The 57,406-nt window shown below is 59.0% G+C and carries 51 protein-coding genes and 3 pseudogenes (1 of these 54 running past the window's edge); 28 read left to right on the top strand and 26 right to left on the bottom strand.

The genetic code is table 11. From position 1 onward, the window contains the following. Positions 1-376: 376 nt before the first annotated feature. Together argF and DNK50_RS09605 are read left to right on the top strand one after the other, a co-directional pair. Positions 377-1,297, top strand: coding sequence for an ornithine carbamoyltransferase (gene argF, locus DNK50_RS09610; protein WP_112193750.1), 921 nt, complete (start codon positions 377-379; stop codon positions 1,295-1,297). Then, entirely contained in the window at positions 1,294-2,400 is a 1,107-nt protein-coding gene (locus tag DNK50_RS09605; RefSeq protein ID WP_099583491.1) for an ABC transporter ATP-binding protein, read from the top strand. Before argF ends, DNK50_RS09605 begins: the two co-directional genes overlap by 4 nt. Positions 2,401-2,467: 67 nt before the next feature. Here DNK50_RS09605 and ybaK read toward each other — a convergent pair whose 3' ends face one another. Further along, positions 2,468-2,938 carry a Cys-tRNA(Pro) deacylase gene (ybaK, locus tag DNK50_RS09600; protein ID WP_112193748.1) on the bottom strand — a complete coding sequence of 157 codons (471 nt, stop codon included), beginning with the start codon at positions 2,936-2,938 and terminating at the stop codon, positions 2,468-2,470. 327 nt (positions 2,939-3,265) lie between these two features. On the opposite strand from ybaK, the gene DNK50_RS09595 reads away from it, so the two are divergent. From DNK50_RS09595 to DNK50_RS09545, 11 genes are all read left to right on the top strand, one after another. Further along, positions 3,266-4,120: an MIP/aquaporin family protein gene (locus DNK50_RS09595; RefSeq protein ID WP_099583493.1), complete on the top strand. Its 855-nt coding sequence runs from the start codon at positions 3,266-3,268 to the stop codon at positions 4,118-4,120. 81 nt (positions 4,121-4,201) lie between these two features. Beyond that, positions 4,202-5,707, top strand: coding sequence for a glycerol kinase GlpK (gene glpK / locus DNK50_RS09590; protein ID WP_112193746.1), 1,506 nt, complete (start codon positions 4,202-4,204; stop codon positions 5,705-5,707). An 83-nt stretch (positions 5,708-5,790) separates the two neighbouring features. Then, complete coding sequence (locus DNK50_RS09585) at positions 5,791-6,546, top strand: DeoR/GlpR family transcriptional regulator (protein WP_017526345.1); 756 nt, start codon at positions 5,791-5,793, stop codon at positions 6,544-6,546. A 265-nt stretch (positions 6,547-6,811) separates the two neighbouring features. Next, a complete protein-coding gene (gene glpD, locus DNK50_RS09580) occupies positions 6,812-8,350 on the top strand; it encodes a glycerol-3-phosphate dehydrogenase (RefSeq protein WP_112193744.1) in 1,539 nt (512 codons plus the stop codon). Between the two features lie 314 nt (positions 8,351-8,664). Further along, positions 8,665-9,591 (top strand): glutamate/aspartate ABC transporter substrate-binding protein, encoded by a 927-nt coding sequence (locus DNK50_RS09575; protein ID WP_099583495.1) that lies wholly within the window; start codon positions 8,665-8,667, stop codon positions 9,589-9,591. A 194-nt stretch (positions 9,592-9,785) separates the two neighbouring features. Further along, complete coding sequence (locus DNK50_RS09570; RefSeq protein WP_024073702.1) at positions 9,786-10,532, top strand: amino acid ABC transporter permease; 747 nt, start codon at positions 9,786-9,788, stop codon at positions 10,530-10,532. Next, complete coding sequence (locus DNK50_RS09565; RefSeq protein ID WP_099583496.1) at positions 10,532-11,203, top strand: amino acid ABC transporter permease; 672 nt, start codon at positions 10,532-10,534, stop codon at positions 11,201-11,203. The genes DNK50_RS09570 and DNK50_RS09565 overlap by 1 nt, the downstream gene beginning before the upstream one ends. Further along, positions 11,200-11,934 carry an amino acid ABC transporter ATP-binding protein gene (locus tag DNK50_RS09560; RefSeq protein WP_049709764.1) on the top strand — a complete coding sequence of 245 codons (735 nt, stop codon included), beginning with the start codon at positions 11,200-11,202 and terminating at the stop codon, positions 11,932-11,934. Before DNK50_RS09565 ends, DNK50_RS09560 begins: the two co-directional genes overlap by 4 nt. 109 nt (positions 11,935-12,043) lie before the next feature. Then, positions 12,044-13,945: an ATP-binding protein gene (locus DNK50_RS09555; protein WP_112193742.1), complete on the top strand. Its 1,902-nt coding sequence runs from the start codon at positions 12,044-12,046 to the stop codon at positions 13,943-13,945. A 53-nt stretch (positions 13,946-13,998) separates the two neighbouring features. After that, complete coding sequence (locus DNK50_RS09550) at positions 13,999-15,279, top strand: sigma-54 dependent transcriptional regulator (RefSeq protein ID WP_244653802.1); 1,281 nt, start codon at positions 13,999-14,001, stop codon at positions 15,277-15,279. Further along, positions 15,279-15,617, top strand: coding sequence for a GlpM family protein (locus DNK50_RS09545; protein ID WP_112193739.1), 339 nt, complete (start codon positions 15,279-15,281; stop codon positions 15,615-15,617). Before DNK50_RS09550 ends, DNK50_RS09545 begins: the two co-directional genes overlap by 1 nt. Positions 15,618-15,740: 123 nt before the next feature. On the opposite strand, the gene DNK50_RS09540 is transcribed toward DNK50_RS09545, so the two are convergent. The 6 genes from DNK50_RS09540 to DNK50_RS09515 all read right to left on the bottom strand — a co-directional run bounded on the left by DNK50_RS09540 (position 15,741) and on the right by DNK50_RS09515 (position 23,210). After that, complete coding sequence (locus DNK50_RS09540) at positions 15,741-17,138, bottom strand: sigma-54 dependent transcriptional regulator (protein WP_112193737.1); 1,398 nt, start codon at positions 17,136-17,138, stop codon at positions 15,741-15,743. Next, a complete protein-coding gene (locus tag DNK50_RS09535) occupies positions 17,128-18,897 on the bottom strand; it encodes a HAMP domain-containing sensor histidine kinase (RefSeq protein WP_099583501.1) in 1,770 nt (589 codons plus the stop codon). The genes DNK50_RS09540 and DNK50_RS09535 overlap by 11 nt, the downstream gene beginning before the upstream one ends. Then, positions 18,897-20,021 (bottom strand): GNAT family N-acetyltransferase, encoded by a 1,125-nt coding sequence (locus tag DNK50_RS09530; RefSeq protein WP_099583502.1) that lies wholly within the window; start codon positions 20,019-20,021, stop codon positions 18,897-18,899. Before DNK50_RS09530 ends, DNK50_RS09535 begins: the two co-directional genes overlap by 1 nt. Positions 20,022-20,180: 159 nt before the next feature. After that, positions 20,181-21,128: a carboxylesterase gene (locus DNK50_RS09525; protein WP_112193735.1), complete on the bottom strand. Its 948-nt coding sequence runs from the start codon at positions 21,126-21,128 to the stop codon at positions 20,181-20,183. Then, positions 21,125-22,519: an aspartate aminotransferase family protein gene (locus DNK50_RS09520; RefSeq protein ID WP_112193733.1), complete on the bottom strand. Its 1,395-nt coding sequence runs from the start codon at positions 22,517-22,519 to the stop codon at positions 21,125-21,127. Before DNK50_RS09520 ends, DNK50_RS09525 begins: the two co-directional genes overlap by 4 nt. Then, positions 22,512-23,210 (bottom strand): MtnX-like HAD-IB family phosphatase, encoded by a 699-nt coding sequence (locus DNK50_RS09515; RefSeq protein WP_112193731.1) that lies wholly within the window; start codon positions 23,208-23,210, stop codon positions 22,512-22,514. Before DNK50_RS09515 ends, DNK50_RS09520 begins: the two co-directional genes overlap by 8 nt. Before the next feature lie 214 nt (positions 23,211-23,424). Between DNK50_RS09515 and DNK50_RS09510 the strand changes: the two genes are divergently transcribed. After that, positions 23,425-24,180: a MipA/OmpV family protein gene (locus DNK50_RS09510; RefSeq protein ID WP_099583506.1), complete on the top strand. Its 756-nt coding sequence runs from the start codon at positions 23,425-23,427 to the stop codon at positions 24,178-24,180. Between the two features lie 77 nt (positions 24,181-24,257). On the opposite strand, the gene DNK50_RS09505 is transcribed toward DNK50_RS09510, so the two are convergent. From DNK50_RS09505 to DNK50_RS09485, 5 genes are all read right to left on the bottom strand, one after another. Next, entirely contained in the window at positions 24,258-24,650 is a 393-nt protein-coding gene (locus DNK50_RS09505) for an EamA family transporter (RefSeq protein ID WP_112193729.1), read from the bottom strand. Beyond that, positions 24,647-25,027, bottom strand: coding sequence for a transporter (locus tag DNK50_RS09500; protein WP_032891828.1), 381 nt, complete (start codon positions 25,025-25,027; stop codon positions 24,647-24,649). Before DNK50_RS09500 ends, DNK50_RS09505 begins: the two co-directional genes overlap by 4 nt. Continuing rightward, the gene (locus tag DNK50_RS09495; RefSeq protein ID WP_112196915.1) at positions 25,024-25,944 is read right to left on the bottom strand and encodes an arginase family protein; all 921 of its coding nucleotides are present in this window, start codon (positions 25,942-25,944) and stop codon (positions 25,024-25,026) included. The genes DNK50_RS09500 and DNK50_RS09495 overlap by 4 nt, the downstream gene beginning before the upstream one ends. Positions 25,945-26,049: 105 nt before the next feature. Next, positions 26,050-26,703: a DsbA family oxidoreductase gene (locus tag DNK50_RS09490; RefSeq protein ID WP_112193727.1), complete on the bottom strand. Its 654-nt coding sequence runs from the start codon at positions 26,701-26,703 to the stop codon at positions 26,050-26,052. Between the two features lie 54 nt (positions 26,704-26,757). Beyond that, positions 26,758-27,777: an alpha/beta fold hydrolase gene (locus DNK50_RS09485; protein ID WP_099583509.1), complete on the bottom strand. Its 1,020-nt coding sequence runs from the start codon at positions 27,775-27,777 to the stop codon at positions 26,758-26,760. 182 nt (positions 27,778-27,959) lie between these two features. Between DNK50_RS09485 and metR the strand changes: the two genes are divergently transcribed. Beyond that, positions 27,960-28,877 carry a transcriptional regulator MetR gene (metR, locus tag DNK50_RS09480; protein WP_099583510.1) on the top strand — a complete coding sequence of 306 codons (918 nt, stop codon included), beginning with the start codon at positions 27,960-27,962 and terminating at the stop codon, positions 28,875-28,877. A 31-nt stretch (positions 28,878-28,908) separates the two neighbouring features. Here metR and DNK50_RS09475 read toward each other — a convergent pair whose 3' ends face one another. Genes DNK50_RS09475 through DNK50_RS09460 form a run of 4 tightly spaced genes read right to left on the bottom strand, consistent with a single transcriptional unit; the run spans position 28,909 to position 31,837 of the window. Beyond that, positions 28,909-29,415 carry a GNAT family N-acetyltransferase gene (locus tag DNK50_RS09475; RefSeq protein WP_112193725.1) on the bottom strand — a complete coding sequence of 169 codons (507 nt, stop codon included), beginning with the start codon at positions 29,413-29,415 and terminating at the stop codon, positions 28,909-28,911. Beyond that, the gene (locus tag DNK50_RS09470) at positions 29,412-30,050 is read right to left on the bottom strand and encodes a LysE family translocator (protein ID WP_112193723.1); all 639 of its coding nucleotides are present in this window, start codon (positions 30,048-30,050) and stop codon (positions 29,412-29,414) included. The genes DNK50_RS09475 and DNK50_RS09470 overlap by 4 nt, the downstream gene beginning before the upstream one ends. A gap of 23 nt (positions 30,051-30,073) precedes the next feature. Then, positions 30,074-30,487: an NUDIX domain-containing protein gene (locus DNK50_RS09465; RefSeq protein ID WP_112193721.1), complete on the bottom strand. Its 414-nt coding sequence runs from the start codon at positions 30,485-30,487 to the stop codon at positions 30,074-30,076. Between the two features lie 48 nt (positions 30,488-30,535). Further along, positions 30,536-31,837 carry an HD domain-containing phosphohydrolase gene (locus DNK50_RS09460; RefSeq protein WP_099583514.1) on the bottom strand — a complete coding sequence of 434 codons (1,302 nt, stop codon included), beginning with the start codon at positions 31,835-31,837 and terminating at the stop codon, positions 30,536-30,538. A 219-nt stretch (positions 31,838-32,056) separates the two neighbouring features. On the opposite strand from DNK50_RS09460, the gene DNK50_RS09455 reads away from it, so the two are divergent. The 4 genes from DNK50_RS09455 (at position 32,057) to DNK50_RS09440 (ending at position 38,100) form a co-directional block, all read left to right on the top strand. After that, positions 32,057-33,934: a bifunctional diguanylate cyclase/phosphodiesterase gene (locus DNK50_RS09455; protein ID WP_112193719.1), complete on the top strand. Its 1,878-nt coding sequence runs from the start codon at positions 32,057-32,059 to the stop codon at positions 33,932-33,934. Between the two features lie 64 nt (positions 33,935-33,998). After that, entirely contained in the window at positions 33,999-34,922 is a 924-nt protein-coding gene (locus DNK50_RS09450; protein ID WP_112196914.1) for a cytochrome-c peroxidase, read from the top strand. Further along, entirely contained in the window at positions 34,919-36,733 is a 1,815-nt protein-coding gene (locus DNK50_RS09445) for a DAHL domain-containing protein (RefSeq protein WP_112196913.1), read from the top strand. The genes DNK50_RS09450 and DNK50_RS09445 overlap by 4 nt, the downstream gene beginning before the upstream one ends. Continuing rightward, a complete protein-coding gene (locus tag DNK50_RS09440) occupies positions 36,730-38,100 on the top strand; it encodes an ATP-binding protein (protein ID WP_112193717.1) in 1,371 nt (456 codons plus the stop codon). Before DNK50_RS09445 ends, DNK50_RS09440 begins: the two co-directional genes overlap by 4 nt. A gap of 20 nt (positions 38,101-38,120) precedes the next feature. Here the strand turns inward: DNK50_RS09440 and DNK50_RS09435 are convergent, their stop codons facing one another. Continuing rightward, a complete protein-coding gene (locus tag DNK50_RS09435; protein ID WP_099583517.1) occupies positions 38,121-38,393 on the bottom strand; it encodes a type B 50S ribosomal protein L31 in 273 nt (90 codons plus the stop codon). A gap of 189 nt (positions 38,394-38,582) precedes the next feature. Between DNK50_RS09435 and DNK50_RS09430 the strand changes: the two are divergent. The 4 genes and pseudogenes from DNK50_RS09430 to DNK50_RS29455 all read left to right on the top strand — a co-directional run. Further along, positions 38,583-39,323, top strand: a pseudogene (locus DNK50_RS09430) (glutamate synthase-related protein); the annotation flags it as partial. A gap of 287 nt (positions 39,324-39,610) precedes the next feature. Next, positions 39,611-39,931: pseudogene (locus tag DNK50_RS09425) on the top strand (transposase); the annotation flags it as partial. Positions 39,932-40,217: 286 nt separating this feature from the next. Continuing rightward, positions 40,218-41,333: pseudogene (locus tag DNK50_RS29460) on the top strand (methyl-accepting chemotaxis protein); the annotation flags it as partial. A 45-nt stretch (positions 41,334-41,378) separates the two neighbouring features. Then, a complete protein-coding gene (locus DNK50_RS29455; protein ID WP_370661146.1) occupies positions 41,379-42,254 on the top strand; it encodes a methyl-accepting chemotaxis protein in 876 nt (291 codons plus the stop codon). 370 nt (positions 42,255-42,624) lie between these two features. On the opposite strand, the gene DNK50_RS09415 is transcribed toward DNK50_RS29455, so the two are convergent. Then, positions 42,625-42,804, bottom strand: coding sequence for an MbcA/ParS/Xre antitoxin family protein (locus tag DNK50_RS09415; protein WP_112193715.1), 180 nt, complete (start codon positions 42,802-42,804; stop codon positions 42,625-42,627). A gap of 244 nt (positions 42,805-43,048) precedes the next feature. Beyond that, positions 43,049-43,498: a Mov34/MPN/PAD-1 family protein gene (locus tag DNK50_RS09410; protein ID WP_256595581.1), complete on the bottom strand. Its 450-nt coding sequence runs from the start codon at positions 43,496-43,498 to the stop codon at positions 43,049-43,051. 138 nt (positions 43,499-43,636) lie between these two features. Here DNK50_RS09410 and DNK50_RS09405 point away from each other — a divergent pair, with 138 nt between their 5' ends. The 4 genes from DNK50_RS09405 (at position 43,637) to DNK50_RS09390 (ending at position 47,989) form a co-directional block, all read left to right on the top strand. Further along, positions 43,637-43,954: a transposase gene (locus tag DNK50_RS09405; protein ID WP_112193713.1), complete on the top strand. Its 318-nt coding sequence runs from the start codon at positions 43,637-43,639 to the stop codon at positions 43,952-43,954. Continuing rightward, positions 43,951-44,286: an IS66 family insertion sequence element accessory protein TnpB gene (gene tnpB, locus DNK50_RS29095; RefSeq protein WP_015885960.1), complete on the top strand. Its 336-nt coding sequence runs from the start codon at positions 43,951-43,953 to the stop codon at positions 44,284-44,286. The genes DNK50_RS09405 and tnpB overlap by 4 nt, the downstream gene beginning before the upstream one ends. 50 nt (positions 44,287-44,336) lie before the next feature. Continuing rightward, complete coding sequence (locus DNK50_RS09395; protein WP_015885961.1) at positions 44,337-45,863, top strand: IS66 family transposase; 1,527 nt, start codon at positions 44,337-44,339, stop codon at positions 45,861-45,863. Between the two features lie 209 nt (positions 45,864-46,072). Beyond that, positions 46,073-47,989, top strand: coding sequence for a methyl-accepting chemotaxis protein (locus DNK50_RS09390; protein ID WP_162633409.1), 1,917 nt, complete (start codon positions 46,073-46,075; stop codon positions 47,987-47,989). 236 nt (positions 47,990-48,225) lie between these two features. Here DNK50_RS09390 and DNK50_RS09385 read toward each other — a convergent pair whose 3' ends face one another. The 3 genes from DNK50_RS09385 to DNK50_RS09375 form a co-directional block, all read right to left on the bottom strand. Then, positions 48,226-49,842 carry a ThiF family adenylyltransferase gene (locus DNK50_RS09385; protein ID WP_112193709.1) on the bottom strand — a complete coding sequence of 539 codons (1,617 nt, stop codon included), beginning with the start codon at positions 49,840-49,842 and terminating at the stop codon, positions 48,226-48,228. 3 nt (positions 49,843-49,845) lie between these two features. Next, on the bottom strand, positions 49,846-50,985 hold the full coding sequence (locus DNK50_RS09380; RefSeq protein WP_112193707.1) for a cyclic GMP-AMP synthase DncV-like nucleotidyltransferase: 1,140 nt from the start codon (positions 50,983-50,985) through the stop codon (positions 49,846-49,848). A gap of 278 nt (positions 50,986-51,263) precedes the next feature. Then, a complete protein-coding gene (locus DNK50_RS09375; protein WP_371929482.1) occupies positions 51,264-51,665 on the bottom strand; it encodes a hypothetical protein in 402 nt (133 codons plus the stop codon). Between the two features lie 699 nt (positions 51,666-52,364). On the opposite strand from DNK50_RS09375, the gene DNK50_RS28775 reads away from it, so the two are divergent. Continuing rightward, on the top strand, positions 52,365-53,210 hold the full coding sequence (locus DNK50_RS28775; RefSeq protein ID WP_162633369.1) for a hypothetical protein: 846 nt from the start codon (positions 52,365-52,367) through the stop codon (positions 53,208-53,210). 82 nt (positions 53,211-53,292) lie between these two features. Here the strand turns inward: DNK50_RS28775 and DNK50_RS09365 are convergent, their stop codons facing one another. The 4 genes from DNK50_RS09365 to DNK50_RS09340 form a co-directional block, all read right to left on the bottom strand. Beyond that, a complete protein-coding gene (locus DNK50_RS09365) occupies positions 53,293-54,645 on the bottom strand; it encodes a hypothetical protein (protein ID WP_162633368.1) in 1,353 nt (450 codons plus the stop codon). Between the two features lie 407 nt (positions 54,646-55,052). Next, positions 55,053-55,703: an HAD family hydrolase gene (locus tag DNK50_RS09355; RefSeq protein ID WP_112193697.1), complete on the bottom strand. Its 651-nt coding sequence runs from the start codon at positions 55,701-55,703 to the stop codon at positions 55,053-55,055. A gap of 639 nt (positions 55,704-56,342) precedes the next feature. Beyond that, positions 56,343-57,071, bottom strand: coding sequence for a metallophosphoesterase (locus tag DNK50_RS09345; protein ID WP_112193693.1), 729 nt, complete (start codon positions 57,069-57,071; stop codon positions 56,343-56,345). Positions 57,072-57,392: 321 nt separating this feature from the next. After that, positions 57,393-57,406: the end of a hypothetical protein gene (locus DNK50_RS09340; protein ID WP_112193691.1), read on the bottom strand. Its footprint extends 499 nt past the window's final position; the window shows 14 of its 513 coding nt (coding positions 500-513); its start codon lies off the right edge, out of view; the stop codon is at positions 57,393-57,395.

Raw genomic sequence — 57,406 nt, 5'->3', positions numbered from 1 at the left:
CAGCATCGTTCGTCCCGTGAATCGCCGGCCATCAGGCCAAGCCATGACCAAGCATGAGCAAATGTTACGAAACCCCGCCCACAGCCTCCGAAACCGACTCAGCCTGATCCAAGCCCGCCCCCGCGCATTGCAAAAGGTTGCGACGCCAGTGTACAAATGGCCCGCTGCTGTCAGGAATTCGTCTTCAAAAGCGCTCTCGCGCCCTTCTTGAACACCCCTAAAAACGTAGCCCTATTGGTAAGACGCGACATTTAATGTCAATATCGCGCCTTCCCCTATTTCGTCGCCCCGTGCGGCTTTCGCCGCAGGTCTCGCCCGTTGTCACAATAAACAAGGCTTTGAGTATCTGCGGTCTGTTGCAAAAAGGTAGTTAATGATGAGCGCAAGGCACTTTCTCTCCCTGATGGATTGCACGCCCGAAGAGCTGGTCAGCGTGATCCGTCGAGGCATTGAGCTTAAAGACCTGCGTAACCGCGGCGTACTGTTCGAGCCTTTGAAAAACCGCGTTCTCGGCATGATTTTCGAGAAGTCGTCGACCCGCACCCGTGTGTCCTTTGAAGCCGGCATGATCCAGTTGGGTGGCCAAGCTATCTTTCTGTCCTCGCGCGACACTCAATTGGGCCGTGGCGAACCAGTCGCCGACAGCGCCCGTGTCATGTCGCGCATGCTCGATGCGGTGATGATCCGCACATTTGCCCATAGCACCGTTACCGAATTTTCCGCCAACTCACGGGTTCCGGTGATCAACGGCCTGTCCGATGACCTGCACCCCTGCCAGTTGCTGGCTGACATGCAGACGTTCCTGGAACATCGCGGCTCGATCCAAGGCAAAACCGTGGCCTGGATCGGCGACGGCAACAACATGTGCAACAGCTATATAGAAGCGGCGATTCAGTTCGACTTCCAGCTGCGCATTGCCTGCCCGGAAGGCTACGAGCCGGATGCGCGCTTCCTGGCACAGGCTGGCGATCGCGTCACCCTCGTGCGCGACCCACGTGAAGCCGTACTCGGCGCGCATCTGGTCAGCACCGACGTCTGGACCTCCATGGGTCAGGAAGACGAAACCACCAAGCGCCTGGCCCTGTTCGCACCATTCCAGGTGAACCGCGCTTTGCTCGACCTGGCCGCGCCGGATGTGCTGTTCATGCACTGCCTGCCCGCCCACCGGGGTGAAGAAATCAGCCTCGACCTGCTTGACGATGAGCGTTCGGTCGCCTGGGACCAGGCCGAAAACCGTCTGCACGCCCAGAAGGCCCTGCTCGAATTCCTCGTCCCACCGTCGTACCACCACGCATGAGCCAGCCCCTTCTGCTGAACCTGCGCAATCTGGCATGCGGCTATCAAGATCAACGGGTGGTGCAGAACCTCAATCTGCACCTCAACGCGGGTGATATCGGTTGCCTGCTCGGTTCCTCGGGCTGCGGCAAAACCACCACCTTGCGTGCCATTGCAGGCTTTGAGCCAGTGCACGAAGGCGAAATCAGCCTGGCGGGCGAAGTGATCTCCAGTGCCGGTTTTACCCTGGCACCGGAGAAACGTCGCATCGGTATGGTGTTCCAGGACTACGCGCTGTTTCCCCACCTCAGCGTGGCCGACAACATCGCGTTCGGTATCCGCAAGCATCCGCAAAAGGACCGCGTAGTCGCCGAACTGCTGGAGCTGGTCAACCTGAAGAATCTGGGCAAGCGCTTCCCCCACGAACTGTCCGGCGGCCAGCAGCAACGTGTCGCCCTCGCCCGCGCCCTCGCCCCGGAGCCGCAACTGCTGCTGCTGGACGAACCCTTCTCCAACCTCGATGGCGAACTGCGGCGCAAGCTCAGCCATGAGGTGCGCGACATCCTCAAGGCACGCGGCACCAGTGCGATCCTGGTCACCCATGATCAGGAAGAAGCCTTCGCCGTCAGCGATCAAGTGGGTGTGTTCAAGGAAGGCCGGCTGGAGCAGTGGGACACGCCCTACAACCTCTACCACGAACCGCAGACACCTTACGTCGCGAGCTTTATCGGCCAGGGTTATTTCATTCGTGGCCAACTGAGCTCGCCCGAATCCGTCAGCACCGAACTGGGTGACCTGCGCGGCAATCGCGCCTACACCTGGCCGACCGGCGGCGCGGTGGATGTGCTGCTACGCCCGGATGACATCGTCTATGCGCCGGACAGCGCGTTGAAAGCACGGATCGTCGGCAAGACGTTCCTCGGCGCATCGACCTTGTACCGCTTGCAACTGCCGACTGGCGCGCAACTGGAATCGATTTTCCCCAGCCATGCCGATCATCAGGTAGGGGCGGATGTGGGGATTCGCGTGGCGGCTGAACATCTGGTGCTGTTTCAGGCCTCGGGCAGCGTTGCCGCGCAGATCCCTCAAGCCGAATCCGGCGTACGACGCCACAGCCCGACCTGAAAACACAGAGAACACATGTGGGAGGGAGCTTGCCCCCTCCCACATTGGAGTTCACCGGAGCCTGAGATTACTCCCTGCCAATCGGCGCGAACTTGGCCTGGGTGTGTTCAGCCAGCACCTGCGCCGACAGCTCCACCTCCAGCCCCCTTCTGCCCGCACTGACAAAAATCGTTGCAAACGGCTGCGCCGTCACATCGATAAACGTGCGCAGACGCTTCTTCTGCCCCAGCGGGCTGATGCCTCCCAACAGGTAGCCGGTAGAACGCTGGGCCGCAGCCGGGTCGGCCATTTCTACTTTTTTCACCCCCGCCGCCTGCGCCAAGGCTTTCAAGTCCAGACTTCCGACGACCGGCACCACCGCCACCAATAATTCGCCCTTTTCACTGCTGGCCAATAAGGTCTTGAACACCTGCGCCGGGTCTAGGCTCAATTTCTCTGCGGCTTCCAGACCATAGGAAGCGGCCTTGGGATCGTGTTCATAACTGTGGATGCGATGTTCGGCGCGAACTTTTTTCAACAAATCCAATGCGGGGGTCATGACGTCTCCGGCGGTGGCTAACAGATGGCCAATTCTAGGCCAAGCCCACGTAAAACGCTCTAGTGCGCACCTCTCTCCAGCCGATAGTCCATGGAGCAAGCATGATCATTCATCAAACCCATAGTTAGAAAGTGACTGACCGTTCACTTTCGACCTTTGACAGCGGTCATTCTTGTCTATATTTTTTCGCTTACGAACACTGTACGAATGTTCCTACAGCGCTCCAGCAGTAAGCCGTGCCTTGGATGGGGATCCTCGTCACGGTGAAAATCGCGCAACCGTCCGTTGAGGCGGTGCGCCAGACAAGAACAACAATCGAGGTTTTCCATGACAACTGCTCTTCAACAGCCTTCACTTTCGAGCCAATGCATGGCCGAATTCCTGGGGACTGCGCTTCTGATCTTCTTCGGTACAGGATGTGTCGCTGCGCTCAAGGTCGCGGGTGCCAGCTTTGGTCTGTGGGAAATCAGCATTATCTGGGGGATCGGCGTCAGCATGGCGATCTACCTGAGCGCCGGTATTTCCGGGGCTCACCTCAATCCAGCCGTCAGCATCGCCCTGTGCCTCTTCGCCGATTTCGAAAAGCGCAAACTGCCTTTCTATATCCTCGCCCAAGTGGCCGGCGCGTTCTGCTCCGCTGCGCTGGTGTACACGCTCTACAGCAATCTGTTTTTCGATTACGAACAAACCCACCATCTGGTGCGCGGTACGCAGGCCAGCCTGGAATTGGCCTCAGTGTTCTCCACGTATCCACATGCCCTACTGAGTACTGCACAGGCGTTCCTGGTGGAAATGGTCATCACCGCCATCCTGATGGGCGTGATCATGGCCCTGACCGATGACAACAATGGCTTGCCACGCGGCCCGTTGGCTCCGCTGCTGATCGGCCTGCTGATTGCAGTGATTGGCAGTGCCATGGGGCCGTTGACCGGCTTTGCGATGAACCCGGCGCGGGATTTCGGGCCCAAGCTGATGACCTTCTTCGCGGGTTGGGGTGAAATGGCCTTTACTGGCGGGCGCGATATTCCTTACTTCCTCGTACCCGTTTTCGCGCCGATTGTCGGCGCATGCCTGGGTGCTGCGGCCTATCGCGGGCTGATTGCCCGTCATCTGCCGAGCGCCGCACCTGCTGTAGCTGAAACCCAAGACACCGCCGTCACTGGCGAAACCCGTATTTCCTGATAAGACCGCCTGGTCCCTACTGCCCTTTTAGTGGCCCAGGCTGTTGATCCACTCCCTTATTTCTCGTCCAAGGCAATCGACATGACCGACATTCAGAATAAGAACTACATCATTGCCCTTGATCAGGGCACCACCAGTTCGCGGGCGATCATCTTTGATCGTGACGCTAACGTGGTCTGCACCGCCCAGCGTGAATTCGCTCAGCACTACCCGCAAGCTGGCTGGGTCGAACACGATCCGATGGAAATCTTCGCCACCCAGAGCGCGGTCATGGTCGAAGCCCTGGCCCAGGCTGGTCTGCACCATGACCAGGTCGCCGCCATCGGTATCACCAACCAGCGTGAAACCACCGTGGTGTGGGACAAAATCACCGGCCGCCCGATCTACAATGCCATCGTCTGGCAATGTCGCCGCAGCACCGAGATCTGCCAGCAGCTCAAGCGTGACGGCCACGAACATTACATCAGCGACACCACCGGCCTGGTCACCGACCCGTACTTCTCCGGCACCAAGCTCAAGTGGATCCTCGATAACGTCGAAGGCAGCCGCGAGCGCGCACGCAACGGCGAGCTGCTGTTCGGCACCGTGGACAGCTGGCTGATCTGGAAATTTACCGGCGGCAAGACCCACGTCACCGATTACACCAACGCGTCACGCACCATGCTCTTCAACATCCACACGTTGGAGTGGGACGCGAAGATGCTGGAGATCCTCGACGTTCCGCGCGAAATGCTGCCGGAAGTGAAATCCTCCTCGGAAATCTATGGCCGCACCAAAAGCGGCATTGCCATTGGCGGTATTGCCGGTGACCAGCAAGCCGCGCTGTTCGGCCAGATGTGCGTGGAAGCCGGCCAGGCCAAGAACACCTACGGCACCGGCTGCTTCCTGCTGATGAACACCGGCGACAAAGCGGTGAAATCCAAGCACGGCATGTTGACCACCATCGCCTGCGGCCCGCGTGGCGAAGTGGCTTACGCCCTGGAAGGCGCGGTCTTCAACGGTGGTTCCACCGTGCAGTGGCTGCGCGATGAACTGAAGATCATCGCCGACGCCACCGACACCGAATACTTCGCCGGCAAGGTCAAGGACAGCAATGGTGTGTATCTGGTCCCAGCCTTCACCGGCCTGGGCGCTCCGTACTGGGACCCCTACGCCCGTGGCGCGCTGTTCGGCCTGACCCGTGGCGTACGTGTTGATCACATTATTCGTGCAGCCCTGGAGTCGATTGCCTACCAGACCCGCGACGTTCTCGACGCCATGCAGCAGGACTCCGGCGAACGCCTCAAAGCCCTGCGTGTGGACGGCGGCGCGGTCGCCAACAACTTCCTGATGCAGTTCCAGGCCGACATCCTCGGCACCCAGGTCGAGCGCCCGCAAATGCGCGAGACCACGGCATTGGGCGCCGCCTACCTGGCAGGCCTGGCCTGTGGTTTCTGGGGCAGCCTGGACGAGTTGCGTGGCAAGGCAGTGATCGAGCGCGAATTCGAACCACAGCTGGATGAAGCGGCCAAAGAGAAACTCTACGCCGGCTGGCAAAAAGCCGTCAGCCGCACCCGCGATTGGGAACCGCACGAAGGCGCCGAATAAGCCAAGCGCCGGTTGTAACTGGTCGGGAGCAGATTCCTGCGTCATCATGGGCCACTTTTGTATGGCAGCCCAAAGGACGCCCCATGAATCTGCCTCCCCGCCAACAACAAATCCTCGAACTGGTCCGCGAACGCGGCTACGTGAGTATCGAGGAAATGGCGCAGTTGTTCGTTGTCACCCCGCAAACCATCCGCCGCGATATCAACCAACTGGCGGACGCCAATCTGCTGCGCCGCTACCACGGCGGCGCAGCCTATGACTCCAGCGTTGAAAACACCGCGTACGCCATGCGTGCCGACCAGATGCGCGACGAGAAACAGCGCATCGGCGAAGCCATCGCCGCGCAAATCCCCGATCACGCCTCGCTGTTCATCAATATCGGCACCACGACCGAGTCCATCGCCCGTGCGCTGCTCAATCACAACCACCTGAAAATCATCACCAACAACCTCAACGTCGCCACCATGCTCAGCGCCAAGGATGACTTCGACGTGCTGCTGACCGGCGGTAACGTAAGGCGTGACGGCGGCGTGGTGGGCCAGGCCAGCGTGGACTTCATCAACCAGTTCAAGGTCGACTTTGCCTTGGTGGGTATCAGCGGCATTGATGAAGACGGCAGCCTGCTGGATTTCGATTACCAGGAAGTCAGGGTTTCCCAAGCGATCATCGCCAATGCGCGCCAGGTGATCCTGGCGGCCGACTCCAGCAAATTCGGGCGCAACGCCATGATTCGCCTGGGGCCGATCAGCCTGGTGGACTGTTTGGTGACCGACCAGCAGCCGGTGCCGGCGTTGGTGCAGTTGCTCAATGAGCATAAGGTTCGGCTGGAAGTCGTGTAGCGCCTGCAACACCGCCATCGGGGGCAAGCCCCCTCCCACCTTTGAATGTGCACACCGATCAAAATGTGGGAGGGGGCTTGCCCCCGATGGCGATCTATCCGACACCCACCCTTCAGGAATCATGTTCACAATTCTTCCTTTCCCTACCCTTTGATGAGTTTTTTCAATCAAAGTCGGGTGGCTGTGCCCGCGTTTATCAGCTACCATTTTCGCAAATGAACATTAATGTTCGAATTCAAAGACGAAAAAATCGCGAGGCCAGCCGATGAACCCTTCCACCTTGCCTGCCCCACCGCTTGCCGAAATCTATGACGTTGCCGTGATCGGCGGCGGGATCAACGGCGTCGGCATAGCAGCGGACGCAGCCGGTCGCGGTTTGTCGGTGTTCCTTTGCGAAAAGGACGACCTGGCCAGCCACACCTCCTCCGCCAGCAGCAAGCTGATCCACGGTGGCCTGCGCTACCTGGAGCATTACGAATTCCGCTTGGTGCGTGAAGCGCTGGCCGAACGTGAAGTGCTGCTGGCCAAGGCCCCGCACATCGTCAAGCAGATGCGCTTTGTATTGCCGCACCGCCCGCATCTGCGCCCGGCGTGGATGATCCGCGCAGGCCTGTTCCTGTACGACCACCTGGGCAAGCGTGAAAAGCTCGCCGGCTCCAAAAGCCTCAAGTTCGGCGCCGACAGCCCGTTGAAAAGCGAAATCACCAAGGGTTTCGAGTATTCCGACTGCTGGGTCGATGACGCCCGCCTGGTCGTACTCAACGCCATGGCCGCCCGTGAAAAAGGCGCGCACATCCACACCCAGACCCGTTGCATCAGCGCACACCGCAGCAACGGCATGTGGGACATGAACATGGAACGCGCCGATGGCAGCCTCTTCTCGATCCGCGCCCGCGCGCTGGTGAATGCCGCTGGCCCGTGGGTCGCCAAATTCATCAAGGACGACCTGAAGCTGGATTCGCCCTACGGCATCCGCCTGATCCAGGGCAGCCACCTGATCGTGCCGAAACTGTACGAGGGCGCCCACGCGCACATCCTGCAGAACGAAGACCAACGCATCGTTTTCACCATTCCGTACCTGAACCACCTGACCATCATCGGCACCACTGACCGCGAATACACCGGCGACCCGGCGAAAGTGGCGATCACCGAAGGTGAAACCGACTACATGCTCAAGGTGGTCAACGCACACTTCAAGAAGCAACTGAGCCGCGATGACATCGTCCACACCTACTCAGGCGTGCGTCCGCTGTGCAACGACGAGTCGGATAACCCATCGGCCATCACCCGCGACTACACCTTGTCACTGTCTGGTGGTTCGGGCGAGGCGCCGATCCTATCGGTTTTTGGCGGCAAGCTGACCACCTATCGCAAGCTTGCCGAGTCGGCGATGGCGCAATTGGCCCCGTACTTCACCCAGATGCGCCCGAGCTGGACCGCCAAGGCCAGCCTGCCGGGCGGCGAACACATGACCACGCCAGAAGCGCTGGCCGAAGCGATTCGCAGCAAATTCGACTGGGTGCCAAGCGAAATCGCACGCCGCTGGTCCACCACCTACGGCAGCCGCAGCTGGCGCCTGCTGGAGGGCGTGCAATCGCTGGCCGACCTCGGCGACCACCTGGGTGGCGGCCTGTATACCCGCGAAGTCGACTACCTGTGTGCTGAAGAATGGGTGACCCAACCGCAGGACGTGCTGTGGCGCCGCACCAAGCTTGGCCTGTTCACCACCCCGCAAGAGCAGGACAACCTGCAACGCTATCTGTCCCAGGTTGAGCAGAACCGCAGCAAGATCCAGGCGGCCTGACAGACGCATCGTACAAAAGCCCCTGCGCCGTGAGGCCCAGGGGCTTTTTTATGCCGGCCAGATCATTCGGTTTTCCGAACGCGACACCCCAGCCTAGTCGGTTTGCCGGATTAAACAGTTACGTATTTACCGTCACACAAAGTTAATAACCATATAAATCAACCAGTTAAGCTTTTACGCCTGGCCTGGCACGACTCATGCTCTACACTCTTGGACGATTGCCTGGGACGCCTCAGGAGCCGTCAAGGGCATTCGCTGTACAAGAGAGCCGTCTAACTGGCTTCATAAAAAAAACAAATGTCGAGGAAGTATTGATGCGCATCGTTCCCCATATCCTGGGCGCAGCTATCGCTGCTGCTCTGATCAGCACTCCAGTTTTTGCCGCCGAACTCACCGGCACACTGAAGAAAATCAACGACTCCGGCACCATCACCCTCGCTCACCGCGACAGCTCCATTCCGTTTTCCTACATCGCGGATGGTTCGGGCAAACCCGTTGGTTACTCCCACGACATTCAAGTGGCTGTCGTTGAGCAACTGAAAAAAGACCTGAACAAGCCCGACCTGAAGACCAAGTACAACCTGGTCACCTCGCAAACCCGTATCCCGCTGATCCAGAACGGCACTGCGGACCTTGAGTGCGGCTCCACCACCAACAACACCGAGCGCGCCCAGCAAGTCGACTTCACCGTCAACATCTTCGAAATCGGCACCCGCCTGCTGGTCAAGAAAGACAAGGAAGGCAAGCCTTCCTACGCTGACTTCGCTGACCTCAAAGGCAAGAACGTCGTGACCACCGCCGGCACCACGTCCGAGCGCATCATCAAAGCGATGAACGCCGACAAGCAGATGGGCATGAACGTCATCTCCGCCAAAGACCACGGCGAATCCTTCCAGATGCTCGAAAGCGGCCGCGCCGTTGCGTTCATGATGGACGACGCCCTGCTGGCCGGCGAAGAAGCCAAGGCCAAGAAGCCGGACGACTGGGTCATTACCGGTACTCCGCAGTCTTTCGAAGCCTACGCTTGCATGGTTCGCAAAGGCGACCCGGACTTCAAGAAAGCCGTGGATGACGCCATTGTCGCCCTGTACAAGTCCGGCGAGATCAACAAGATCTACGCCAAATGGTTCGAAAGCCCGATCCCACCGAAAGGCCTGAACCTGAACTTCCCGATGAGCGACAAAGTCAAGGATCTGATCGCTAACCCTAGCGACAAACCAGCGCCAGAAGTAAAAATCTGATACCTGACTAAGCTTATGTCCTGAGGGAGCCAACCCTCCCTCAGGCGTCTGTAATTACCTGCTGGCTTTAACTTGGAACACTCGACCTGGCGGTTTTCGAGCCGATCGCGTGTGCCTGGCGTTCATCGTCAGGTGGGAATGGATCTTCCCCAAGCGGGTGCTTGTACATCGATCGACTTCGAGGGGAGACCCTAATGAATTACAACTGGGACTGGGGCGTGTTCTTCAAGTCCACCGGCGTGGGCAGCGAGACTTATCTCGACTGGTACATCGCCGGCCTGGGCTGGACCATTGCCATCGCTGTCGTGGCGTGGATTATCGCCTTGCTGCTGGGCTCCATTCTGGGGGTCATGCGCACGGTGCCTAACCGCCTCGTATCGGGCATCGCGACCTGCTACGTGGAACTGTTTCGTAACGTGCCGCTGCTGGTTCAGCTGTTCATCTGGTATTTCCTGATACCCGACCTGCTGCCGCAAAACCTGCAGGATTGGTACAAACAGGACCTCAACCCGACCACCTCGGCCTACCTGAGCGTCGTCGTGTGCCTGGGCCTGTTCACCGCTGCCCGTGTGTGTGAGCAAGTGCGCACCGGCATCCAGGCGCTGCCACGGGGCCAAGAGGCCGCTGCGCGCGCCATGGGCTTCAAGCTGCCGCAGATCTACTGGAACGTGCTGCTGCCCCAGGCCTACCGCATCATCATTCCGCCGCTTACCTCGGAATTCCTCAACGTGTTCAAGAACTCTTCCGTGGCGTCCTTGATCGGCTTGATGGAACTGCTGGCGCAAACCAAACAGACCGCCGAGTTCTCGGCCAACCTGTTTGAAGCCTTCACCCTGGCCACGCTGATCTACTTCACCCTGAACATGAGCCTTATGCTGCTGATGCGTGTGGTCGAGAAGAAAGTCGCGGTGCCCGGCCTGATCTCCGTGGGGGGTAAATAATGGAACTCGATTTCAGCGGCATCATCCCCGCCATCCCGGGCCTGTGGAACGGCATGGTCATGACCCTGCAGTTGATGGTCATGGGCGTGATCGGCGGCATCGCACTGGGGACGGTCCTGGCGCTGATGCGCCTGTCGTCCAGCAAACTGCTGTCGCGCGTGGCCGGCGCCTACGTGAACTACTTCCGCTCGATCCCGCTGCTGCTGGTGATCACCTGGTTCTACCTGGCGGTGCCGTTCGTGTTGCGCTGGATCACCGGCGAAGACACCCCGATCGGTGCGTTCACCTCCTGCGTCGTGGCCTTCATGATGTTCGAAGCCGCGTACTTCTGTGAGATCGTGCGGGCCGGCGTGCAGTCGATCCCCAAGGGCCAGATGGGCGCAGCACAAGCGATGGGCATGACCTATGGCCAGACCATGCGCCTGATCATCCTGCCCCAGGCGTTCCGCAAGATGACCCCGTTGCTGCTGCAACAGAGCATCATCCTGTTCCAGGACACCTCGCTGGTCTACACCGTGGGCCTGGTGGACTTCCTCAACTCCGCCCGCTCCAACGGCGACATCATCGGCCGCTCCAATGAGTTCCTGATCTTTGCCGGTGTCGTCTACTTCATCATCAGCTTTTCCGCCTCGCTGCTGGTCAAGCGTCTGCAAAAAAGGTTTGCCGTATGATCTCTATCAAGAACATCAACAAGTGGTATGGCGACTTCCAGGTGCTGACCGATTGCAGCACTGATGTCAAAAAAGGCGAAGTGATCGTGGTGTGCGGGCCTTCGGGCTCGGGTAAGTCCACGCTGATCAAGTGCGTCAACGCGCTGGAACCCTTTCAGAAGGGCGACATCGTGGTCGACGGCACCTCCATCGCCGACCCGAAGACCAACCTGCCGAAATTGCGCTCGCGCGTGGGCATGGTGTTCCAGCACTTCGAACTGTTCCCGCACCTGACCATCACCGAAAACCTGACCATCGCGCAGATCAAGGTGCTGGGCCGCAGCAAGGAAGAAGCCACCAAGAAAGGCCTGCAACTGCTGGAGCGCGTCGGCCTGTCGGCGCACGCCCACAAGCACCCCGGCCAACTCTCCGGTGGCCAACAGCAACGTGTGGCGATTGCCCGCGCCCTGGCCATGGACCCGATCGTCATGCTGTTCGACGAACCGACCTCGGCCCTGGACCCGGAAATGGTCAACGAAGTGCTGGACGTGATGGTGCAACTGGCCCATGAAGGCATGACCATGATGTGCGTGACCCACGAAATGGGTTTCGCCCGTAAAGTCGCCGACCGCGTGATCTTCATGGACGCCGGCAAGATCATCGAAGACTGCCCGAAAGAAGAATTCTTCGGCGACATCAGCGCCCGCTCCGAGCGTGCACAGCACTTCCTTGAGAAAATCCTGCAGCACTAAGCCCTACACAGCTGCCACTGTAGGAACATGACCAATGTGGGAGGGGCTTGCCCTCTCCCACATTGGATCGCGCAGGCCGGTAAGCTCTGGTTGACCCAAGGCATCTGTGATGAAATGCGACCCCAACCAATTTCGCGCCGCACCGCCATCACTTGCCGTGAAGCCTCGTCTGATTCGCCAACTGTTCCTGCCGCCGTTGATCGTCGCCCTGATGATCGGCCTGGGTTATATCGGCTTCTGGATCAGCGAGTACTACGGCATCCGCACCCTCAGCGACACCGGCGAACGCCAGTTGGAGCTGCATGCCCGCACCGTCGAAAGTGAACTCAGCAAATACACCTACCTGCCCAGCCTGCTGGAGCTGGAGACCAGCGTCTCGCAGTTGCTCGCCGACCCGAGCCAGGAAACCCGTAAAAGCGTCAACGATTACCTCGAAGGCCTGAACCGACGCAGTCGCAGTCGGGCCATTTATGTGATGGACACCACCGGCCGGGTACTGGCCACCAGTAACTGGCGCGATGCCGACAGTTATCAGGGCGAAGACCTGTCCTTCCGCGCCTATTTCCAGAACGCCGTGCGCGGCCAGCCCGGACGTTTCTACGGTATCGGCAGCACCAACGGCGAACCCGGCTATTACCTGGCCCACGGCCTGGAAGAGCACGGCAAGATCATCGGCGTCGCAGTGGTCAAGGTGCGTCTCGAAGCCCTGGAAGAACGCTGGCAACGTGCGCGCCTGGAAGCGTTCGTCAGCGACGAGAACGGCATCATCATTCTCTCCAGCGACCCGGCCCGCCGCCTCAAGGCCGTGCGCCCGCTGAGCGATGAGACCAAGGATCGCCTGGCCCACAGCCTGCAATATTACTGGGCAACACTGAACGAGCTGGAACCGCTGGCCCGTGAACGCCTGAACGAAGGCACCGAAAAACTGACCTTCCCGGCCAACAGCGAAGTGGTCAACGACGAACACGAAGTCAGCTACCTGGCGCAAACCCGCCCGCTCTACGACACGCCGTGGAATTTCACCCTGCTCACCCCGCTCAATGACCTGCGCCGCGCAGCGATCAACCAGGGCATCCTGGTGGCTGTGGCCTTTGGCCTGGTGGCTTTCCTGCTGATCGCCTGGAACGAGCGGCGCAAGGTCATCGCCACCCGCCTCGCCGCGCGTGAAGCGCTGCAGGAAGCCAACAGCCAGTTGGAACGTCGGATTGCCGAACGCACCGCCGACCTGCGTGCCAGTAATGAACGGCTCAAGGGCCAGATCCGCGAACGGCGCCAGGCCGAAGAGACCCTGCGTCGCGCCCAGGATGAGCTGGTGCAGGCCGGCAAACTGGCGGCCATCGGCCAGATGTCCACCAGCATCGCCCACGAATTGAACCAACCGTTGGCGGCGTTGCGCACCTTGTCCGGCAACACTGTGCGCTTCCTGGAGCGCGGCGCCCTGGACACCGCCAGCGCCAACCTCAAGACCATCAACGAACTGATCGACCGCATGGGGCGCATCACCGCCAGCCTGCGCTCCTTTGCCCGGCGCGGTGATGACCAGGGCGAAGCCAACCTCGCCAAGGCGGTGGACGCCGCGTTCCAGGTACTGGGCGCACGCCTGGACAGCCTGGCACTGACGGTGCACCGCGACTTCGCAGCGGCCCAACTGCAGATCGACCAGACGCGCCTGGAGCAGATCCTGGTCAACCTGATCGGTAACGCCCTCGACGCCATGCAGGCCCAACCCACCCCTGAACTGTGGCTGGAAGGCAGCGTTGCCGAAGGCAAATACCGCCTGTATGTGCGCGACAACGGCCACGGCATCGACGCCGAGGCGCGCAAGCATTTGTTCGAACCGTTCTTCACCACCAAGCCCGGCGAGCAAGGCCTGGGCCTGGGCCTGACCCTGTCCGCCAGCCTCGCGGCGGCCACCGGCGGCAACCTCGCCGTGGAACACCCGGCCAGTGGTGGTACTGCCTTTGTCCTGAGCCTGCCATTGGTGGGCGCTCAAAAAGCTGAGTCGACATGAATATTGATCCTCAAGACCTCACCGTGCTGATCGTCGAAGACGACCCCCATGTGCTGCTCGGCTGCCAGCAGGCGCTGGCGCTGGAAGATATTCCCAGCGTCGGCGTAGGCAGTGCCGAAGAGGCGTTGAAGCGCATCGGCGAGAACTTCGCGGGCATCGTGATCAGCGACATCCGCCTGCCGGGCATCGACGGCCTGGAGCTGCTGACCCGCCTCAAGGCCCTGGATAAAAGCCTGCCGGTGGTGCTGATTACCGGGCACGGCGATATTTCCATGGCCGTCGGCGCCATGCGCAACGGCGCGTACGATTTCATGGAAAAGCCCTTCTCTCCCGAACGCCTCGTGGATGTCGCCCGGCGTGCCCTGGAGCAACGCGCACTGGCGCGGGAAGTCTGGTCACTGCGCCGTCAGTTGGCCGAACGCGACTCCCTGGAAGGCCGCATCATCGGCCGCTCCCCGGCCATGCAGAACCTGCGCGAGCTGATCGCCAACGTCGCCGACACCTCGGCCAACGTGCTGATCGAAGGCGAGACCGGCACCGGCAAGGAGCTGGTCGCCCGCTGCCTGCATGATTTCAGCCGGCGTCACTCGCACCAGTTCGTCGCGCTCAACTGCGGCGGCCTGCCCGAAAACCTGTTCGAAAGCGAGATTTTCGGCCACGAAGCCAACGCCTTCACCGGCGCCGGCAAGCGGCGTATCGGCAAGATCGAACACGCCCATGAAGGCACGCTGTTCCTCGATGAAGTGGAAAGCATGCCGATCAACCTGCAGATCAAATTGCTGCGGGTCTTGCAGGAACGCACCCTGGAACGCCTGGGTTCGAACCAGAGCGTGGCGGTGGATTGCCGAGTGATCGCCGCCACCAAGTCCGACCTCGACGAACTGAGCCGCGCCAGCCAGTTCCGCAGTGACCTGTACTACCGCCTCAACGTGGTCACTCTGGAACTGCCGCCTTTACGCGAGCGCCGGGAAGACATCCTGCAACTGTTCGAACACTTCCTGCAGCAGTCGTCCCTGCGCTTCGACCGCAGCGTGCCGGAGTTGGACAACCAGACCCTCTCCAGCCTGATGAGCCACGACTGGCCCGGCAACGTGCGTGAACTGCGCAACGTCGCCGAACGCTTCGCCCTCGGCCTGCCCGCCTTCAAGAAGAGCGGCGCCGGCAGCGGCAACCAGGGCGTGGCCTTCACCGAGGCGGTGGAAGCGTTTGAACGCAACCTGCTCAGCGACGCCCTGCAACGCAGCGGTGGCAACCTGACCCAGGCCAGCCAGGAGCTGGGGATGGCCAAGACCACGCTGTTCGACAAGGTCAAGAAATACGGGTTGAGTCACTGATGGATCTATTCCTGAAGGCCGCCCTTGGCGCGGCGGTGGTACTGATCCTGGCCGCGCTGGCCAAGACCAGGAACTATTACATCGCGGGGTTGGTGCCGCTGTTTCCAACCTTTGCGCTGATCGCCCATTACATCGTCGGCAAGGGCCGTTCGGTGGACGATTTGAAGACCACGATCCTGTTCGGGATGTGGTCGATCATTCCGTACTTTGTGTATTTGGCGACGTTGTATGTGCTGGTGGATCGGATGCGGTTGGAGGCGTCATTGGCCTTGGCGGCGGTAGCCTGGTTGATGGCGGCGACGGTGCTGGTCAGCGTCTGGGTGCGCCTCCACACCTGACACACCACAGTCAAAATGTGGGAGGGGGCTCGCCCCCGATAGCGGCGTGTCAGTCACCTTATCTTTAACTGACCCACTGCCATCGGGGGCAAGCCCCCTCCCACATTTTTTATCCCGGTTGGGTCAGCGGACTATTTTGTCGACTTGAATGCCCAGCTTCTTGAGGCGATACCAGAAACTGCGTTCAGAGATCCCGATCTTCGCCGCCGCCGCGGCCTGCACGCCATTGCTCTCGTGCAACGCCGCCAGTATGTAGGCCTTCTCCACCTCCGCCAGCGCCGCGTCCAGGTCCTGGGGAATCCCCGGTCCATCGCTGAGGATCGCCGTCACGCCGCCCTCGCCCGGCTTCGACGCAAACAGATACCCCGGCAAATCTATATCCTCGATCACCGGCGACGCCGCCACGATGGTCGCGCGCTCCACGCAGTTTTGCAGCTCGCGGATATTGCCCGGCCAGTGATACGCCGCCATGGCCTGCAACGCCTCGGGGCTGAAGCCGGTGATGCGTTTGCCGGCGGTGGCGCTGAGGCTGTGGGCGAAGTGACGCGCCAGCGGGGCGATGTCTTCCACGCGCTCGCGCAGGGCCGGTAACGGGATCGGGAACACGTTGAGGCGGTAATACAGGTCTTCGCGAAACTCCTTATTGGCTACCGCTTCCAGCAGGTTCTTGTTGGTGGCCGCGATCACCCGCACGTCCACTTTGCGTTCGCGAGGGTCGCCCACCGGCTCGATGACCCGCTCCTGCAAGGCGCGCAGGATCTTGGCCTGCAACGCCAAAGGCATATCGCCGACTTCATCAAGGAACAGCGTGCCTTTGTCGGCCTGCATGAAGCGCCCTACCCGGTCCGCGACTGCGCCAGTGAACGCGCCCTTGCGGTGGCCGAACATTTCGCTTTCCAGCAACCCTTCCGGGATCGCCGCGCAGTTGACCGCCACGAAAGGTTTGTCGGCACGGCTGCCGTGCTTGTGGATGGCACGGGCGACCATTTCCTTGCCGGTGCCGCTTTCGCCGGTCAGCAGGATGGTGGCGCTGCTGTCACGTACCGAGTCCACCGCTTGCAACACCGTGCGAAACGCCGGGCTGTCGCCCACCAGGCTGTCGAACTGCGCATGCTCATCCAGCTCGGCGCGCAGGCGTGCGTTGTCGCGCATGATGTCGCGAAACTGCAACGCCTTGCTGACGGTGATGTCCAGCTCATCGATATCGAACGGCTTGGCGATGTAGTCATAGGCGCCGTTGCGCATCGACTGCACCGCATTTTTCACCGTGCTGTAGGCGGTCATCACGATCACCGGCACGTGGGGGTAGCGCACCTTGATCTCCGCCAGCAGCGCCGGCCCGTCCATGCCTGGCATGCGCCAGTCGCTGATCACCAGGTCAATGTCTTCCTGCTCCAGCACCTTGAGCGCATGCAGGCCGTTACCGGCGATAAATACCTGGATGCCGTTCTGACTCAGGGCCGACGTCAGCAGGTCACAGAGCTTGGGTTCGTCGTCGACCACCAGAATGTTATGCGTCATGACTGTCCTCGTCGTCTTCGCCCATCGCCGGAATGTACAGGCTGAAGGTGGCGCCGGCATCTTTCTCGCTGGCGCATTCGATGCTGCCGTCGTGACTTTCCATGATCGAATAGACTTTGGCCAGGCCCAGGCCGGTACCTGAGGCCTTGGTGGTCACGAATGGCGTAAAGATGCGCTCGACCATCTCTGCTGCAATGCCCTGGCCGGTATCGGCAATGCTGATAACGGTGTGGTCGTTTACCGTGCGAATCCCCAGCGTCAGGCGCCCGCCGTCGGGCATCGCGTCGATGGCATTGAGAATAAGGTTGAGGCACGCCTGTTTAAGCTGCTTGGCATCCGCGTAGATCGTCGCGCCCGGTGCCTGGTCGTCGATCTGCGCATCAATGTTATGTGTCGCCAGTTCCGGCGCGCAGAAGCCGAGGATCTCCTCCACCAGCGCACGCACCGGCTGCACCACCCGTAGCGGCGGGTTGGGCTTGGCGAAGTCGAGGAACTCGGTGATCAGGTCGTTGATGCGGCTGACTTCACTGATCACGTATTCCAGGTGGCGCTTGTCGGTGTCCGGCAGGTCGGCGCGGCGGTGCAACAACTGGGTGGCGGTCTTGATGATGCCCAGCGGGTTGCGGATCTCGTGGGCGAGGCCCATGGCGACTTCACCCAACGCGTGCAGGCGGTCACGTCGGCGCAGTTGGGCCTCAAGGTGATGCAACTCGCCAAGGCGCTCGGTCATATGGTTAAAGGTGCTGCTCAACTGCGCCAGCTCATCGCCGCCGCTGACCGCCACGCGGTGCGTGTAATTGCCCGAGATCACCGCCCCCACGCCTTCGGACAAATCCCGCAGCGGCCGGGTCAGGCGCCGCGACACCAGCACCCCCGCCGCCAGCGACAGCGCCGAGCTGACCAGGAAAATCAGCACGAACAGGTTGCTCTGGTTGACCAGCCCCATCAGGCTGCTATGGCGCAGCAGACCGCTGAAGATCACGCCTTGCAAATCGCCGGCATCGTTGAAGATCGGCCAGTACAAACCGCTGTAGTTGTTGGTGAACTGCTCGCTGGGCTGGCGAGTGGCGCGCATGGCGGTTTCGACAGTCTTGGGGATGCGCGACGGGTGATCCTCAAAGCGCTGGGTCGAGAAGATTTCCGAGAACCCCTCCGGGTTGGCCAGGTACAGGCGCAGGTCGAGGGAATGCACATCGGCCACGCTGGTCAGGAAACTGCTGTCCAGGTAGGTGCCGACCAGCAGCAGGTAGTCGACGCCGTCCCGGCTGGTCTCGAAGGTGGAGACCACGATACCGGTGGTGGCCCCGCCCACCTTGACCGTTTGCAGCACCGTATTCTTGGCCAGGCTGATCTGCTGCACGATGTCATCGGCGGCGGTGGTGAACACCACTTTTCGATCACTGGCGCGGATCAGCGCCACCACGTCGATGTCCGTGGCATCGGCAATGTCGGCCGTCAGCCGGTCGTGTCGGGCGGCTTGCTTGTTGTCCGGCGGGCTGATGTAGCGCAGGAACAGCTTGGCCATGCGCGCGTTGTCGTGAAGGATGTCGCCGATCTCGTCCTTGACGATCTTGGTCGACTCTTGCAGCCAAATGCGCACGTTACTGTCGAAAATCTGCGACAGCGTGCTAGCGGCCAGTTCCGCCGCGATCATGGTGGGAACCACGCTGACCAACCAGAACGCCAGCACCAGCTTGCGCTGGACGCTCCAGCGCGAAATGGCAAAGGGGCGGGCTTTCTGGCGGGTCTTGGTGATCATCAGGTTTCGCTTATCGCAGCAGCCATGGCAGGGTCGGAACGATCCGGTCGAATAAACAGTTTTACCAACTTGAGCAGGCCGTTGACCAGCCGGTTGCGATGCCGGAAGAACACGCTGTTGCCCTGGAACTCGCAGCCCAGGCGCAGCTTACTGGCATACCCGGCCTGGCCGCACTCGTACAGCGCAATCTTGTGCTCAATACAGTAGTCGACGTTGGTCAGCCAACTGCGGAAATACAGGTTGTAGTCGCGGGTAAACGCCACGTCATGCCCGAAAAACTTATCCACCAGCCGGTGCTCGTCCACCAGCATCAGGTTGAACGCCACCAACTGCTCGTCCACCCAGTAAAGCGCACACACCGCGCGCGATTCAAGGCGTTCGAGCACACCGGTGAAGTAGCTCGCAGGCAGGCGTTCGAACTGCAATTCGGCCCGTGTCAGCGTGGCTTCGTACAGGCGCATGACCTCAGGCAGCACGTCGTCGATATTGCGCCGCCATTCCACCCGTGGGCCGGGCGCGCGCAGTTTGCGGCGCAGGTCCTTGCGCGTGGATTTGCCCAGCGAGCCGAGGTAGGCGTCCACCGAACCATAGGGCAGCGGCAATACGCCTGTGGGCAGGCTCGGCATGGCCTGGAAACCGGCGGCGCGGCAGCTGTCGACCCAGTGCGGATCGTTGCTCGGTGCGTCCTTGACCGCCAACAGGCCGATGCCGAAATCATCGGCGTCGTGGCGCGCGGCTTGCAGCACATGCTTGAGCAACAGCGGGCGGCGCGACTCGGGCACGTGGCTGGCAAATCCGGCATCACAGCGCTCGGCCACCGGCGAGCCGATGGCGTACAGCCCCAACTGCAAGACGCCGGGCCACAGCCGCTCCAGGCGTTCGGTCAAGCGCTTGCCGGCGCCGGACACCGTGGTGTCGAGGCGGTAATGGGTGATGAACGCGGGCGCGACCGCCACCAGGGTTCCATCTTCGTAAACCGCCAGGTAGCGCCATTGGAAATCATCGATGGCGGCGTTTTCCACGGCGACGTAATAGTCCCAGTCCTCCAGGGCACCCGGAAAACAATCGTTCCATGCACTGCGCTGGAGGGCCCGGATGGTGGGGAAGGCTTGGGTGGTGATCACATTGGCTTCCAGTTGGAGTTGTTGTGGTGAAAGTGCTTTTGTGGTGAATGGGGCTTCTTATGGTGAGTATGCTTTCTGTGGTGAGCGGGCTTGTCGAATCGTCGCACCGCCCGCGCTGGGTGGCGAAGCAGCCCCAATCCAGGCAATGAGTTTCTCCAGCTAGACCGCAATGGCAGGTTTTGGGGCGGCTTCGCCACCCAGCGCAGGGCAAGCCTGCTCACCACAACAGCCCTGCTCACCACAACAACCCGGTTCACCACAACAGCGCTGCTCACCACAGGAAACTTGCCGGCTGATGAAGTCAGCACTCAACTCAATCACCCGCCGGTATTGCAGGTCGACGGTGATCATGTGGTAGCAGTTGTCCAGCAGGATCTTGGTCACCGGCCCGCCGAGGTGGCGCTCCACGTAATCGGCGTTCCAGCGGCTGGTGATGTCGTCCTCGATGGAGTGCAGCACCAGCGCCGGCACGTTGATCCGGGGCATGCGTTTCTTGACCACCGCGTTCATCCAGTGCAACTCGCGCACGGTGACGCCTTCCATGGTCAACAACCCCGCTTCACTGCTCTCGCCCTCCTTCATCTGCCGCTCGACGATCGCCCGCAGCCGTTCATTCTTGATGCCGTACGGCGGCTTCTCGGTGAAGCGGAACAAGCGCACGCCGAAAGGAATGCGGATCAGCAACGGCGTGATAAACGCCATTTTGCTGATGCTCCAACCGTCGTACTTCAAGGTGGTGGAATACATCAGCAGGCCGGCGACCTGGCCCGGATGCTCGGAGGCCAGGTACATCGACATCACCGCGCCCATGGACAAGCCACCGACAAACACCTGCGCGTGCCGCTGCTTGATCTGTACAAACGTCTTGCGCACGCCTTCATACCAGTCACGCCAGCCAGTGGCCTGCAGGTCACTGTTATCACCGCAGTGCCCGGCCAGGGTGGGCACGTACACCGTGCAATTGCCCGCCTTGGCCAGGCCCTTGGCGACCTGGCGCAGTTCGGTCGGAGTGCCGGTCAGGCCGTGGATCAACAGGATCCCGACCGGACCTTCACCGAGAACGAAGCCGGCATCACCTTCGCCGAGGTCGATCTCTGCCCGGCTCACCGCGTGGTCGCTCGCACCAGCAGTTGCTCAAGCAGCTTCAAGCCGAGGTCGATTTCCGGGTAGCTGATTTCCAGGGACGGCGCGAGGGTGATCACGTTCTTGTAGTAACCGCCCACGTCGAGGATCAGGCCGAGTTTCTGGCCATCCACCACCATGTCGCCCTTCATGCCTTCTTCGACCATGTAGTCCAGGGTCGCCTTGTCCGGCGTGAAGCCGTCCGGGCCGCAGATTTCGCAGCGCAGCGCCAGGCCCAGGCCGTCGACATCGCCGATGATCGGGAAGCGCTTCTGCAAATCCTGCAGGCCTTCCAGAAAGTATTTGCCCTTGGCCATGACCATTGCGCCGTAGTCGACTTCGTTGGTCATCTTGAACATTTCCAGGCCCACCGCCGTGCCCAACGGGTTGGAGGCAAAGGTGGAGTGGGTCGAGCCTGGCGGGAAGATCTTCGGGTTGATCAGCTCTTCACGGGCCCAGATGCCACCCAGTGGGTTGAGGCCGTTGGTCAGGGCCTTGCCGAACACGATCACATCCGGCTGCACGTCGAAGTGCTCAATCGACCACAGCTTGCCGGTGCGGTAGAAGCCCATCTGGATTTCGTCGGACACCATCAGAATGCCGTGCTGGTCGAGCACGTGCTTGAGCTCACGGTAGAAGTTCATCGGCGGGATCACGTAGCCGCCGGTGCCCTGGATCGGCTCGACGTAAAATGCTGCATATTCGCACTGGTTGGTTTTCGGGTCCCAGACGCCGTTGTATTCGGTCTCGAACAGACGTGCGAATTGCTGCACGCATTGGCTGCCGTACTCTTCTTTCGTCATGCCTTTGGGGCCACGGAAGTGGTACGGGAACGGGATAAAGTTGGCGCGCTCGCCGAAGTGGCCATAGCGGCGACGGTAGCGAAAACTGGAGGTGATCGACGACGCGCCGAGGGTGCGCCCGTGGTAACCGCCTTCGAAGGCGAACATCAGGCTTTTGCCGTTGCTGGCGTTACGCACCACTTTCAGCGAATCCTCGATGGACTGCGAACCGCCGACGTTGAAGTGCACGCGCCCGTCCAGGCCGAACTTGTTCTTGGCGTCCACCGCGATCATTTCCGACAGCTCGATCTTGCCCTTGTGCAGGTACTGGCTGGCGATTTGCGGCAGGGTATCGATCTGCTGTTTCAGCGCGTTGTTCAGGCGCGGGTTGGCATAACCGAAGTTGACCGCCGAGTACCACATTTGCAGGTCGAGGTAGGCCTGGTCTTCGGTGTCCCACACGAAGGAGCCTTCGCAGCGGCTGAAAATACGCGGCGGCTCGATGTAGTGGACGGTGTCGCCGTAGGAGCAGTACTTGGCTTCTTTATCCAGGAGGATCTGGTCTTCGGCGGTAGCGATGCGGATATCAGACATGGTGGAAAATTTCCTGTGTGTCGGCAGTGAAGGAGGTCGCGTTGGCGGCAATGCCCTGAGGCAGTTGCGCGAGCAGCGCAGGCACTTGGGCAAAGCTGTCGAAGCGCGCATGGGGAATCTGGTGGGCGACGCAGTACTCGGCGAGGCTGCCCTTGGCGAACACGAAGTCGGCGGTGGAGGCCACGCACATGTCGGACTTGCCGTCGCCGATCACCAGCACGCGCTTGTTGCGCGGCGTGGATTTGCACTTGCAGTTGCCGGACGCGGCGCGGCAGGCGTCGCTGGAATACGGGAAATCGATGCGCCAGCTGTTCTGGTCGACCTGGCGCAGGCGGTTGGCGAGGATCGGCAGCAAGGTCACGTAGTTGCGCGACAGGATCCGCGCAATGCCTTGCTCGATACCATCGCTGACCACTTCGATGGACGCGCCGAGGCCAATCACGTGATCGACGAAGTCCGGAAAGTCCGGGTCGATCTCGACGCTGTCGAAGTACGCCAGCAACTCGCTGGGGGTGGCCTTGATCAACGCCAGTTGGCGGCTCAGGCATTCGCGTGAACCGATATGCCCATCCAGCCATTGCTGCTCGATGGTTTCCCACTCGGGGCCGGCGAAGCGTTGGAGGACGTTGTCGATAACATCGGTGGGGGTGATGGTCCCGTCGAAGTCGCACACGATATGCCAGTCAATCATTGTGGTTACCTTGATGGAGTGCGCTGTCTGCGCGTTCACCAGGGGTAGAGCAGGGAGTGTGCCAAGTGGCTGAAGCCCAGCGGGGCTGGGCGCGGGAGGCGCAATGTGTCGTGGAAGCTACAATTTTTGTAGCTTGCTACAAACAAGATGAGTGCTTGCGTGGGGCCGGGGGTTTGCGCGTTCATGCGCGTGTATTCACTTAGGAACTGTGACCATGTTGAGGATCACATGCGCGGCACTCGCCGGTTTACTGAGCCTCGCCGCCCACGCCGAAGGCATCAGCGGTGACGTCGGCGCAGGCGTCAGCTACCAGCCCCACGACCCGACCGGCAGCCGCTACGAAACCCGGCCCGTCCCCTACCTCGACCTGGACTGGGGCAACGTGAGCCTGGGCACCGATGACGGTTTGAGCTGGAGCGCCCTGAACACCAACGGTTTCAGCGCCGGCCCGTACATCAATTACCTGCAGGGGCGCACCTCCAACGGCTCGTTGCAGGGCCTGCGCAACGTGTCGGACATGGCTGAAATAGGCGGGTTCATCCAATACGCTCCGGCTGACTTCTGGCGGGTCTATGCCCAGTTGGGCCAGGCTGTCGGTGGTGGTCATTCCCAGAGCGGCGCGCTGGGCAAGGTCGGCGGCGAGCTGGGCTATCCCCTGGGCGGTGGGATCATTGGCAGCAGTGGGCTGGTGGCGCACTTCGCGGATGCGCGGCAGACCCAGACGTATTTCGGGGTGGATGAAAACGAGGCGGCGGCCACGGGTTTCAAGGCCTACAACGCCAGCGGCGGTTTCCAGAACATCACCTTGAGCCAGAGCTTCCAGTTCCCCCTGGCGCCCAACTGGTCACTGCTGACCAGCGCCAGCTGGGTGCATCTGGTGGGCTCGGCGGCGGACAGCAGTATCGTCAGGCAGGCCGGTGAGGTGAATCAGGGCCAGGTGCAGACGGCGATCAGCTACACCTTCGACTGATTCACTTGATGCATGGAGATATAAATGTGGGAGGGGGTTTGCCCCCTCCCACCTTGGCCTGCAGTTCATGGCCTATCTCAGTTTTCTTCGCCCTCAGCCAGCAGCACTATCCCGCCGATAATCACTGCAACGCCTGCCCAGTGCAGCGGGCTGATATGTTCCCCCAGCCCCAGCCACGACCCCAGCAGCACCACCACAAACACCAGTGAACTCAGCGGAAACGCCAAGGACAGACTGCTGCGCCGCAGGATCAGCATCCACACGAAAAACGCGCCGATGTAGCAGGCAATCGCCGCCAGAATCCCTGGGTTACGCGCCACATCGGCCAGCCACTGCAGGTTGAAATCCATCTGCCCCAGTTGGTCACCGGCGACTTTGGTAAACAACTGCCCGGCGCTCTCGGTGCAGATCAGTAAGGCCCAGAGCACCACGGTGCCGAAACGCCCATGCAACCATGCGTGCGCATTCATGCCTGACTCCCGGCAATCGCCACCAGCATCACCCCCAAGGTAATCACCAACGTGCCCAGCCAGCGGCGGCGGCTGACGGTTTCACCCAGCACCACTTTGCCCGCCAGCACCACCCCGCAATACGCCAGCGCGGCGGCTGGAAACAGCAGGCTCAACGGCGCACGGGACAAGGCTTCCAGCCAGATAAAAAACTCGATGACGTAGGCACCGATCCCCGCCCACAGTAACGGCGCATTAAACACCTGGCCCCAGAATGCGTTCAGGCGAAAGCCGCCTTCCAACTCCGGCAAACGGTCCAGGCCGAGCTTGAAACACAACTGGCCGATCACATCGAGCACGATGGAAAACGCCACCAGCAACACCACGGTCAAGGTCACGGGAACAGCTCCTCAAACAGGTCGATCAGGGCTTCATTGGTGGCCGCATTGCGCTGCAAATCCTCGGGGCTCCAGCGCCCCGCTGGCGGCTGGTCGGACTTGGCTTCCCAACGCTTTAACGCATTGCTGAACGCCGGCGTGGCGAACTCGCCGCACACGTCGATGCCGATGATGCGTTTGCGTGCCGCCAGCGCGCGCAGGGCCTGGAGCAAGTGGGTCAGGCGCATGCCGCCCTGGTCCCAGTTAGTGGCCGCGTCTTCACTGGCGAGCACGTCCTTGTCGATAGTGATCCAGATCGCCTCTGTGGGCAGGCTGCTGATCATCTGTTCAAGGAATGCGGCCCAATCCAGCTCCGCCAGATTGCGCCAGTGCAGGTGGTTTTCCTGCTGCTGGTGACCGGCGCCATCGCCGACCCGGCCCCAGACTTTCGACGGCGGGTGCTGCCAGGGAAACAGCTGCAACTGCCCACGCTTGAGGGCGCCAAGGTTGCCGCCGCGCAGCTGCGGGTTGTGCAAGTCATCGCTGCACGGGCCGAGGGTGACGATGCGTTTGATCGCCGGCATTTTCAGCGCGCGGTTGACCCACGAACCGCAGTGTCGCTTGGGCGCAAAGCGCACCCAATCGGGGTGGTTATCGAAGTGGATCAGGCTGATGGGTTCTTTGAGATCGGCAAGGAAGGCCGGCGTGAGGTGGTGATAATCGCCGGAGCCGACAAACAGGATTTCCGGTCGCGCATCCGTAGGCCGTGGCCGTCGGGCCAGGCGTTCGGTGAAGCGTTTCCAGGTTTTTGCGGTGGACCACAGGCGCAGCTTCGGGCCCAGGTCGAGCAGGTCGATGCAGGTAGCACGGCCACTGGCCAGGCGCCGGGCAATCGGCGCCTGGGCCGTGAGGCTGTGATCGAGGTCGAGAATGTTCAAGGTCATGTGTCCCCTATGGCTTTAGGGGGTCAATGCAAGGGGCGGGCCAGTGAGATATTTGTGGGAGGGGGAAGCCCCCTCCCACATTTTGACTTGTGCTCGGCTTCAGTTCTGGGATTCGCGAATGATCTGGCGAATCGCCTCCACAAACGCCTCAACCGGCTGACCACCGCTGACCGCGTACTGGTCGTTGAACACGATGGTCGGTACCGACGTCACGCCACGGGATGTCCACAGCTGCTCTTGCTCGCGGACGTCGGCGGCGTATTCATCGCTGGCGAGAATCTCGGCCGCGCGCTTGATATCCAGGCCGACGCTCTCGGCAATGATCGCCAGGGTGGCGTGGTCGGACGGGTCCTGGCCATCGGTGAAGTAGGCCTTGAACAACGCTTCCTTGAGGTTGTACTGCAAGCCTTCCAACCCGGCCCAATGCAACAGGCGATGGGCGTCGAAGGTGTTGTAGATGCGGCTCTGGCCATCGGTGCGGAATGCAAAGCCCAGCCCGGCCCCCATGTCGCGGATGCGCGCACGGTTGGCCTGGGATTCTTCGGCGGTCGAGCCGTATTTTTCAGTGATGTGCTCGACGATGTTCTGCCCTTCGGCAGGCATGTTCGGGTTCAGTTCGAACGGCTGGAAATGGATCTCGGCCTGCACCTCGGTGCCCAGTTGGTCGAGGGCTTCGGTCAGGCCACGCAGGCCGATGATGCACCAGGGGCAGGACACGTCGCTGACGAAATCGATTTTCAGGGGAGTACTCATGGTAGGCAACCTCGTTGGCAGTCATACGCCGCAAAGGTTGCACGATACACCACCTCACAACAGCTTCGCAGGCGCCACCTGATCAATCTGTGCCCAATGGGCCGCGTCTTCACGATGGGCTTGCAGGTACGGCAACACCGCCGTCAACAGCGGCGCCTTGAAAGCCTCCTGGAAACGATGGGCCATGCCGGGAATCAGCTTCAATTGGCTGCCCTGGATATGCGCCGCCAGGTGCACGCCGTGCATCACCGGCAACAACGGGTCGGCGGTGCCGTGGACGACCAGGGTCGGCACGCGCAACTGGTTGAGCAGCGGTACGCGGCTGGGCTCGGCGAGGATCGCCATGATCTGGCGCTTCACGCCCTCCGGGTTGAAGGCACGGTCGTAAGAGAGCGCCGCCTGGTGCAGCAGCGCCTGGCGATCATCCTTGATCGTCGGGCTGCCCAGCGCGGCCAGCAGATCGGCCTGTTGTTCCAGGGCCACCTCGCGATTGGGCGCGCCGCGCCTCGACAACAGCTGCACCAACGCCGCACTCGGTGCCGGCAAGCCCTCGGCGCCGGAGCTGGTCATGATCAGGGTCAGGCTCTCCACCCGCTGCGGTGCCATGGCCGCCAAATGCTGGGCGATCATGCCGCCCATGCTCGCGCCGAGCACGTGAAATTGCTCGATCTGCAACGCGCTCATCAGCCCGAGTGCATCATCGGCCATATCGGTCAGGGTGTACGGCGCCGCCACCGGCAAGCCGAGCTTGTAGCGCAGCACTTCAAAGGTGAGATTGGCGTTGGCCGGCGCCTGGCGCCAGGTGGACAGGCCGACATCGCGGTTGTCATAGCGGATCACCCTGAAGCCTTGTTGACACAGGGCTTCCACCACTTCGTCCGGCCAATGGATCAATTGCCCACCCAGGCCCATCACCAGCAGCAACGCCGGATCGGACGCACGGCCGATGCTCTGGTAGGCGATGCTCACCGTTTCCAGGTCGACCGTTTGGGTCGGGACATTGACATCACATCGAGACGCCGCAAAAGACGGCAGGCCAAACCAGAAGGCGGCCAGTAAAAGCAACACGCGCATGAAAAACACCGAAACGCAGAACCCCAGTAGAGCGCGAGTCTGATGAAGTTTGTTCAAGCGCGCTGCCACACTTGTATGACAGTTTGATGAAGAGTGCCCAGTGGTCGTGGTCGACACGCCTTGCAACATGAGACAAACTCACGCTATTCAACTTCGTCACAAATTGTCTTCATGGAGAGCCCGTGCTCGAAATCCGTCACCTCAAGACCCTGCACGCCCTGCGCGAAGCCGACAGCCTGGTGGAAGCCGCCGAGCGCCTGCACCTGACGCAATCGGCGCTGTCCCACCAGTTCAAGGAGCTGGAAGAGCGCCTGGGCATGCAGCTGTTCGTGCGCAAGACCAAGCCGCTACGCTTCACCAGCGCCGGCCTGCGCCTGCTGCAACTGGCCGACGCCACCCTGCCGTTGCTGCGCGGCGCCGAACGCGATATCGCACGATTGGCCGGTGGCACCGCTGGGCGCCTGCACATGGCCATCGAATGCCACAGCTGCTTTCAGTGGCTGATGCCGACCATCGACCAGTTCCGCGACGCCTGGCCGGAAGTCGAGCTGGACCTGGCGTCGGGTTTTGCCTTCGCCCCGCTGCCGGCCCTGGCCCGTGGCGACCTGGACCTGGTAGTCACGTCCGACCCGCTGGAACTGCCGGGCATCACTTATGTGCCGCTGTTCACCTACGAAGCCATGCTGGCCGTGGCCAACCAGCACGCGCTGGCGAACAAGTCGTTCATCGTGCCTGAAGACTTGCTGCCCGAAACCCTGATTACCTACCCAGTGGAGCGCGACCGCCTGGACATCTTCACGCGCTTCCTGGAACCCGCCGACATCGAGCCGGCCCAGGTGCGGACCTCGGAGCTGACGGTGATGATGATGCAACTGGTCGCCAGCGGTCGTGGCGTGTGCGGCATGCCCCATTGGGCGCTGCATGAATACAGCTCGCGTGGCTACGTGAAGGCCAAGCGCCTGGGTGAGAAAGGCTTGTTTGCGACGCTGTATGCGGGGATTCGCGCGGACATGCTGGATGCGCCGTACATGCGCGACTTTTTGCTTACGGCCAAGGACACATCGTTTTCGACATTGGACGGGGTAAGCGCAGTTCGCTGATCAAACCAGCCCTCGCTCCCACAGGTAAATCTCAGTCGGTCTTCAGTTCACGCCACATGTGGATCTTGTCGAAATATTCGACGCCCACCCGCACCGCCAGCGGCTCCAGGCCGTATTGAATGAACCCGCAGCGTTGGTACAACGCAAACGCGGCATCATTGCCGGCGGTGACGGTCAGCTGGATCACTTTGAGGCGCGGGTGCTGGCGTGCTTCATCGAGCGCCGCTTCCACCAGGCGTCGGCCCAAGCCCTTGCGCTGATAAGCCTCGGTCACGTACATGCCGAACAACGTTACCTTGTGCCGCGCCTTTTCCCGAGGCTCGAACGCCAGGCCGACAATCCCCGCCAGTTCATCCCCTTCGAAACCGCCCAGCAGCCGATCCAACGGGTTGTCGAGGCGCTTCTCCCACCAGCTCAGCGGCATCAATGCGCGCTCGGCCACGCTGGAGGTAAACGCCTGTGGATAAACCTCATAGGCCTGCAGCATCAAGGCCCGATACACCTGCGCATCAGCCGCCCCGAGTGCGCGAATGTTCATGCGCTGCGCCGTTGCTCAACCACCAGCCGCACGGCCAGGGCGGCGAGGACAAAACCCATGAAATAGCGCTGCACCGACAGCCATGTGGGGTTGTGCATAAACCACGCGGCGATGGAGGCGGCAAACAGCGAGATCAGCATGTTCACCAGGAAACTCACGCTGATCTGGGTGAAGCCCAGCATCAGGCTCTGGGTAAACACCGAACCGTGTTCCGGGGTGATGAACTGCGGGAACACCGAGAGGTAGAACACCGCGATCTTGGGGTTCAGCGCGCTGGTAAGAAAGCCCATGGTCACCAGTTTGCGCGTGGAGTCCGGCGGCAATTGCTGGGCCTCGAACGGCGAGCGTGCGCCCGGCTTGACCGCTTGCCAGGCCAGCCACAGCAGGTAGAGCGCGCCAGCCCACTTGAGCACTTCATAGGCCATCGGCACCGCGAGAAACACCGCCGTCAAACCGACCGCCGCCGCGAACAGGTGCACAAAGAACCCCGCCACCACACCGAGCAACGACACCATACCCGCCTTGCGGCCCTGGCAGATCGAACGGGAGATCAGGTAGATCATATTCGGGCCGGGGGTGAGCACCATCAGCAGGCACGCGGCGGCGAAAATCAGCAAGTCGTTGAGTGGGATCACGGGTCAGTCCTTGAGCCTGTGCATCAGGCAGTGGTAGTCAGCGATGAGCGATAGAACGGCAGGATCAAATCACGCGTCAACGGCGCCAAGACCAGGCCGCCATCACCGGCAGGGTCGATCCAGCGGACTTCTTCGATTTCGGCGGCAGGGGCGACGGGCACGTCAATCTGCACTTGGAACAACTCGGCTTCCACGGTGAACCCCGGCTCGTTGGCCGCAGGGGCAGAGAAGTTGCCAAGATAGGCGGCCGCGTTGGGATCGATACGCAGGTTCAGCTCCTCAAACAGTTCCCGGGCCAGGGCCTCGGCCGGTTGCTCGCCGGCATCGATCTTGCCACCGGGCTGCATAAAGGCCTGGGTGCCGCGCTTGCGCACCAGCAGGGTTCGGCCGTCAGCACCGATCAAAAGGGCGGCGGCGATGCGGATAGTGGTGGACATGAAATAAAAGCCTTGAAATCAAAAGAGTGAACAGTAATGGAACGCGGCTCACGCCTCCTCCGGTTCCTTGATAAATACGCTGTACTTGGCCCCTTCCATCGCCTCGAACGCAATCAGCTTGTCCACCAGCGGCAGGTTCAGCACCTTGCCGGCGTTGAGCAGCAGCATGCCGTTGTCGGCATTGAGATTGCGCGCCAGGACCATCCCGGCGGCCAGCTCACGGGTGCTCAAGACCTTGACGGTCGGATCGCCCAAGGTCACGTCGCTGAGAAACGCCGCGCAGGCCTGGACGAAGTCTTCGATCAGCTCTGGGTCATAGAGGCGGCCGGCATATTTGCGGATATATAAGAGTGCTTCATCACTGTTCAGGCGCCGTTCGAGGATCAGGCCTTTTTGCAACTCGATGAAGTCCACTGCCAGTTTCAGCAGGCGAGCACCGAACGGAATCGCCTCGCCCTTGAGGTGGTCGGGAAAACCGCTGCCATCCCAGCGCTCCTGATGATGACGAATCATCCGCGCCGCATCCTTCATCGGCTCCAGCGTCATCAACAGCGATTCGCTCTGCGCCGGGTAGCCGCGGTAACGCTCGCGATCGGTGCTGTGCAGCTTGTCGGCCGGCTCAACCAACATGCTGTCGCTCCAGCTCAGCTTGCCAATGTTGTACAGCGCCGCCGCCATGGCCAGGTCGCGGGTACTGGCTTCGTCCATGGACTGGGCGGCGCAGTAGACCCGGATCAGATCGATCAACGGGCGGTTGGTTTGTTTGTCCTTGGGTAAACGCAGGTTGGCCAGCAGCGAAAACACTTCGGTGCCCGTCACGTAGCTGCGTTTGAGTTCGTCGTAGGCCAGGTCGAGCATGTCGGCGGTCTGTTGCAGCTCACTGGTGCGTGCCACCACGCGCTTTTCCAGGGTGGAATTCAATAGCTTGAGCTGCTCGTTCTGCTGATGCGTCAGGCGCTCCAGGCGCTGATGCTCCAGGGCCTGTTGCAGGATCAGCTTGAGTTCCTCGTCATTCCAGGGCTTGCCGATATAGCGGTGGATCTGCCCTTCGTTGATCGCCTTGATGATCGTCGGCAGGTCGGCATAACCGGTGAGCAGGATGCGGCTGGTGGCGGGGTAGAGGCGATGAACCTCGGCCAGCAACTGCGCGCCGTCCATGCCGGGCATGCGTGCATCGCTCATCACCAGGTCGATGGGCTGGGCGGCCATGATTTCCAGGGCCTGGGCACCGCTGCCGGCGAGCACCACATCGAATGGCTGGCCGCGCAACAGGCGGCGCAGGCTGTTGAGGATCGACTCTTCATCGTCGACCAGCAAGACTGTGGGTTTCGTAGCCAGTTGTTCATCCATGCGTGCTGCGCCTTCCAATTAAACTGAGTTGAGCTAAATTGAACCCTTGTGCCAAGCCGTCTTGCCTCGCTTAACGCGCGGGGTTGATTTGACGCCAACTGGCCGCCAATTTCAAGGGAACCCGACTATGCTGACACAGCAGGTCCGCGCCCCGCGCAGCAATGGAACCAGGGAAGGAATCGTTATGCAGTCGACCCCTTTGCAGGTGAGGAGAGCGTCATGAACTCGAGCTCAGGGCGGGCCAACCGTCGCATCCTGATCGTCGATGATACGGCCTCGATCCATGAAGACTTTCGCAAGATTCTCTGCCCGGCTGTACACGACGAAAAGACCCTGGACAGCCTCGAAGCAACCCTGTTCGGCACCACAGCCGCCCCGCCGCGCCAGTTATTTGTGCTCGACTCTGCCTACCAGGGGCAGGAAGCCCTTGAGCTGGTGAACCAGGCCCTGGCCGCCAACGCGCCTTACGCCATGGTGTTCATTGATATGCGCATGCCGCCCGGCTGGGACGGCCTGCACACCATCGAACAGCTGTGGAACGCCGATCCCAACTTGCAGATCGCCCTGTGTACGGCCTACTCCGACTACTCTTTCGAAGCCATCGAGGCACGGCTGAAATACAACGACCAGTTGCTGATCCTGAAAAAACCCTTCGACCACTTGGAGATCCGCCAGATGGCCAGCGCGCTGACCTGGAAATGGCAGCTCGCCCAGGACGTCGCGCTCAAGATGCTTGGCTTGGAGCGCACCATCGAAGAACGGGTGCAGGAATTGCTCAAGGTCTCGCACCTGCTTCAATACGACGCGCTCACGCAGTTGCCCAACAGCACGCTGCTGGGCGACCGCCTGACCCAGGCCATTGCGCTGGGCCGTCGACATGACACGCAATTGGCGGTGATGTTTATCGGGCTGGACCGATTCAAACGTATCAACAACGCCCTGGGCTATCCGGTAGGCGACGAAGTGCTCCAGCAGGTCAGCCAAAGCCTGATCGCGACAGTGCGTGCGTCGGACTCGGTGTTTCGCTATGGCACCGACGAGTTTGTGATCCTGCTCAACGATGTCCAGCATCCTCAGCAAACCCAGCACATTGCCCAGAAGCTGCTTAAAACTATCAGCGCCACCCGCCATGTGGCGGGGCATGACCTGAGCGTCACCGCCTGCCTGGGCATCAGTATTTACCCGAATGACAGCGGCAACGCCGTAGAGCTGATCAAGCATGCCGAAACCGCCATGCACACCAGCAAGGAACGCGGCCCGGATAATTTCAGTTTTTATACCGAAGACATGAACCTGCGCGCCCAGCACCAGCAAAACCTGGAAAGCGCGATACGACAGGCACTGGAACGCGATGAATTTGTGTTGCATTACCAGCCAAAACTGGACCTGGCTTCCGGCAACATTGTCGGTGCGGAGGCGCTGATACGCTGGTTCCAGCCGCGCTCGGGGTGGGTCAACCCGGCTGATTTCATTGCAGTGGCTGAAGACAGCGGCTTGATCGTTCCGCTGACCCAATGGGTACTGCGCCAGGCGTGCGAGCAAGCACAGATTTGGCGGGTGATGGGCCTCCCCCCCTTGCGCGTTTCCGTGAATATCTCGGCCATCGACTTTCGCCAGCGCGATTTCGTTGACAACCTGGCGGCGGTTCTCAAGGAAACAGGCCTGCCATCGGCACAACTGGAGCTGGAAATCACCGAGAGCGTGCTGATGCAGAACGTCGACGAAACCGTGGATATCCTGCAGCGAATCAAGGCCATGGGCGTGCGCCTGGCACTGGATGATTTCGGCACGGGTTATTCCAGCCTCAGCTACCTGCGCCGTTTTCCCATTGATGTGCTGAAAATCGACCAATCCTTCATACGCGGCTTGAACACCAACAGCCAGGACGCGCAGTTGATCACCGCGATCATCGGCATGGGCAAGAGCCTGGAACTCAATATCATCGCCGAAGGGGTGGAAACCACCGAACAACTGGACTTCCTGAAAACGCTGGAGTGCGAGGAAGGCCAGGGTTTTCTGTTCAGCAAAGCCGTGCCGGCGAAAGATTTCGCCCAGTTGCTGCAGGTCGGCCGTGCGATGCCGATAACCCGACAATAGCCCCACGCTTGCAAGGAGTGCTCGCTTGAATGAAGTCTCAACCTATGGTTTGGGTCTGGCCGTCATGGTGGGACTCAGCATGCCACTGCCGGCCGCCCCTCTGGAAGAGGCGCTCAAGCCTTTGCCGCCAGTGCCGGTGCTGGACGCAGCCAAAGTCGAACTGGGCCGCCAGTTGTTCAATGAGCCACGCCTGTCGGTGAATAACACGCTCTCCTGCGCCAGTTGCCATCAGCTGGAAGCCGGGGGTGCTGACAGCAAGCCTTTCTCCATCGGCTTCGACGGCAAGCCGGTGGAGATCAATACCCCCTCCGTATTCAACGCCAGCCTGAATTTCAAGCAGTTCTGGAATGGCCGGGTGGACACGCTGGAAGCCCAGGTCGAGCAAGTGGTCATCAGCCCGGCGGAAATGGGCAGCGACTGGAAAACCGTGGTGCAGAATCTAACCGCCCTGCCCGCCTACCAGAACGCCTTCAAACAGGCCTACCCCGACGGCGTCACCGCAGCCAATGTGCAAAACGCCCTGGCCACCTATGAACGCACGCTGCTCACCCCCAATTCGCGCTTCGACCAATACCTGCTGGGCAACACCGACATCCTCACGAAGCAGGAAAAATACGGCTATCAGCGTTTCAAGGATTACGGCTGCATCGCCTGCCATCAGGGCGTGAATATCGGCGGCAATATGTTCCAGAAATTCGGGGTGATGGGTGACTACTTCAAGGCGCGGGGCAACCCGGTCGAATCAGACCTGGGGCGCTACCTGCTGACCAAGGACGAAGAAGACCGCCATGTGTTCAAGGTGCCCAGCCTGCGCAATGTGGCCGTCACCGCGCCGTACTTTCACGACGCCTCGGCCAAGACCCTGGCCGAGGCGGTGGACGTGATGTTCAAGTACCAGCTGGGGCGCAACCCGTCCCAGGAAGATAAAGACCTGATCATCCAGTTTCTCAAGACCTTGACCGGCGAATGGGCGGGCAAGCCTCTATGACCCTTACCCGCCGCCGCACCAGCCAACTCTTGCTCGGCCTGATCGCCCTGCTGCTGGCCTCGACACTGGTATTTCTGTACCTCAAGTCCTCCCGCGACCAAACGGCCACCTATACCCAGTCACGGGACTTGATCCGCCAGCTCAAGCAGCTCAATGCCCAATGGGACAGCGAAGTGCTCAAGGCGCGGATCGCGCTCACCCACAACTATGACCCGCTGGTTACGCCGCTCGCGGACATGACACAACTGTGGGCCAAACTGGGCAGTGACGCGACTTACCACGACCCCGAAGACCTGCCCCGCTGGAAGGCCAGCACAGAGGCGTATGAGGCAGCCATCCAGGAGAAAGCTCGCCTGGTCGACCAGTTCAAATCCCACAATGCCGTGCTGCGCAACTCACTGGCGTTTTTGCCGACCGCCGAAGATGACATCCAGGCGCAGTTCAATCGCATTGACGACGCAGGCCGCCTGCAACTGCAAGATGTGGCCACCGACACCTACGATCTTCTGCTCAGCAGCCTTGAATTCGCCCAGGTCACCAGCGACGAGCGCGCCGCCGATATCCTGGTGGGCCTGGGCAAGCTGGCGATCAACAAGGATCGCCTGCCGATCGAGTTCCAGGCCCCGGTGGAGATCCTCAGCAACCACATCTCGTTGATCCTGCGCGAACAGCCGGTGGTCAACGGCCTGCTTGAACGCATTGCCGCAGTCCCTGTGGCCGACCGCCTGGACGAGCTGAACAACCACCTCAATCAGGACCAGCAAGCCGCCGACCTGATCGACCATCAATACCACCTCTACCTGCTGATCTTCTCGACGTTGTTGGTGGTATTGCTGCTCTATCTGGCGGTGCGCCTGCTGCGCAGTTTCGCCGAGATCAACCGGGTCAACCGCGCCTTGCAAGCAGCCAATGAAACCCTGGAGCAACGGGTGGAACGGCGCACCCAGCAGCTCAAGGATGCCCAGAGCGAACTGCTGGACAGCGCCCGCCAGGCCGGCATGGCGGAGATCGCCACCAACGTGCTGCACAACGTTGGCAATGTGCTCAACAGCGTGAATATCTCCGCCGACCTGGTCACCCGCAAACTGCGCAGCAGCAAGGCATTGGGATTGGGCAAGGCCATGCAGTTGATCAACGAACACACGGCTGACCTGGGCACCTTCCTGACCCAGGATGAAAAGGGCAAGCTGCTGCCGGGCTACCTCAACCAATTGGTGGAGGCCATTGCCATCGAACAGCAAGGCATGGCCGATGAACTGGCGCAACTGAGCAAAAGCGTTGACCACATCAAGGACATCGTCTCTACCCAGCAATCCTATGCCGGAGCATCCACGCTGATGGAGCCGGTGCATATCAGCGCCCTGATGGAAGACGCCCTGCGCATGAACGCCGGCGCGCTGAGCCGCCACCACGTCACAGTGGTCAAGGAATATGCGCAAGTGCCGGAAATCATGGCCGACAAACACCGGTTGCTGCTGATCATGGTCAACCTGATCAGCAACGCCAAGTACGCCATGTCCAACCTCACCGACCGGCCACGGCAGATGACCCTGGCGGTGCAACAATTGGACGACACCACCTTGCAGATCAGCGTGAAGGACGAAGGCGAAGGCATCCCCGCCGAGAACATGACCCGGATCTTCACCCACGGTTTCACCACCCGCAAGGAGGGCCACGGCTTCGGCCTGCACAGTTGCGCCCTGGCCGCCGTGGAAATGCACGGCCAGCTCAGCGCCCGCAGCGACGGGCCGGGGCTGGGCGCAGTGTTCACCTTGACGATTCCTCTGACCCTTGCCGGAAGCCCGCCATGAACCAACCACCTAACCGGCGCATTTTGCTGATCGACGATACCCCGTCGATCCACGACGATTTCCGCAAGATCCTGATGCCCACCGGTGAATCGAACCAGGCGCTGGATGATATGGAGTCGGCACTGTTCGGCGACACCAGCAAACCCACGGTACAACCCTTTGAGCTGCACTCGGCCTATGGCGGAGAGGAAGGCCTGCAATTGCTCGCCACGGCCATGGCAGAAACCCGGCCCTATGCCCTGGCGTTTGTGGACATGCGCATGCCCCAAGGCTGGGACGGCGCCAAGACCATCGAAGAGTTGTGGAAAGTCGACCCTGGCCTGCAGGTGGTGGTGTGCACCGCGTATTCGGATTATTCCTGGGATGACCTGCTGCATCGCCTGCAGGGCTACGATCGTTTGCTGATCCTGAAAAAACCGTTCGACAACATCGAAGTCCAGCAGATGGCCAATACCCTGGCCAACAAATGGGACATGGCTCGCCGCGCCTCACTGCAAACCGCCCACCTGGAGCAGTTGGTGGAACAGCGCACCCTGGCGCTGCAAGTGGAAATCGACGAGCGCAAGCAACTGGAAAGCCAACTGGTACAGTCGGAAAAGCTCGCATCCCTGGGACAGTTGGCCGCGGGCGTGGCCCATGAGATCAATAACCCGGTGGGGTTTATCTCGTCCAACCTCAGCACGCTCGATGGCTACTTCAACCAGCTGCAACAGATGCTGGAAGCTTACCGGCTGGCCGAGGACAGCCTCGCGCAGGGCGAGCAACTCAAAGCCCTGCGCGCCGAACTGGAACTGGATTTTCTCAAGGACGACATTCCCCTGTTGATCAGGGAGTCCAAGGAAGGCATCGGGCGCGTGGTGCAAATCGTCAAGGACCTGAAAAACTTCTCGCGGGTCGACAATGACCAGACCTGGCAATTTGCAAACCTGCAGCAGGGCATCGACTCCACGCTGAACATCGTCGCCAGCGAGCTCAAGTACAAGGCCGACGTGATCAAACGCTATACGCCATTGCCGGAAATCGAATGCCTGGCCTCGCAACTCAACCAAGTGGTCATGAACCTGGTGATCAACGCCGCGCAAGCCATGGGGCCGGAGCGCGGCACCATTACCATCAGCAACGGCGTGGAAGGCGAGAACGTGTGGCTGGAAGTGGCGGACAACGGCTGCGGGATTGACCCGCAGGCCATGCAGAAAATCTTTGATCCATTCTTCACCACCAAACCAGTGGGCGAAGGGACGGGGCTGGGGTTGTCACTCTCCTACGGCATCGTCAAAAAACACCGTGGCGATATCTCCGTGAGCAGTGAGCTGGGCAAAGGCACGCGGTTTCGCGTGGTGCTGCCGATTCGGCAGACGGCGGCGTAGGGCACGCCGCCGCATCATGCTCACGCCTCGGCTTTTTTCGGACTCGACCCAAACGCCGCAAAGCGCTTGTTGAACCCGGCAATCCGGCCTTCGACCTGGGTCTTGCGCTGCTGGCCGGTGTAGATCGGATGCGACGCGCTGGACACGTCCAACGGGATGTACGGGTAGGTGTTGCCGTCGCTGTGTTGATGGGTGCGATCGCTGTCGGCGGTGGAGCCGATCAGGAAGAACACGTCGGCAGCGGTGTCGTGGAACAGCACTGTGCGGTAGTCGGGATGGATACCAGCTTTCATGGGGCCTCCGGGGCGTTTGGTTGCGACTTGATTGTTATACAGTAACACCAAATAAGCCTCCAAACGAGAACCGATTGCAATAAGAAACGACCGGGGCGGCATATGAAGAATAATCCCCCAGGTTGTTTGTGGTTTCCGGACTGGCGCAGAATGCCCCATCGACCTCAGAGTCCGAACCAAGGAAACCGTATGAGCCTGTCCTTGCTAAGCCGCTACGCCTTTTTTGCTGTGTGCGTCATTTTTACCCTCGCCAGCCTCCCCTTTATCGAACATGAATGGCTGTGGCCCATCACCCTGGTCACCGGCGTGCTGAGCCTGATCGGCATTTTCGACCTGCTGCAAAGCCCCCACGCGGTGCGCCGCAATTACCCGATCCTGGGCAATATCCGTTATTTGGTGGAAGCCATTCGCCCGGAAATCCGCCAGTACCTGCTCGAATCCGATAGCGACGCCCTGCCCTTCTCCCGCTCGCAACGCTCGCTGGTCTACTCCCGCGCCAAGAACGAAACCGCCGACAAACCCTTCGGCACCCTCATCGACGTGTACCAGTCGGGCTTCGAATTCATCGGCCACTCCATGCGCCCGGCGCCGCTGAGCGATCCCAGCACGTTTCGTGTGATGGTCGGCGGCCCGCAATGCACACAGCCGTACTCGGCGTCGGTGTTCAATATCTCGGCAATGAGTTTTGGCTCCCTGAGCGCCAACGCCATTCGGGCGCTCAACCATGGCGCCAAGCTGGGCAACTTTGCCCACGACACCGGCGAAGGCAGCATCAGCCCCTATCACCGTGAAAACGGCGGCGACCTGACCTGGGAACTGGGCAGCGGCTACTTTGGCTGTCGCACCAGCGATGGCCGTTTCGACCCGGAACGTTTCGCTGTGCAGGCGCAGAACCCGCAGGTGCGCATGATCGAAATCAAGATGAGCCAAAACTTATACTGTCAACACGTTGATCCTTTTTTTCGCAAATATTTTCGCGCTGAAAGCCATGAAGTACAAGGATTTTCCCTCACTGCTTAGCTTGGAAGGCAGGTCAACATAATACGCACTTTTCATCTCCACGTGTTGACTCGAACTTAACACCAAACTCCCCCCGCAGCCCCCATTACGACTCTCATATTCCAGATCTCTGAAGCAGGCTGCCCGACCAATATTTCAGCAGCTGAAGCGCTTATCACCGAAGAATGCACGTCCAATCAGAAGCACCTGCAAGCCCTTCGGCCATCGCCAAGACCCTGGATTACAGCCTCAAACGCTGGATAGCGCTGACGCGCTATCTCGATGACGGTGCTGTGCCCATAGATAATAACTGGTGCGAGAATCAAATTCGTCCGTGGGCTCTTGGTCGCTCGAACTGGCTGTTCGCGGGATCGTTACGCAGCGGTAAACGTGCAGCGGCGATCATGAGTTTGATCCAATCGGCGCGACTCAACGGCCATGATCCGTATGCTTATTTGAAGGACGTCCTCACGCGCCTGCCGACGCAGCGGGCAAGTGAGATTGCGGAGCTACTACCGCATAGGTGGCGACCGGTTTAGTTGCGCAAGACGGGATGCCCGGACGCACCTCCAACTGGTGCCATTACCGGTCTACTTAGCCTTTATGCTGGTTATCCATGCATTCCTCCCTACAGCTTCGCCCGGTTCAGCCGATAGTTTTCGTACCAAGAGAAACGCGGCAATTCGATCCTGTAACAAAGGAGGGTAAGCGGCTTTTGAGGAAGATCTCTTGGAATGCTTTCATTACCTCATAACCATAAATGAGAGATGGGCACTTTTTAACGCCTAAGAAAGCACTCACAGACCTTGAGTGATAGAGAACCCGATGAATTTATTAGCGCCTGCCCTGTTCGTTACCAACCGTGTTCGATTCCCCATGAAATTCGTAATTTTGGGATTTATTGTCCTGATTCCTCTGCTCCTGCTAGGCACCCGGGTGATGCTTTCACTGAACACGAGCATCACGGGCATCAAGCATGAACAGGTGGGTCAACAATACTTGTTGGACGTCACCCCTATCCTGCGTCTAACCATGATTCAGAGGGCGCTGACACACGGCATGCTCAGCGGTGATACCAACGCAGTAGCCAATGCAGCACGCAATGCTGAAAAGCTTAACGATGCCTATGCGACTCTTGCTGCGCAGGACGCAAAATTTAGCACCCAACTGGCAACGACAGACCGAGTTCAGACGTTGCGTACCGCTAGTGTGCAGCTGGTTGAACGCGCCAAAGCAGGCGAAGCACCTTTGGTGATCTTTTCCGCGTGGAACGACCAGTTAACCGACCTAATGAATTTCGTTTACTACATTACGGCCACTTCCGGCATGATTTTGGACGAAGAAGCAGGTTCGTTGTACCTCATCGATCTAAGCTCTATACGTCTACCTCGGCAAATAAATCTGGTCGGACAGATTCGCGGTCTGGCCAGCGGTTTTAGCGCTGACCGTCCTCTGGACGACACCACTCGTATTTTTGCCCAGACTTTGTTGAAACAGGAGCTGCTAATGCGTCAAGAGTTGCAGCAGAGCCTTTCCCTGCTTCGCCGAGAAGAGCCGAAATTATCTGGTGTAGTTCAGCCGTCTGTAACAACAGCCATTACCGACCTGGAAAATCTGCGTAAAGACCTGGTGGACTACCTTGATCCGAGCAAGCGCTCAACCGTGAATGCCAACACCTTGGGCGAGCGTGGAAACGCCGTCGTTGCTCAGTTTTACAAAGCTCAGGATCAGATGCAGGAATCGCTGCGAATTCGAGTTGATGAGCGTCTGAATACACTGAGTAATGAGCGTACTTTCGGCACTGAGCTATTTATCGCCATTGCGATACTGCTGCTCTATGCGTTCGTCGGCATCTACAAGGCTCTGCGGATTGGGGTTGATGAGCTCCTAGCTGTGACGGCACGTATTGCTCAAGGCGATCTGAGCGCGCGCGTCCGAATCAACAGCCACGATGAAATCGGTGATGTAGGCGAGGGACTTAACCGCATGGTAACGGCCTTCTCGGGCTCACTGAGCCAGGTGGAGCGTAGCTCGCATTCAGTCTCAGATGCGGCAAAGCGACTAGAGATCTCCATAGGCCAAGCCAAAGCCTCAATGAACTCACAACAGGCTGAAACCGAGCAGGTTGCTACTGCCATCAACGAAATGACCGCGAGCGTTGCCGACGTGGCCCAGAATACCGAGGGCGCAGCACGTGCCGCTGAATCTGCAAGCAGTGCGTCTAACGACGGCTTGAAAGTTATGATTGAAACAAGTGCCGCTATTGAGGCGTTGGCTAACGAAGTGGAGCTCAGTGCAAGCAAAGTCGAAGCGTTAGCGACACACAGCAAAGAAATCGGTGGTGTCATCGAGGTCATCAGTACCATCGCGGATCAGACTAACCTGCTGGCCCTTAACGCGGCCATCGAGGCGGCGCGAGCTGGCGAGCAAGGCCGTGGTTTCGCGGTCGTGGCTGACGAAGTGCGGACTCTGGCCTCGCGCACACAAAACTCCACAGAAGAAATTCGACGGATCATCCAACAGTTGCAAGGCGCTACTGATGCCGCTGTTCAACAGATGAAGGCTGGGCAAACCCGAGCTAGGGAATGCATTCAGGCAGCGAGCCAAGCGTCTGGCAGCCTGAACCAGATCAATGAAGCAGTAGACGGAATTGTGGGCATGAACACTCAGATTGCAAGTGCGGCGGTGCAGCAACATTCGGTCTCAGAGGATATCAATCGCAACGTCATCGGCATTCGAAACAGCAGCTTAATCGTCATGGAAGGCGTAGAGGACAACGCCGTAACGGCTGACGAGCTTTCATTGCTCGCTAATGAACTTCGCAGCGTAGTCGGCAAGTTTAAGTTATCCAGCAACGCTTGAAAGGAATCTCAAGCGTTTCAATTGTTGATAGCACGAGAAAGTGCTTTGACAGGGTCTGACTGGGGTGATGATGCCCGGCAGTCCCTGATCGACATTGAGGGCTGAGCTTCATCGTTGCGCAATCTCGTAAAACAATAGAGCCAGCTACGCTAGATGACTTGCCCGGACGGTTACGCAACGATACTCGTTTGAGCAGGAGCATCGCGGCTACCGAATAAGGCTTCGCGCATCTCGTTTTCAGTCAGATTTTTACTCATGGATTCCACGGGCTAATTCAAATTCTACGACTTGAACAGCAGTCGCTGTTGGCCGTGCAGGGGCTTGGGGTGGGTCTCACCTGCGAACAGGCGAGCCTGATAGAACTTCCTAGTTACGCAGCGAAACCATGTTCCAACCGGGCCAGAAATTCCAATGCGGTCTCAACGTCGACATCGAGGGGGCGCTTACCGCCCAGTGCTAGGACTGGCTTTGTCAGCCACTTCATCGCAAGCGCCTGATCGCCGAAAAAGCGTATCGCATACTTGCGTAAGCTTGAATCAATCTCTGCCATCGCTTCAAGCTCCTGTAGTCCAGAACCCAAATCTGGTGAAGGTTGCGCATAACTACAAGGCTAGATGATCGCAAGCGCACGGCCCAGTCAGCCGTTGAACCTGACCTTTCGTGCGTCTGACCACGGATGGTGTAAACCTATTTTTTGACGTGTAAACCCCAGCGGTTTACACGTCAAAAAATAGGTTTGCACCGTTTCCGAGTGACAACAAAAAGGCTGGGCTCTAGCGGCTAGCCTCTTAACGTCACACAGATTCAATATGCGCGTCGAACGGGGCAAGGATACATCGCTTGCCAGTGTTGAACATGTACTCAACGTGCAGCCCCTTACACCCAACGATCAAGGCCAGCAAAGGACGGGCGTCGCGCCGGTCAGCAGCCAGGATCTGCCACTCAGTCAAATCTATCGAGGACGGCGTTGGATAATTTTGCGGATGGGTATGCCACTCTCCAACATAGCGCACCAGCCCCTTGCTTTCCTTCCAGCGTTTCATCGCGAGCTTGTGGTGAAAATAGGACATCCGCTCAAAAAGGAACCTGAAGCGCCTGTCCCAGAAAGAGGGCTCTGTCGCCTCGATAATCTCCAAGTGCTCGCCGCGCACATGGCCAAGCAAAATCCCACCCGCCTCGTTCGCGTTGATGCCTTCCTGGATGTACCGGTTGAATACCTCCAGCGGTTGTTCGTGCAGATACACAAGCCGTTGAGTACCAGGTACTACCCACGTCGCTATGTGGTAAGCGGATGGCGAACACACCTACCGAACTCCAGTATTTAGGGCGATGGTGTCCGCGTATTTTAAGCGGACGCGATCACCCTTATCGCCAGGATTTCCATGCGCCAACGCAGCTCTTACCCCAAACCATTTAAAGCCCAGGTCGTCCAGGAATGCTTGCAACCTGGAGCGACGATTTCCAGCGTAGCCATCCATCACGGCATCAACGCCAACGTGATCCGCAAGTGGCTACCGATTTACCGGGATCAATCACCCGCAACTCTGCCGGCCTTCATCCCCGTACAAGCTGCATCCAAGCGCGCAACAGAAGAGACGGTGATCATCTCACTGGTTCTGGGCGATAAATCCGTCACCGTAAAATGGCCAGCCTCAGATCCGGACGGCTGCGCGTGTTTTATCCGTGGCCTGGCCCAATGATTCGTATCGACTCCATCTGGCTCGCCACCCAGCCCATGGACATGCGGGCCGGCACTGACACTGCACTGGCCCGGGTGGTTGCCGTGTTCGGTGCGGCGAAGCCGCACTGCGCCTACCTCTTTGCCAATCGCCGGGCCAACCGCATAAAGGTGCTGGTGCATGACGGCGTTGGTATTTGGCTAGCGGCGCGACGCTTGAATCAGGGCAAGTTTCATTGGCCGGGCATCCATCTTGGCGCGGAGGTCGAACTCGACCCCGAACAACTCCAGGCGCTGGTACTTGGATTGCCTTGGCAGCGAGTAGGTGCAGGCGGCGCAATTACATTGCTCTAATACCTGGCTTATAGCTGTGACCGGAGGACTGCTTTGGTAAAATCCACGGCATGACTTCTTTGCCCGATCTCGATCAAATGCCCCCTGAACAACTGCGCGCGCTGGCTGCGCAGCTGATGTCCAAGGTCGACACCATGGGCAGAAAGATCCATCGTGATGAGACGATCATCGAGCAGCTCACCCACGAAATCGCCATTCTCAAGCGACACAAGTTTGCTAAGCGCAGCGAGCAGATCAGCCCGGCGCAAGGCAGCTTGCTCGATGACCTGCTTAATACCGACCTCGAAGCCATCGAGGCCGACTTAAAAGCACTTCATCCCGCACCCGCGCAGATAGAACCACGCCAGCAACCCAAGCGTGCGCCGTTGCCGCCGCAGTTCCCGCGCACTGTGATCCATCACGAGCCGGACAACACTCAGTGCGCTTGCGGCTGTCAGCTTCAGCGCATCGGTGAAGACGTCAGCGAGAAGCTGGACTACACGCCGGGCGTGTTCACCGTCGAACAGCACGTTCGTGGGAAATGGGCCTGCCGGCAGTGCGAAACACTGACCCAGGCCCCGGTGCCGCCGCAGGTGATCGACAAGGGCATCCCCACTGCCGGCCTGCTGGCGCAAGTGATGGTGGCCAAATTCGCCGACCACCTGCCGCTCTATCGACAGGAAAAGATCTTCGGCCGTGCCGGCCTTGCCATCCCGCGCTCGACACTAGCGCAGTGGATGGGTCAAACCGGCGTGCAGCTTCAGCCGCTGGTCGATGCGCTGCGCGAAGCAGTGCTGGCCCAGCGCGTAGTCCACGCCGATGAAACACCGGTACAAATGCTGGCTCCAGGAGAGAAGAAAACCCACCGCGCTTACGTCTGGGCCTATAGCAGCACGCCATTCTCGGCACTCAAGGCCGTGGTCTACGACTTCAGCCCCAGCCGTGCCGGCGAACATGCGCGTAACTTCCTGGGCACGTGGAGCGGCAAGCTGGTCTGTGACGACTTTGCCGGCTACAAGGCAAGCTTCGAGCTGGGCATCACCGAAATCGGCTGCATGGCCCACGCGCGCCGCAAGTTCTTCGACCTGCACGTCGCGAATAAAAGCCAGTTGGCTGAGCAGGCGCTTCACTCGATTGGCGGGCTGTACGAAGTCGAGCGACACGCTAAGGAAATGAGCGACGAAGACCGTTGGCGATTACGCCAGGAAACGGCGGTGCCCATCGCTGAAAAACTGCATGAGTGGATGCTGGCCCAACGCGAACTTGTGCCCGAGGGCTCTGCTACGGCCAAGGCCCTGGATTACAGCCTTAAACGCTGGGTAGCGCTGACGCGCTACCTGGACGATGGTGCTGTGCCCATCGACAACAACCAGATCGAGAACTTGATCCGGCCGTGGGCGCTTGGGCGGTCGAACTGGTTGTTTGCTGGGTCGCTGCGCAGCGGCAAACGGGCGGCGGCGATCATGAGCCTGATCCAGTCGGCACGTATGAACGGGCATGATCCGTATGCTTATCTCAAGGATGTGCTGACGCAGCTGCCGACGCAGCGGGCCAGCGAGATCGAGCGACTGCTACCACATAGCTGGGCGCCTGCTTAGCTACAGGTAAAGCTTTGCTGGTTTCAGCCGAAACATTCCGAACGGAGAAAAAACTGGCTACGGCAGGCTACTACTGAACCATCCTGGGCTCTATCAGACGTCGACTTCATAGAACGTTCGCCTTGGATAGCTTTAAACAACATCTTCAAGCCCTGAGGCCTGCCATGCTTAGAAATGCTCCTTTGAGTACAAAGCTACTGCTTATTTTGATGTTTCCCCTGTTGGGCTTTCTGGTCTTCGCCGGGATTTTTGTAGCTGACAAACGAGAGACACTGAGCGAGATGAACCGAGCGGTCACCGCTACCGGCACCGCGCAGAAACTCAGTGACGTAGTAACCACTATCCAGCGTGAGCGCGGCGCAAGCGGCGTGTTTCTGGGCAGCGGTGGTAAGACGATGCAGGACAAGTTGAAAGTCTTACGCCAAGAAACCGACCGTGCGGTGAGCGCGATGCATGCGCAATCGACCGAGGGTCTTATCGCGCCTGACAAGATGCTGCGCGCAATTGATGGTTTGGCCGGACTGCGTCAGCAGGTGGACACGCTCGCAATCAATAACGGCGAGTCCGGCACCCGATTCACCGATGTTATCAAAAATTTGATCGGCTTCTCTTACTCACTGGAAACCAGCATTGAGGATCCGGAAATCCTGCGTGGGCTGAGTTCACTCAATCAGTTCGTAGACATGAAAGAGCGCTCTGGTCGAGAGCGTGTACTGCTTGGCCTGGCATTCAACCAAAACCGTTTTGATGCGCCGCTGTTGTCACGTTTCAGCCGCAACATGGGCGAGTTCTCCGGCTATTTCGAGGCCTTTCAACGCTGGGCTCCTGCCGTGTTCAAAAATAAGCTGGATGCGGTTCTACAACAGCCCGCATCCGTCGATGTAGCTCGCCTGCAAAAACTCGGATTTGATACGCCTCTAGGCGATCCGCTTAATATCAAACCCGAAGACTGGTTCAACCTTTCCACCAGCCGTATCGACATGATGGCTCAGGTCGAGGCTGAACTGGGCCAGACGGTCGTGAGCCTAGCCAATGTCGCGCGTACCGATGCCCAGCGCAGTCTGTATGTCGCAATAGCCACCGTCATTCTGATGTTGATTGCGGTGCTGTGGCTCGCTTCGGTGATTATTCGCAATATCAAAATCGCTGTGGTCGACGTGAACCGCACCCTTATTTCGCTATCCACGCGTGACCTAACTGCCAGAACCCGTTACACCGGCAGAGACGAGTTTGGCGAGATCTCGCGTAACCTGGATAACATGGCCATACAGATCGGTGAAGTGATCCGTGAGATCGGGAGTGCCACGGCGCAGGTCGCGACCGCCGCCGAGCAGTCTTCGGCTGTGGCCCTGCAAACTAGCAATAACGTCGTCCAGCAGCGTCAAGGCACCGATCAGGTGGTCACTGCCATCAGCGAGATGAGCGCCACGGTCAAAGACGTGGCGCGCAGCACTACCGACGCCGCAGAGATGTCGCAGCGCGTTAATGCCAGCACTATGCAGGGCAAGGCTGAAATCGAGAACACCATCAGCTTGATCAAAGGGCTTGAGGTTCAGGCCGAACAAACATCCCGAATCATTGAGGAGCTCAAGGGTGAAAGCTATTCCATCTCCTCGGTTTTGGATGTGATTCGTGGTGTAGCAGAGCAAACCAATCTGCTAGCTTTGAACGCTGCCATTGAGGCTGCCCGTGCCGGTGAGCAGGGTCGTGGATTTGCCGTGGTCGCCGATGAGGTGCGGAATCTGGCCAAAAAGACTCAGGATTCCACCGTCAGTATCCAGAAGATGATCGCCAATCTGCAATCCGGCTCCGACCGTGCCGCCACTTCCATGCAGGAAACTCTAGGGAAGGCTCAAGAAGGCGCGAGCAACGTAGTGCGCGCAGGGGAGTTGCTAGAAGAAATAGCCGAGGGCATCGCGACCATCAGCGACAGCAACATACAGGTCGCCTCGGCGGCAGAACAACAGAGTCAGGTTGCCGAGGAGATCCACCGCAACGTAAACGACATCAACACTCTGGTTATCCAGGTCAGCGCCGGTGCTGAACAAACCGCCGTCACCAGCCGCGAGTTAGCCCGCTTGGCCGAGCAACAGCAGGGGCTGGTGGGACGGTTCAAGGTGAACTGAGTTACAAGTTTTTTTACCGGATGCTCAAATGCCCGAGAGAATGACTTTCGGGTATTTGAGGATTGGTAGGTGAGAGGGTGACGCGCCTATAAGGGCTACTTTGCTCAACGCGATAAACGAGGCTTTTCATGACGCCGGATGAGGTCAGGCCATGGATTATCAGCCGTCCTACGGCTTTCTGAAGGACTGCTTATACCGTTCTGAGTCATACAAGGTGACTTTGGCAGACGCTTACGCTATGTGCGGCATACTGGGCAACCAATGTGCGGGAGTGGCGAGCAATCTGGAGTCGCCAACTCATAGCGATGATCGGTCAGCCGAGTGCAGAGCGAAGGCCAAGGTTTGTAATCTACCCACGCCAATGCAGCGTCCAATCCAAGGGCCGCTGCCTGGATCGACACCGATGCAGGGAATGGCACATAGAGGCCTTCACACCCCTGCCCCGCAAAGATCGGCTCCACTCCATCTATCACGGATAACAACTCTCCCTGTTTATTGGCTTCAGTTACGCAGCGATAGCACCCTTGCTCAGCGCGGTGCTTGATCAGCGAGCGCACTGCTACCCCTGCCCCCTCTATCCAAACGTGCAAGGTAGGACAGGACGTCGACTTAGCGAGCCAGTGTCCGAATGACTCCTCACCGGTGGCATCGATGATGAGATCTAAGTCAGCCAAATTGACGTCTTTGGCGTCATTGTTGAAGCCTCGCACCTGGACACTGGGCATGATGATCTTCAACTCGTCCGCAAGCGCATCAGATTTAGGACGGAATAGATAGTTGAAGCCAAGCCGGTGGCGACCCAGGTTTTGAGGCGTTAAGTAGTCATTATCGATCAACGACAGCTCGCCGCCACCGATTCCAGCGCCCGCCTTGACCAGCATCTCAGCCAGGAACCCCCCGATCGTGCCGCAGCCGATCAAACCGATCCGCCTACCTGCAAACGTGGTCTGCCCGGGGATGTTGCGTTCCGCCAGGTATTTATCATCGAGACGAAGCATCTTTAAGGGTTTTATAGGACATTCGAAAATGGGGAGGCGTTGGTCGACCGATCGCCGACCAGGAGGGCGGTTACGCTGCAGGTCGTGCACGATGAACCCATAGCTGTATCTCGTTTTCTCAGACTCGATGACAATCATCAGAGCGCGAGTCCCTTCACGGTAAGCTGCGGTAACTCTGTCGCGAATCTTCCGCCTGCAGGCATCGTCAAGTTCGTGCTGCCAGTCAAGAACCTCATCCAGCGTTTTGGGAGGCCAGTTGTCCTGCAGAGGTCTAGGGGCTGCGCTGGAGGTGATCATCGCGACCTTCGATGTGATTCTGTCAATCGCCCGACCTGGACGCGCAAACTTGGCCCGACTTCGCTCAGCATCGTCCGTCAGCACGTACATCGTGCTGTCCGAGAGCTGAAGAAGCTCCACCAGGCCGGATTCGCGCCTCTCGATATCATGGAAGCAGTAATCACCGTTCCAGTAGACGAAGAACTCCTCTTGCAGATCTTCTTTCATCTTCCCGGCCAGAATCTGTTCAATAACCTCCGTCGCCTGAAGCAGGGATGTACGGGTTTGAGTGACCGGGTCAAAGATATCGATGACCTCGGTACCCGGCGCCGAGTAGCACAGATAGCCGTCAGGCGAGAGGTGGGGCACGACACGAGGAAGGGCCTTCGGGAGCCCAGTGAGCCAAAGCTGGAGTGGCCTTTCGAAGGATGCGTCTAGCCATACCTCACACTGGACTGTTCCCTGAGTGGCCGTGACCAGCTCACCCGCCATCGCGAGCCAGCCCGTACTCGGCTGAGGCTCCATCTTGGTGAATCCCCACTCCTTCATGTGACGCAGCACCTCCGGCATCGCGCTCATGGATCAGCCCGCCTTGGTACGCTTCACTGGCTCCGCAGGCCCGACCAGAGGCGCGATCGCAGCCATCGAGGCCGGCATGCCCTCAGGGTTCGACTTCATACGATATGGGGCATAAGGGAATCGGTCACCGAGAATCTGGTGCAACCAGTTATTGGCGGTATGGGCATCGGTTGCGTCAATTGCGCCTTCAAGGTAGCGAGCAAACTCTTCAAAAAACTCTACGGCATCTGCAAGGGCCTCCTTGGACATGTGAGCCGTGAGCGATGCGCTTGGATCAATTGGGCTCGCGACCCCGTTGCGCAAAGCATCCGGAATGCCCTTGGCTACGTTCAAGAGCGCACGGTCATCACGCTTGTCGAAGAACTGGAACAACGGACAGGCTGCAGCCATGAGCAGAATCGAGCTCGGCCCCTTGTCCTCCCACTGTTTGTCCCGAAATGCTTTCAAGTAGCGCACGACGCGAATGAGCTGATCACCTTTTTCAAGGCACTCGCGCTTGAACCAATTTTTCATCGCCATAGGATCAGACTTACGCCACCCCTGCTCGCGGTCAGCCAGCAGAATTTTGTCAGAGGGCAATGTCTTCCAGCTGTCTCGTTCAGAATTGATCGCGCTATCGAAGACCGCATGGCCACGACTCTCCATGTTGGCTTTGATCAACTGAAACAAGGTGTCAGGGATCACATACAGCGGGAGATCGATGTGTGCGGAAGGTGAAATAGTGACCCGCACGCAAGTGTCCTTAGCCTGGGTATGCCAACCCCTTTCAGCACACATAGGGCCGAGCACATCAATGACTGCGTCAAAGAATAAAGCGATAGCGAGCTTGGGGCTGCTCTCTTCACGCATGACACTCAGCGGAAGGTACACGCCGTCATCGATATCGGACTGCTGGGGAGGGGTTGTACAGGGGCTGTTCAACGTTTTGTAGGCGCGTGATCCCTGGATATAAAATCGTGGTTCGCAGATATCGCCTTCCAAACCTTTGTCACGAAGGGCGCCAGGAAGCTCGGCCTTCAGGGCCTCCCGGATATCTTTACGGGCACAATCGATCTGGGCCAACTCTTCGGGTGCGAGATTAAGCTCGTCAAGGAAGCAAGCTTCCCCAGTGGTAGTGAACAACAAGGGACTGAAATTGGGCATGAAGCCTCCGCTCAGGCGCTAAATGAACGGTGCCTCCAGCAACTGCTGACCATCACATCGAGACTACCGAGCGCGCTATGCACCCCTGAATCTCGTCACTGCCACCCTACGCCAACCACGTAATTCCAGAGGGTGCAGTCCTTCCCGGTTTGTCAGCTACCATGCTCGATGACACGTGAGATGACATAGTGCCATGACACAACATATAGATCAACAACAAGAAAATAACACTACATGTAGTTACAGCCGGCACCTGATCAACTCTGTGACCAAGATGGTCAGGCTGCTTTAGATCTTGTGAAGGTCACCAAACCTGCGGTGTTCAGCCCCTCAGTCCACTTGCGATCTGTAAAGTAAGTGCCTTCCATGTACAGGTCACCACCCGACTCCTTCACGAAGACTCGGGCAGCACCAGTGTGGGTGCTGGTATCGGTAGCCACGGGAATTTGGGTGTAGTTTACGAACATGTAATTCAGTTCCAACAGACCTGTCTGATCGCTAGGCCGCACAGAGACGCTAATGGTCTTAGATTCTGAATAGCCATCGGCTGATGCGAATTCCATTTTGACGCTGAACAGACGCGCTTTGATTTTGACTTTACCAGGGACGGTGATGAGAGAAGCCCCATCGCCTTGGCCGAGCCATTTCTGCATGATCCCCCAGTTGGATTTAAGCTGCATGTCCCACTCCCCATCGATGGGGGGTAGATACCCTCGGACAAAAGGTAGCCTGCAGATCAAAACGAACAAGTGGGTCTGACCTAACACCCAGAAAACGCCAGCTGCGATCGTGACTGTTGACGTAATGGGTCGTCGTAGATCCATAAGCGGCCCCGCGACCAAGGCCGAGATGTCGCTATGGTTCATGACCAGGAAAACCACCACACAGGTGGTAGCGAAGTACCCTAGGGTCTTGGTGATCCCCATGACTTGATACATTCCGTACCTCAATTTCGGCTGTCAGCGTCTTACCCTATACGCTCGCCAAGATGGTGTACATGACAATCCAGATTGCGATTGCTTCGGCGCATTAATGACGCTTAAGAAGGTCAGTTGGCCAAACCCGAACCTCCTTGAATTCGTGCTCGCGCCGCCTATCTGGAGCCCTGTTTTGGTTTGTCCCCGCCCCTTCACTGCGACTGACCACCGGCCTCCCAGAGCATTCAGAAATCGCTTCACCTTTCGATCCGCGTACGCCCCCATGTGAAACTGGGCCTCCGGGTCGGAAACCGCCTCCCCTTCTGGGCAGGTTGGCATTATCATCACCGCAGATTTTGACGAAGGATGCTTGCACGGCATCCATATATGTAGATGCAGCCCCGGAGGCTAGGGCGCCGGAGGCTACTGAGCAACTGCCCTGATCGGATAAGCGTGTCGGAAATGGTTGATATTGAAAACGGTACGTTTGCGGTCGAATGGCTTCTGACGCTTGCTCGGGATGACGGCTTGTTCTTCAACCCAAGATCAGATGACAAGAATATCAAGGCAATCATGGAGCGCTTCATGCCAGGATCAACCTTGGAAGGCGTCTACGATGTGGATGATAGGCCTGATACCCACAGATTCGATTTCGCCTACACCACCACCAAGCGAGACATTTTTTTTAACGTCTACGTCAATTCCATGGAGACCTGGCTTGATGTCTCCGAAAGCAGCCCAGGTCTCGGTGGTTCTGCCATCTACGCAGGAGTAGCAACCTTTGCGTTCAACACCGGTCTTACCTTCGTCGGGGATCCCGACGGGCTGTCCGACTTTGCGCTTCGTAGACGGCTCGACAACATGCTATGCTCTGCTATCAAGTACGGCAGTACAGATCACATTGCTCCACACCCTGACCAAATCAGCGGTAACAAGAGCTTAGGCGTTCCTCCTCTGACCTGGGTCAGGGGACAGACGCTAGACAACATCCAGTCCATGATCGACACTGTAATCGTGTCCCTAGAAAACGTTGTGCCGGAGGTGGCTCATGCCCATTACGACTTCCACGCGAAAACCTTCCGAAATTCTGAAGGCGGACAGCTATTGGAGCCAGTTCTGGGAAGCTGGGGTCATAACCTTGCAAGAAGCGGAAAGGCGAGCGCGGGGATCACTACGTTTAAAAGATGCATACTTCTCCGATCCCTTGTACGCCAGGAAAGCGTCTCGCGACCCCTCCTTCTGGAGCAAGTTCTACGCGACTCGGGTCAATTCGTAGACCACGGAGAGCTCTTGGGCATTTTCTACTAATGCCTCTTTCACCCGTTTCTAGAAGGCCCCTTACGGGGCCTTCTTCTTGGAAGCACCTGATCAGCCGAGTAACCCTAGGCAATCAGTCTACGAATTGCCTGCGCATCAAAAAACCCTTCCCGGCTCGTACCTGAAACCTGCCCTGGTATTCGCCTGGCCCAACCTCGCGCACACCGTATAGACGCACGAATGCGCAGCCCACCTCAACTTGCAGCCTCGGAAGCTGACAGGGCACACCCAACAACCAAATCACCTTGCCCTTCGGTTCCACGACTGTAAAATCAACCTCTTGTTCCGAACTCATCATCCGCATAGATTGAAGGCTTTTACGCTCAGGCGTGGTGAACTCTAGGCTAGCTGGCGCCATCGTTGTCTCCAACGTCACACCGTTGAGAATTGCCTGGACTTCGAGCATGTCGGCGGCAGGGCTCATTTCGTCGAGCTTGTTGAAACTCCAGCGAATCGCAGGGTTGAAGGCCATGGAGATCTGACGGGCAGCAGCAGCGACCCTTAAAAAATTGTAGGTTTGTCGTACATACTGTGTGTATTGTTGGGAGCCAAAACTAACATCCCAGCACTCTTGGCCATTCACCGCGATGATCAAATGAAGCTCAGGTGCTGAAACGAGCTTCTGGTACAACTTCAATAACCTTCCCAGATGCGGCAACTCCGCTAGCCTCATACCCTCCCAGTTGACCAATGAAGCCTCTAGGACGATCGAGCATGATCGTACTGCTGGGGCCAGGTTGATCGGGACGGAGAGCTTCAAACATCCGTCCAGCGCCGTACCGCTGAACGTCGCGCTCTTTGACCCATTGACTAGGTCGCCTTCCAGCTCAACCAAAAGCTCGGTGATATCCAAGTCGTTGTGCCGAACTACGATCTGCGCGCTGGCGGGAATGCTTCGGGGTGTTAGGACAACCCTCCCTTTCTCCTCAGAAAAGATCTTCTCCAGCAATGGCGAACCTTGGATGGTCACATCTGCGGCATCGAACTCGAAAGACTGCCCATGCTCGATGAGTGAGCGAAGACTCGACTTGTAGTGCTCCTTGGCGTCCAGTTTGAAATGCCATGAGGCCTTGACCGGCGCAGTCGGGACGATTTCGAAGCTTGTTACGCCGTGCTGCCAAGACGGCGTGACCTTGAATCTCGGATCAAGCGCTTCCATCGATCGGCTCTCTGAATACAGAGCTTCTGAAACTGACGTAGGCAATGATTTTTGCGTTTGTGCAGAAAGAGCCTGCTGCAGCAGGTCTTGAAGACCATTTGCGACCGGTCTCAACCCTTGCACCCTTCTGGCCTTCGCTTCGGCATCAGCCTTCCAAGTATGCAAGGTGTGTTTGGGATAGGTGCTGAAATCGCCGTCGATCTTCGAGCTGCACCCGCCGCAAAGCCATATGCCGTTGTCAAATCCACGCCGCTCCTCTCGACTCATACCATCTTCATAGCGGGGGCCACCGGGGGCTGCTGCACATATGTGAGCGGCGTGGCCAGTATGGAAGGCCTTATCGGCCCCCTTGGGGCCGAACGTGGGCGCTTCGCACGCAGGATTCGAGCATATGCCTGCCACGCGTTCCCTCAGCGCTTTCTTGACTGCCTGGGTGAAGTCATCGCGCTTATCGAGCTTCTTAGGTTTGGCGGTATTGGCTCTGGGCAAGGACGTAGCTCGGAAAGACAGTGAGTCTGGATTCTAGGCGATGCGATGGCGCGTTTGTATCGCTAAGCGTTGACCCTGTCGTCGATTGACGCGCGTTACTGCTTTAATGGCATCCTGCCACCCAGGCTAGCTGAATATGCCTTGGATGGGCTTGCTTGATGGGATGATCATTCAGTGGTTACCGCTCAACTGGCGCGATTGCGCTCGGTGATCAGGTTTGCGAATTGCACAAGGTCGCTGATATGCCCCTGGCCTGACCGATCCAAGTGATACCCCACGATTCCCACAGCTCTGGGGCCATCTCTGTCGCATTTTCTGGAGTCGCCGATCATCACCATTCGGTCTTTCTCTCGGGCTTTTTCAAGCTTGGCGTGGCGAGCCTCCACGCCCAGCTTCCGGCATAGGCTCAGGTAGATACTGGGGTCAGGCTTCATGACCCCAAGCTCGTAACTGAAAGCGTGACATTGCACGTGCGGGAAGGCTTTCCTGATCACAGGGCCGTAGGGCTGGGCTAGGTTCGAACAGATGCCAATGAGCAGCCCCGCTTCCTGCAGTCGGTCAATCACCTCAAGGGCATCAGGGTATGGCTCGATAGATGCCAATTCCTCGCCCAACGCATCGTTCATCTCCGCTCGCTTCGAAGAGGAAAGTTCGATCCCCAGATGATCAGCTACCTGGTCAAAACTGAGGTTCGCTGTCATCACGAAATGAGTGCTGTCGGGTGTTAGCGCCAAACCCTGTCGGCGGCCTTCTTTAAGCAAAGCGCCGTAAGGGTTGGTGCGTTGACCGATGCGAACAACAGTACCGAATGCATCGAAAACGACTGCTGAAATCATGTGCCCTTCTTCCTGTCCAGCCTGATTCAAAAGCCATTGTTCGGATCAAGTAGTAGCAAGACGGAACTGAGCCCGAGCCTGTTCCGCCACCCGTTTTCCTCAGGATTTAGCCCCGCCAGAATTGGACTGTAAACCATTTTTTTGACCTGTAACCTAACTAGGTTTACACATCAAAAAACCGGTTTACACAATCCAGAACTAGAATCGACAGTCCACTGGCTGTCATCCGAACCCGACTCCGCGCGAAAGCGATTGCCTCATCCAAGAGCACACTGACCCCGGCCAAACCCTCCTCTGGATCGATGATCCGGATCATTTCAGGGGCAGGGATGAGTGCTAGCTTCATCGGCTTCGAGCCAACTCACGACGACGTAATGATCACGCCCACAAAGGCTCTGGAGCAACACGAAGCCCTGCAGCTCATCGACAGTCTTAGCCGGCGGGGTGGCGACTGTCTCTCCGTCCTGAATGAGGCCCGAGCGATCCGAGAAAGCCATGGCCGAGTAGCGTGCCCCTACCCTCGCGACATCGATCAAGTAGGCATCGATGATCACACCCCACTTGATACGCTTCGCAGCTAAGACTTTCAGAGGGGTGGGGGGCTCGTCGTTCACCGAGCACCTGGCAACTTTCGACACTTCAAATCTCCAAAATTTTGTACGGGTTAAAACCGGTTTCTTCTGATGGGTATCCACGTGGATTCGAGATCAGCCGGCACCGTCCGAAAGACCGATCGATCGCATGGTGGGTATGCCCGAAAACCCAGACATCAGCCTGGTCAACGAGCTGGTGCCAACGATTGAAATAGGCGGCACTCAAATGCCCAGAATGCTCTGACCCAGAGACCTCAGGGAGGGGGCAGTGATGGGTTACGACGACGGTCTGGCCGACGTAGGGGGTCGCGAGCTTTTCGCGGAGAAACTCGTACGAAGCGCGATTCAATTCGATGAGATCTGCAGGCCGGATACGCCGATACTCACTGCCCGTACGGATCATTCGGAAATCGTTCATTCCCCGCACACACGCACTGGAGGCGGCCATCACATCCCCGGTACCACTGAAATCTGTCCAACACGTCGCGACCAGAAATCGGACGTTGTTCGACGTCCAGACTTGGTTATCCAGGACGTGGATATGCGAGGCGGCTACAGCCTGCATTTTTTCGCGAGTACGGGTGAGATGGCCTTTGTAAAACTCGTGGTTGCCGCTGCAATAGATCACATCACTACTGAACGCCTCATTAGCCCACTTCACACCTCGGTTAAGCAGGTCGATATCCCCAGCCAAAATCACAAGATCTACGTCAACACTCGGCGGGGTGAAGCAGTCAAATTCGTTGTGCAAATCCGAGTAGATCAAAATCTTCATTCAGGAACCTTTGCCTGGGCCGGGGCCGCATGCCTGGCCGACCACAGAGGCTGCAGAGAAGCATCTGCATGGCCTTCAAATTGACGGTTTATCGCTATATTGAAGCTCGGTGGAAGCTGTTCATGTGGAATATCCTTGCTGGCCTGGGTAGAGCGACTACAAAAGACCTGCAATTTACTCAATCAGCGACTGTCAGAAGCTAAGTATCTACATGCTGATGGTGCATGAACTATTGATGCGGGAGGCCAATCAGAGTGACGTGCACTGAGTGGGTACTTTCGTAGCCTTCAATTGCTTACATACACTCACTACATCAGACGTCTAGCGTGACCACC

Source organism: Pseudomonas sp. LG1E9 (assembly GCF_003290225.1).
Classification (GTDB): domain Bacteria; phylum Pseudomonadota; class Gammaproteobacteria; order Pseudomonadales; family Pseudomonadaceae; genus Aquipseudomonas; species Aquipseudomonas cyclaminis.
This window is presented reverse-complemented; position numbering and strand designations above follow the sequence as displayed.

Bases quoted from the DNA above. Each gene is read 5' to 3' on its own strand.
- DNK50_RS09365 (WP_162633368.1), bottom strand. From the start codon at position 54,645: ATGAGTCGAGAGGAGCGGCGTGGATTTGACAACGGCATATGGCTTTGC.
- DNK50_RS09440 (WP_112193717.1), top strand. From the start codon at position 36,730: ATGAACCAACCACCTAACCGGCGCATTTTGCTGATCGACGATACCCCG.
- DNK50_RS09545 (WP_112193739.1), top strand. From the start codon at position 15,279: ATGGATCTATTCCTGAAGGCCGCCCTTGGCGCGGCGGTGGTACTGATC.
- DNK50_RS09415 (WP_112193715.1), bottom strand. From the start codon at position 42,804: ATGGCAGAGATTGATTCAAGCTTACGCAAGTATGCGATACGCTTTTTC.
- glpK (WP_112193746.1), top strand. From the start codon at position 4,202: ATGACCGACATTCAGAATAAGAACTACATCATTGCCCTTGATCAGGGC.
- DNK50_RS09510 (WP_099583506.1), top strand. From the start codon at position 23,425: ATGTTGAGGATCACATGCGCGGCACTCGCCGGTTTACTGAGCCTCGCC.
- DNK50_RS09450 (WP_112196914.1), top strand. From the start codon at position 33,999: ATGGTGGGACTCAGCATGCCACTGCCGGCCGCCCCTCTGGAAGAGGCG.
- DNK50_RS09555 (WP_112193742.1), top strand. From the start codon at position 12,044: ATGAAATGCGACCCCAACCAATTTCGCGCCGCACCGCCATCACTTGCC.
- ybaK (WP_112193748.1), bottom strand. From the start codon at position 2,938: ATGACCCCCGCATTGGATTTGTTGAAAAAAGTTCGCGCCGAACATCGC.
- DNK50_RS09515 (WP_112193731.1), bottom strand. From the start codon at position 23,210: ATGATTGACTGGCATATCGTGTGCGACTTCGACGGGACCATCACCCCC.
- DNK50_RS09490 (WP_112193727.1), bottom strand. From the start codon at position 26,703: ATGAGTACTCCCCTGAAAATCGATTTCGTCAGCGACGTGTCCTGCCCC.
- DNK50_RS09575 (WP_099583495.1), top strand. From the start codon at position 8,665: ATGCGCATCGTTCCCCATATCCTGGGCGCAGCTATCGCTGCTGCTCTG.
- DNK50_RS09355 (WP_112193697.1), bottom strand. From the start codon at position 55,703: ATGATTTCAGCAGTCGTTTTCGATGCATTCGGTACTGTTGTTCGCATC.
- DNK50_RS09485 (WP_099583509.1), bottom strand. From the start codon at position 27,777: ATGCGCGTGTTGCTTTTACTGGCCGCCTTCTGGTTTGGCCTGCCGTCT.
- DNK50_RS09520 (WP_112193733.1), bottom strand. From the start codon at position 22,519: ATGTCTGATATCCGCATCGCTACCGCCGAAGACCAGATCCTCCTGGAT.
- DNK50_RS09505 (WP_112193729.1), bottom strand. From the start codon at position 24,650: ATGAATGCGCACGCATGGTTGCATGGGCGTTTCGGCACCGTGGTGCTC.
- DNK50_RS09380 (WP_112193707.1), bottom strand. From the start codon at position 50,985: ATGCCCAATTTCAGTCCCTTGTTGTTCACTACCACTGGGGAAGCTTGC.
- DNK50_RS09435 (WP_099583517.1), bottom strand. From the start codon at position 38,393: ATGAAAGCTGGTATCCATCCCGACTACCGCACAGTGCTGTTCCACGAC.
- DNK50_RS09405 (WP_112193713.1), top strand. From the start codon at position 43,637: ATGCGCCAACGCAGCTCTTACCCCAAACCATTTAAAGCCCAGGTCGTC.
- DNK50_RS09540 (WP_112193737.1), bottom strand. From the start codon at position 17,138: ATGACGCATAACATTCTGGTGGTCGACGACGAACCCAAGCTCTGTGAC.
- DNK50_RS09455 (WP_112193719.1), top strand. From the start codon at position 32,057: ATGAACTCGAGCTCAGGGCGGGCCAACCGTCGCATCCTGATCGTCGAT.
- DNK50_RS28775 (WP_162633369.1), top strand. From the start codon at position 52,365: ATGGTTGATATTGAAAACGGTACGTTTGCGGTCGAATGGCTTCTGACG.
- DNK50_RS09535 (WP_099583501.1), bottom strand. From the start codon at position 18,897: ATGATCACCAAGACCCGCCAGAAAGCCCGCCCCTTTGCCATTTCGCGC.
- DNK50_RS09395 (WP_015885961.1), top strand. From the start codon at position 44,337: ATGACTTCTTTGCCCGATCTCGATCAAATGCCCCCTGAACAACTGCGC.
- DNK50_RS09390 (WP_162633409.1), top strand. From the start codon at position 46,073: ATGTTTCCCCTGTTGGGCTTTCTGGTCTTCGCCGGGATTTTTGTAGCT.
- tnpB (WP_015885960.1), top strand. From the start codon at position 43,951: ATGATTCGTATCGACTCCATCTGGCTCGCCACCCAGCCCATGGACATG.
- DNK50_RS09465 (WP_112193721.1), bottom strand. From the start codon at position 30,487: ATGTCCACCACTATCCGCATCGCCGCCGCCCTTTTGATCGGTGCTGAC.
- DNK50_RS09345 (WP_112193693.1), bottom strand. From the start codon at position 57,071: ATGAAGATTTTGATCTACTCGGATTTGCACAACGAATTTGACTGCTTC.
- DNK50_RS09585 (WP_017526345.1), top strand. From the start codon at position 5,791: ATGAATCTGCCTCCCCGCCAACAACAAATCCTCGAACTGGTCCGCGAA.
- DNK50_RS09565 (WP_099583496.1), top strand. From the start codon at position 10,532: ATGGAACTCGATTTCAGCGGCATCATCCCCGCCATCCCGGGCCTGTGG.
- DNK50_RS29455 (WP_370661146.1), top strand. From the start codon at position 41,379: ATGGTAACGGCCTTCTCGGGCTCACTGAGCCAGGTGGAGCGTAGCTCG.
- DNK50_RS09475 (WP_112193725.1), bottom strand. From the start codon at position 29,415: ATGAACATTCGCGCACTCGGGGCGGCTGATGCGCAGGTGTATCGGGCC.
- DNK50_RS09445 (WP_112196913.1), top strand. From the start codon at position 34,919: ATGACCCTTACCCGCCGCCGCACCAGCCAACTCTTGCTCGGCCTGATC.
- glpD (WP_112193744.1), top strand. From the start codon at position 6,812: ATGAACCCTTCCACCTTGCCTGCCCCACCGCTTGCCGAAATCTATGAC.
- DNK50_RS09570 (WP_024073702.1), top strand. From the start codon at position 9,786: ATGAATTACAACTGGGACTGGGGCGTGTTCTTCAAGTCCACCGGCGTG.
- DNK50_RS09385 (WP_112193709.1), bottom strand. From the start codon at position 49,842: ATGAGCGCGATGCCGGAGGTGCTGCGTCACATGAAGGAGTGGGGATTC.
- DNK50_RS09460 (WP_099583514.1), bottom strand. From the start codon at position 31,837: ATGGATGAACAACTGGCTACGAAACCCACAGTCTTGCTGGTCGACGAT.
- DNK50_RS09375 (WP_371929482.1), bottom strand. From the start codon at position 51,665: ATGCAGCTTAAATCCAACTGGGGGATCATGCAGAAATGGCTCGGCCAA.
- DNK50_RS09560 (WP_049709764.1), top strand. From the start codon at position 11,200: ATGATCTCTATCAAGAACATCAACAAGTGGTATGGCGACTTCCAGGTG.
- DNK50_RS09605 (WP_099583491.1), top strand. From the start codon at position 1,294: ATGAGCCAGCCCCTTCTGCTGAACCTGCGCAATCTGGCATGCGGCTAT.
- DNK50_RS09595 (WP_099583493.1), top strand. From the start codon at position 3,266: ATGACAACTGCTCTTCAACAGCCTTCACTTTCGAGCCAATGCATGGCC.
- argF (WP_112193750.1), top strand. From the start codon at position 377: ATGAGCGCAAGGCACTTTCTCTCCCTGATGGATTGCACGCCCGAAGAG.